Source organism: Caballeronia sp. LjRoot29, assembly GCF_964252755.1.
In the GTDB taxonomy this organism is placed as follows: domain Bacteria; phylum Pseudomonadota; class Gammaproteobacteria; order Burkholderiales; family Burkholderiaceae; genus Caballeronia.
The window spans coordinates 57672-114007 of record NZ_CAXUPU020000016.1 but is presented as its reverse complement, the minus strand read 5'-3'; the positions used below and the strand labels follow the sequence as shown (position 1 = coordinate 114007).

Here is a 56336-nt window from a genome sequence, read left to right as displayed (position 1 = left end):
CCACCGCCGACGCCGCGCCGCCAGCGCCCAGCATCAGTACCCGGCGGCCCGCGTAGGCCAGTCCTGCGCGGTCCATCAAGCCGATAAAACCAACGCCATCGAACAGGTCCCCTTCGAGTTCGCCGTCCGGATTGCGCCGGATCGCATTGACCGCATTCGCGGCCAGCGCAGCGCGGGAGCATCGGTCCACCGTCGCCGCCGCTGCCACCTTGTGCGGGATGGAGAGCGACACGCCGCCGACTGTCGGTGAAGCGAGAAGGCAACGCAGCGTTGCCGCAAGATGGCCTGCGGTGACACGCAGCGGCACCATCACGGCGTCGACTTCATGCCTCGAAAACACTGCGTTAAAGACCTCGGGCGCACGCACTTGATCGACGGGATCGGCGATGCAATAAAAAATCCGGGTCGTGCCGGTGATTCTCATGATGAGCCCCTTCGTTCCTTAAGCTAGTGGAACAAAGGATAAGGATTGCTCGTGTTTACACGAAGCAATGTTTCGAGAATCTGCGCGATAATCGCTCACACGTCACCACTGATCGCACGGAATGAGGGTTAATGCTTATGACTAAGCGACCGCCACTAGACAAGCGCGACTGGATCGCCGGACTTGAGAAAGGTTTGGCGGTACTCGAAGCATTCGACAGCGAGCACGCCCGCATGACCCCGACACAAGCAGGCGCCCGCACCGGCATGACCCGGACCGCGGCGCGCCGGCATTTGCTCACGCTGGAGAGTCTTGGTTATGTTGAAAGCGACGGCAAATTGTTCGGCCTGACGCCGCGCGTATTACGTGTTGGCTGGTCGTATTTCGATTCCGCGCGCTTGCCGAAACTGGTGCAGCCTTACTTGCAGCAACTGAGCGCCACACTTAACGAGTCGGTTTATATCAGCGTGCTCGATGAATGGGAGCTGGTCTTTATTGCGCGCAACGGGACCTCGCGGGTCATGACCACGGGGTTCGTCCTGGGTGCCCGCGTGCCTGCGCCGCTGACGTCACCAGGGGTCGTTCTCCTTGCGTACAAGCCCGACGAAGAAGCCGTTCACGAGTGGTTGAACACGACCGTGCTGACGCCGTTTACGCCTCATACGCTGACGAATACCGTGCGTCTTGCTGAGAAAATCCGGCAGGCCCGGGCCGATGGATTCGCCGTCATCGAACAGCAATTGCAGGTAGGTGTGCGAGGTATTGCGGTGCCCATGAAGGACCGGCATGGTGAGGTTGTGGCGGCGCTAAGCACAAACATGCCGATGGGCAGGGAGACCACGGAGGCGGCAATTAACCGGGTAGTACATCACTTGCAAGAGACCGCATTGGCAATGCTGAATGTGCTTTAGGGCCGCGGCTTTTTGCAACCGGAGTTCTTCGCTCGCGTCGTCCCCAGTACCATCGAAAGCCCGACGCAGCCCGCAAATAGAGCCGACACAATCGCAATGCTCACCTGATAAGCATGCGCATAGTCCGCAGCCGATGTCCCCGCGGACAGAACCGAAAAGAAAGCCCCGCTGATGGCAGTCGCGCCGAACGCCGACCCGATCTGCAACATGGACGTGACCATACTCGATGCAAGTCCCGCCTGCGCCGGGCCAACTTCCCCGATCACAATCCGCACGACCGACGGCAGCACAATGCCATGCCCCATGCCGGCGAGCAGCAGTCCCGCATAAAACAGCGGGCCCGGTTCAACCCCTAGGAACAGCGCCCCCCCGGACGCCGCAAATCCCGCAGCGAGCAATGCAAAGCCAATGACAAGGATCCGGTTGCCGACCCGTCGCACAAGCAACGGCGACAACAACGGTCCGAGAATTGAACCGGCTCCAAACGGGAAAATGGCGAAGCCCGCCGCAAGCGGCGAAAAATGCAAACCATTCTGCAGATAGATACCGTAAGTCAGGAAAAAAACGCTGTCGCAATAGAAACAAAAGGCCAGTATCAAGCCAATTGCAAAAACAGGATTCCTGAAGAGTTCAAGGTCGACAAGAGGATCGCCGCCTTTCAGTTTCAATCGATATTCCAGCAACAGGAACATAGCTAAAACCGGCACACTCGCCGCTAGTGCAATGAGCGTCCATGCCGGCCATCCTGCCTCGCGGCCCTGTGTCAGCGGATAGATCACCAGCCCCATGAACAGGGACAAAAGCACCAGGCCCATTACGTCGATACCCGCGCTTCTTTCCGGACGATTCTCCGGCACGAAACGCCATGCGCCGATCAAAGCCAGCACTCCGACCGGCAAGTTGATCAGGAAGATCGATTGCCAACCCAGGCCGAATGGACGCAGCGTGATCAGCGCGCCGCCGCCGATCTGCCCGACGACCGACGCAAAGCCATAGATGAATCCATACAGGCTCATGACTTTCGTCTGCTGCTCCTTGGGGAACACTGTCCTGATGGTGGCAAGGATCTGCGGCACCATCACCGATGCCGACGCGCCCTGAAGCAATCGCCCAATCACCAGGACCCTGCCGTCCGGCGCCCCGGCGCACAACGCCGACGACACCACGAAGCCCGCCATGCCGAGCATGAATATCCGCTTGCGTCCGAACATGTCGCCAAGTCGTCCACCCGTCACCAGGAAGACGGCGAAAGCAGCCGTGTACACGGACACGATCAGTTGCAGCTCCGCCGAACTCGCATGCAAGCCTGAGCGAATGGCCGGCAGTGCGAGATTCACGATGAAGTAATCGAGCGGTGACAGGAACGCGCCCGTGAGCAATACGAGCAATGCCAAGGCGCCGGTCCGGGTCGATGCCGAATGCATGCCGACAGACGCGTTCTGCACAATTTGATCTGAGTTCATGACTGTATAGTCAATAAATAGGCAAAAAAATCAGCCCAAGGCACGCATGGCGACATCGACGGCCGAGGTCAGCCGCTCTTCGTCATGCACGATCTTCCCGAGAACTCGCAGGCCCTGTGTCATGCACAGCAGAAAGTCACCCACTGCTTTCTCATTCAGCCCCGGATTGAAGACCCCTTCCGCTTGTCCGCGAATAACGGCTGCAGCGAGCAAGGTTGATATCCGCCGCATGATCGACTCTATCCGCAACGCTACCTCGGGATCGCTGGGGATCATCTCTAATGCAGTATTCGTGATGAAACAGCCCGGTATGCCGGTCAAGGCCGACACCACCCGTGTATGGTGAAGCAACGCTTCACGCAAAGCCTCGTGAGGCGGAAGACCCGAATTCAGCCGCTCGGACAACCTGGCTATAGCACCCTCGGCGTAGTAATCCAGCGCCGCCAATAGCATGCCCCGTTTGTCGCCGAAAGCGCCGTAAAGACTACCGCGCAGAAGACCCGTTGCCTCGGTAAGATCGTCCAGCGAGGTCGAGTGATAACCGCGCTCCCAGAACACAAGGCCGGCGGCCTCGGATACGGAGGCCACGTCAAACTCACGCGGTCTGCCGCGCTGCATGGCCGAAGCCGATTTTTTCGGACTGGAATAGGAACTCATGTCCAGAGTTTATGACTACGCAGTCAACAAATCAAGCACGGTTTTCCTGAGTTGCTCAAGGCGGTCAGCACGGAGCCACGAGGTTTTGATAACCTCTGCCGGTCCTTGACGCCTGATATTGTTTTCGTCACGCATGGCCTTCGCCACCACCTGCTCCTTGAACCACGCAACCATGAATCTCCGACACCTGCAGGCCTTTGTCGTCCTCGCGGAAGAACTCAACTTCAGCCGCGCGGCGGAGCGGCTGCACGTCGCGCAACCCGCGCTGAGTCAGCAGATCCGCGCACTCGAAGCACGCATGGGCACACAGTTGGTCGACCGCGGCAGCCGGCCGCTAAGGCTCACGGAGGCGGGCAGCTATTTGTGTATTGAGGCGCGCCAGATTCTTGCTTCCTTCGATCAGGCCGCGATTGGTACCCGGGAGATCGGCTTGGGCATGCGAGGCTGGCTGGGTATCGGCTTCACTCGTTCGGCCATGTACAGCGTGTTGCCGCCTGCGCTGAAGTCGTTTCATCGGGATTACCCCAAGGTCGAGTTGAAGCTCTTCGAAATGCTCACTGAAGAGCAAGCCGATGCACTGCATGAAACGCGCATTCACATCGGCATCGGGCGGCAGGTTCCTCCCATAGCGGGATGCACTACGTTGCCCCTGCTGCGCGAACGCGTGATGGTCGTGCTTCCGCCGGACCACCCGCTTGCGGTCGAAAAGAAAGTACGGATCACGCAGCTTGCCGACACGCCTCTCGTGCTTTACCCAAAGCACTCGAATGCACAGTTCTCACATTTTGTTGAATCGCTTTATCGCAATGCCGGCATTACGCCGCATATCGCGCATCGGGCTTACGAGATCCAGACGGCTATTGCACTGGTTGCAGCGGGGTTGGGCGTGACGTTCGTGGGTGAATCGGTCGCGCGGCATGGACGCTCCGACGTAGTGTATCGGCGCCTGAGCGGTCCGCTGGCGTCGCAGACCACGACGCTTGCGGCAAGCTTTCGCAGCGATGACAGCTCGCCCCATCTGCGCGCCTTTCTTACCAGTTTGTCGCCAACAGGGAAAGACTTGCCGCCAAATTCGCCTGAACTATAAGAAAATTATTATAAAAGGATAAAAACACAGTCTTGGACGTCCGGCACGGCGGTTCGTACCATGACATATCGAATCAATGGGGTCACAGGGCGCGCCGATGCCGATTTCGACCTTGTTCATGACATGTGCAAATCAAGTGCAAGCGGCATGCATCGCGCGAGATCGCCGGACGCCGGAATAATGATTTTCGGATAACGCCCGTTTGCCACCGGTTTTCAACCGGCCGCGCGTCGTTGCCTCCTTGCTTATAGGTTCTTGTCGCGCTTTGGTTGGCACCCGTCGAGTCTGTTAGCAATGCTCAGCAATCGTCGAACCACGCAGAGGCACTTCAAACGGCCTTCAGACGCTGTACCGGCGGTATTGGCTGCGTCGTAAGCGCGCCCGAAGACTCGCGGCAGGGCTCCTGAATTTGGCCGAGGCGCCTCGTAGTCACAAGCAAACCGCAACGACGTCCGACCCTACGGGCGCTCTACAGCAGGAGACATTTGATGATCGATCCGATCGAAAGCACGACCATGCGCCGCGTCTACGGCCGCCTCATGCCGTTGCTCTTCGCCATGATGTTCTTCAACTATCTCGACCGGATAAACATCGGCTTTGCCGCGCTCGACATGAACAAGCAGCTCGGCTTCAGCCCAGGCGTGTTCGGCTTTGCCGGCAGCATTTTTTTCTTCGGCTACATGCTCCTTGAAGTGCCCAGCAACCTGCTGCTCCATCGCGTTGGCGCGCGGCGCTGGATTGCCCGCATCCTGCTGACGTGGGGCGCGGTTGCCGCTGCAACCGCTTTCGTGTTCAACGAGTACAGCTTCTACGTGTTGCGTTTCCTCCTGGGCGTGATGGAGGCCGGGTTTCTTCCCGGCGTAGCCGTGTATCTGACGAAGTGGTTTCCACAGCGTTATCGCGCGCGGGCGGTCGGGGGTTACATCATCGCGGGCTCGTTCTCCGCCGTGCTTGGTGGCCCGATATCGACGGCGCTCATGACCTACGCGAATGGGCCGCTAGGCCTGCAGGGATGGCAGTGGATGTTCATCATGGAAGGGGTTCCGGCCATGCTCCTTGGGCTCCTGACGTTGCGCCTGATGACCGAGCGCCCGGCCGACGCCGATTGGCTGACCGACGCGCAAAAGCAGTGGCTCGAGTCCACGCTCGCGAAAGAACGCGAGGCCTTGGGCGCCGACAAACATTTTCCGATGCTGCGCGTAGCCAGCGACATCCGCGTATGGAGCCTCGCGTGCTTGTTCGGCTGTGCGCTCGTGGGTGTGTACGGCTTGTTCCTGTGGCTGCCGCAGATCGTCAAGAGCCTCGGTAACCTGAGCAACCTGGAGGTGGGTTTCCTGTCCGCCGCCCCGCCGCTGCTCGGTGTCCTCGGCACGCTGGTGATCAGCCGCAGTTCCGACCGGACCGGCGACCGGAAGAAGCATCTCGCGTTCGTGTACGGAATGAGCGCGCTCGCTATTGCAGGCAGCGCCTATGCGCCGAATCCGGTGATCGCCTATGTGCTCCTGTGCGTGACCGGGCTGTTCATCTATGCCGGCAACCCGCTGTTCTGGAGCCTCGCCTCTTCGTTCAGGACCGGCGCTGCCGGCGCCGCGACCATCGCGCTCATCAATACCGTCGCTCAGTTTGGCGGACTCGTCGGCCCCTGGAGCATTGGACTCGTACGCGCCGCCACGGGAAACTTCAAGTTCGCGCTACTGACTATTGCGGCTTTCCTGGTGGTGGCAACCATCATCGCGCTGGTCATGCGGGTCGCGCCTCCGGAAGAAGAGATTGACGCACTGCCGAGCGGTGAATCCCGTGCCGGCCACCTTCACTGAAATTCGCCTTAAATTTCGATCTGGAACCTCGCAATGATCATCGACTGCCATGGTCACTACACGACCTCCCCGCGCGAACATGAAGCCTGGCGCGCCGCCCAGATAGCCGCGCTCAAAGACGGTACTTCTCCCCCGCCACGTCCTGTCATTACGGACGAGCAGATCCGCGAGAGCATTGAATCAGGGCAATTGCGCATCCAGCGAGAGCGCGGCACGGATCTCACGATTTTTTCTCCACGGGCTGCGGGCATGGGTCATCACCTGGCCGGCGCCGACGCCAATGCGCACTGGTCGCAGGAAAGCAACGACCTGATTTATCGTGTCTGCCAGATGTTTCCGCGCAACTTCGTGGGAGTCTGCCAGTTGCCGCAAGCGGCCGGAGTAGCGCCTGAGAACTGTATTCCCGAGTTGCGACGCTGTGTCGAGCAGCTTGGTTTCATTGGCTGCAATCTCAACCCGGATCCATCGGGCGGTTACTGGACCGGGCCGCCGCTGACGGACCGCTCGTGGTACCCGCTCTACGAAACAATGGTCGAACTGGACGTGCCGGCCATGATCCACGTGTCGTCGTCCTGCAACCCCAACTTCCATGCGACCGGCGCGCATTACATCAACGGCGATACCTCGGCGTTCATGCAATTGCTCACGGCGGACTTGTTCGCCGACTTCCCCGACTTGCGGTTCATCATTCCCCATGGCGGCGGCGCCGTTCCTTATCACTGGGGACGATATCGCGGGCTCGCCCAGGACATGAAACGGCCGCTGCTCAAGGACTATTTGCTCAAGAACGTGTTCTTCGATACCTGCGTGTACCACCAGCCCGGCACCGACCTGCTGGCAAAGGTGATCCCGGTCGAGAACATCCTGTTTGCATCGGAGACGATCGGTGCGGTCCAGGGTATTGACCCCGAGACAGGTCACTACTACGACGATACCCGTCGTTATATAGACGCTATCCCCTGGCTCACGCCGGCCGATCGCCAGCGGATCTATGAAGGTAACGCGCGTGCCGTGTACGGGCGTTTATCAGACCAGCTTGATAAGCAATTTAATCATCAGCTTTCCTAAAGGAGATGAACTTGACGAATCCACCCGGATGGCGCCGTCATGCGTCAGCACCACAAGTCAGCCCGGACACATTGGAAGCACTGCGCGGTCTCGCCGTCTCCCTGCTCAGTGACAACATGGCGCGTGTCAGCGGCACGATCGGGCTCATTCCGTATCATCGTCCCAAGCCCATGGCAGGGACAGCGGTGACCGTGCGCACCCGTCCCGGCGACAACCTCGCCATTCATCGTGCATTCGATTTTTGCCGCCCCGGCGACGTGCTCGTGATCGACGGCGGCGGTGATATTACGCAAGCGCTGATGGGCGAAATCATGGCGACCTACGCTGAAAGCCTCGGCGTGCAGGGGTTGGTCATCGACGGCGCAATCCGCGACGTGGGCGCCATTCGCCAGCACGACTTCCCGGTCTATGCGCGTGCGGCTACGCATCGCGGCCCTTATAAGAATGGCCCCGGCGAAGTCAACGTGCCGGTCACCGTCGGCGGCATGGTGGTGCAGCCGGGTGACATTATCGTAGGCGATGAAGACGGTGTCCTGGCGATAGCGCCAGCGGACGTGGCGGCGGTCATCGAAGGAGCGAGACGGCAGGCGGACAAGGAAGCGGCCGCGTTACGTTCCATTGCCGAGGGCCGCTTTGATCGTGAATGGATCGGTCCGCAAGAGACGAAGATGATGGGTGGCTAAAAGAGCCTTGTTTCATTGCGGCAGCGCCTGCGGCGGGAGAGTCTGGAGAAACTCAGCGACATAGCTTTTCCAGACTTCGGGATGATCGATCGTCTCGTTCCCGTAAGAGCGCTCGCTCTCCGGCATTTCGACAAAACGCCCATGCGGCACGCGCGGTACAAGACGCTGCATGATGCCCAGGTCGGTCGGGTTCATCAGGTCATCAGAGAAATTGACGGCGAAGAGCGGTGCCTTGATTGCCCCAAGGCCCGCTTCGGGATCGTAGTCCCACGACGACTCGAACCAGTACATCACGTCGTTGGCATCGTATTGGCGACCGCTGTAGACGGCGGCGTCGTAGGACCATCTCGAGGTACCCGGCGTAGGCGATAACGCCTGCATGCGTGCGGGATTCTTCGTGATCAGCGTAAAGACGGGCATGGCGCGCAACCATTGAATCGGCTGGCGCAAATAGTTACCGTCGTTCCAGTCAGGGTCGCGCCGGATGGCGTCGATAATCATCTGCCGCCAGAACCCGTTGCGTCCGGTGAGCGCCACCGGCTGGCTTGCAATAGGCATGAGGCCGTCCATCATGTCCGGATAGCGTTCGCCCCATAACCACGTCTGCATGCCGCCCATCGAGGTACCGAGCACAAGCCGCACATGGTCAATGCCGAGTCCTAGCGTGACGAGCAGGTACTGCGCGTGGACGACATCGTTGTATCCGTACTCAGGGAACTCCGTGCGCAGCCCGTCGCTGGGTTTGCTCGATCCGCCCCGTCCGAGGCCATCCGGAATGATGATGAAATAACGGCTGGCATCGAGTGGCTGACCGGGCCCGAACAGTTCCTGGCGCATGGCAGCAGTAAGGAAAGCGCGGCCCGTGCCGGTTGTGCCGTGGAGCAGCAAGATAACGTTGGTGAAGTGTCCGTTGCCATCGCAGTGAGGCACGCCGAGGGTGACGTAATGGAGCTTGACCTGGGGCAGCGACGAGCCGTCTTCGAAGTGAAAGCCGGTGGCAATGAAGTCGCCGGATTGCTCGTATAACGGTGCCTGTTGCGCGGCGGCAGGGGGAACAAAACACACCAGGGCAAGCGCGAGCAGGAGGGAGCGCATGGTCTCCTCGCTAGTTGAGGTCTAAGCTTTTAGTTTAGGCCGATCCTTGCCGGCTCATGCGTATTTCTATATCCCGATGCGACCGGACACAAACACGAACCCTTACGCGCGCCCCGCTCCGTTACGCAGTCGCCGCAACGTCTCCGATGGTAATTCGCCGAACTGCTCGCGATAGTCGTTGGAGAAATGGCCAAAGTGCCAGAAGCCCCAACGGGTCGCCGCGTCGGTGACCGAGCCGGCATGCAGCAGATCCTTGCGGACACGATCAAGCCGGACCGCACGCAGGTACGAGGCCGGATTCGTGCCGAGGATTTCATCGAATGCGTACTGGACCGTGCGCCGGCTGACGCCGAGCCGCAAGCATAGATCAGCGACCGATAGCGGGCAATCCGCCGACGCTTCCACCAGTTCGCGCACGGCGCCAACCAGTTTCCAGTTGCGTGACGGTCCGGTACGCGTGTCGGTATCACTCACATCGAGTAGCAAGTCAGATAACCCCACGATCACCGACCGCTCAAAAGTCGCGCACGCGGTCGCGTCGGCGAGCGTCGATGGCGTGGACGTGACCGTATCCAGCAGACCCGCCAGCATGCTCCTGAACGCTTGCAACCGGGCGGGATCGGCATTGAGCACCCCCGGCTGATTGCCGAGCGCTTGCTGGACGTTGTCCATAGCCAGGCGAAGCAGCGGGTCCGACAGTTCCAGCGGTGCTATCTCCAGATTCACGACCACGTGCTTGTCGGGCGATAAAAACTCGAACCCTCCGGGCCCCGAGAAGACATGCAGCCCATCGAGATGACTCACCTGGCCGCACAACAACGCGTGACCTTCGAGCTGGAACGGAATGCCCACAGCGATCCGCGAAACATCCACGCATCCGCGCTGGTACACCGTCCGGTTCATGCGTTCAACCAGAATACGCACCGCGCCCGCATGCACGGAGCTGACCGAGCCGTCGAAAGCGCCCCGCGAGATCTGGCAGTAGGTCTGGTTCCAGCTTTCGAGCAGCCGGGCCTGCTCGTCAATGCTCCGGCAGCAATGGATATCGACGGCCGGACGCACAAGTTGGACCGCTTGCATAAAAACTCCTTGGCGGACGGTACGCGTCAAAAAAGTGTAAACGACCAAAATCCCTGTCGATCATTCTGGCGTTCGCCGAGCGCCACGGCAAGCGCCCTGCGTGCGCGCGCCCATCGCTGAAAACCCTGTCCAGCGGGCCCTCGAACCTCCGCACGACACCGTTTGTAGTTTTTTTCCGATCTATCTCGCCCCTTTGCCAATTTTGGATAGTGCGTAAATTGTGTCGCGCCTAGCCTAAATAAAGGATAAACAACGAGAGGTCAGGAATGGGCAAATCCGAGTCTGTTGGCGGAAAACTCGCGGGCAAGATCGCGATCGTGTCGGGCGGGGCCACCGGTTGCGGCGGTGCGGCCTCCGTGCTGTTCGCCAAGGAGGGAGCGCAGGTCGCCATCGTCGATATCAACGCAGACGCCGGCACGCAGGTCGCGGCACAAATTCGCGAGAACGGCGGCGTGGCGGAGTTCTTCAAGGCGAATGTCGCGAAGACCGATCAGGTAGAAACCGCCGTGGCGCGGATCGCCGAGCGCTTCGGCACGATCGACGTGCTGTTCAATCACGCGGGCAGCATCGTCGTCAAACCCTTCCTCGATACCACCGACGAGGACTATCAGTGGCTCATGGACGTCAACGTCAAGAGCATGTTCACGATGACCCGCGCCGTGCTGCCGCACATGCTTGGGGCGGGCGGCGGCTCGATTGTCTGCACGGCGTCGATCTCGTCGACAGCGGCCACCCCGCTCGAAGTGCTGTATTGCACGACCAAGGGCGCGTGCGCGATGTTCGCGCGGGCGATTGCCGTGGAGTATCGCGAGCGTGGGATTCGTTGCAACGCGGTGTGTCCAGGTTTCATCGATACCCCGCACGGGCAGCGTGAAATCGCCGCGCTCGCGCAATACGGTTTCGATGCAAGCGAAGCAGCGCTGTCGCTTCAGCAAGGCCGTCTTTGTGCGCCCGAGGAAGTGGCCAAGGCGGCGCTTTTTCTCGCCAGTGACGACGCCAGCTTCATCAACGGCGCGCATCTCTACGTCGATAACTGCTTTACCGCCGCTTAAGTTCACAGCTGGTTTGCAGCTCCAATCCAACGTCCACCAGAAGCTTCAGCCATAAGGATCGACCACCATGGACATCAATACGGCAGTTCCGCCGCCAGAGAGCGCGGATAGCGACGTTTCATTGCTGCACAAGATGGGCTATGCACAGGAGCTCTCGCGCCGCATGGGCGCGTTCTCCAACTTCGCCGTATCGTTCTCTCTCATCTGCATCCTGTCCGGCGGAATCACCTCGTTCCAACTTGGTCTCAGCGCGGCCGGCGGTGCATCGATCGGACTGGGCTGGCCGCTCGGGTCCGTCTTCGCCTTGGTGGTTGCCGCCGCGATGGCGCAGATCGCCTCGTCTTATCCGACGGCCGGTGGCCTGTATCACTGGAGTTCGATCCTGGGCGGCAAGACCTGGGGCTGGCTCACCGCCTGGTTCAATTTGCTGGGACTCGTGTTCGTCGTTGCAGCCATCAACTTCGGTACCTGGGACCCGTTCTTTCGCACCCTGATCGCCCCGATGTTCGGTGTCAAGCCCGAGTCGCTCGGCTGGTGGCATCAGACCATATTTCTTACGTTGATTACTGCGTCGCAAGCTTTCCTGAATCACCGGGGTATCCGGATCGCCAGCAAGATCACCGACGTGTCCGGCTACCTCATCTTCGTCGTCACGGTGATCCTGGTTGCGTCGCTGGTGATCTATTCCCCGGTCAAGGTGGACTTCTCGCGACTCTGGACCTTCAAGAATTTCACGGGCGTGGACGGCGGACAATGGCCCGCGCAAACCATGGCGATGGCGTTCCTTTCAGGGCTGCTGCTGACCGCCTATACGATCACCGGTTTCGATGCCTCCGCGCACACGTCCGAGGAGACTCACGATGCTGCGCGCAACGTGCCGCGCGGGATCGTCAAGTCCGTGTTGTGGTCGACCTTGTTCGGGTACGTGCTGGTCTGCTCGTTCGTTCTCGTGATGCCGGACATTGGCGCAGCGATCAAGCAAGGCACCGGATTTTTTGAAGCCATCCTTGCGCCGATTCCCGGACCGCTGCGGATCGTGATCGAGTTGCTGCTGTTCTTCATCAACTACGTATGCGGGCTTGCCGCGGTGACATCGACATCGCGAATGATGTTTGCGTTTGCACGCGACGGCGGCCTGCCCGGGTCGAAGTTCCTGCGCAAGGTCAATGCGCACCGCACGCCCGGCATTGCGATCTGGGTGTCGGCCGTGCTGGCCATTGTCATCACGTTATATGGCGATGCATTTTCGGTGTTGAGCGCAGGCAGCGCGGTTTTTCTGTTCATCTCCTACGCCATGCCGGTCGCCGCCGGGATCTTCGCCGAAGGCAAGACGTGGACTGAAAAAGGGCCTTTCCAGTTGGGAATGTGGTCGAAGCCGTTTGCTGTTGCGGCAGTGATCGGTGCGTTGATTCTTGCTTATGTCGGCATCCAGCCACCGAATGAAAAAGTGATTTATGTGATTGTCGGCTTGCTCGCGGTACTGATGCTGATCTGGTACGGCGCCGGTGTGCGCAAGAGTTTTGCCGGGCCGCCAGTAGGCAATCTGTCGAAGGAACGGCGGGAGAAAATTGTCGGGCTCGAAGCGCAGTTGGAAGAGAACGTGGAGTAGGTTTTCGCTCGCGCCGGTGAACGGATCAACGTTTTACCGGCGCGAAAAAATCACATCGTCCGCCGCCGTTCAAACGACGCTATAAACAAAGCGTTATCCGCGGCGCTCCCAACACTCACCCGTATGCAGCTTTCATAACCCGGTTCGCGCCACGGCTTCACAATCACTCCATCCTCCAGCATCCGGCCAGCGAGCCTGGCCGCGTCTTCCCCGCAATCGAAGAACAGGAAATTGGCCCGCGAACGCGCCGGATTCACGCCCAGCCCGATCAACGCAGCGCGCATCCATTCGCGGCCGGAGCGGGCATCTTTCACGCTGGCCGCGACATGCGCCTGATCGCCAAATGCAACGGCGGCTGCCTGCTGCGCAATCTGGTTGATATTGAATGGCGTACGCACGCGGTTCATCAGCCCAGCGAGTTCCGGCGCCGACGCCACCCCGTATCCCACCCGAAGTCCCGCCAATCCATACGCCTTTGAAAACGTGCGCAGCAACAACCACGGCAAGCCTGATTCACGCAGCACGGCGAGACTGTCCGGGTAACCGTCTTCATCGCAGGCGTATTCGAAATAGGCCTCGTCCCACAGCACCAGCGTCCCCGGCGACACTGCGCTCAACAGCCGGCGCATTTCATCCACATTCATTGCGCATCCGACCGGATTACCAGGATTGCTAATAATCAACATGCGCGTACGTGACGAAATGGTAGAAACCAATGCGTCGACATCGAATTCGAAGTCCGACCGCATGGGCACAGTGACCACCTTCGCACCCACGCTCTGCGGATAGATGATGTGCAAGCCAAACGATGGGATCACGGTGATCACTTCGTCGCCGGGTGCGAGGAACGTATGGGCCGCGATGGCGAGCAAGTCCTCGGAGCCGTTGCCGAACAACAACTGCTCGGGATCGACCGCAAGCCGTTCAGCAATCAGCGCGCGTAGCACGCTGCATGAAGGATCGGGATAAAGCGCGAGCGCGCCGGACGTTGTCGACTCTGCAAGATGCGCAATCACAGCTGCGCTGGCACCACGCGGATTTTCATTGCTGCCGAGCTTGGCGACATGCAAAACGCCATAACGCGCCCGGACGTATTCCCCCGACAACCCCGCGTTATACGCAGGCAAGCCCCGCACGTCCGCGCGCAAGCTTTCTATAAACGCAGTTACGCTCATTGAGTTCCTTGTTCGGCAGCGGGCAGCACCTTGCCGGGATTGAGAATGCCGTGAGGGTCGAGTGCATGCTTGATCGCGTGCATGCAAGCGAGTTCGGCGGGGCTACGCGAGTAGCCGAGGAACGGCCGTTTAAGCACACCAATGCCGTGTTCCGCCGATATCGAACCGCTGTAATCGCGAACCATGCCGTACAACGCACGATCGACCTCTTCCACCGTCACGCCGGGAATAGAACGGGCGTCGAGCGTGACATGCAGGTTCGAGTCGCCAATGTGGCCGAAGTACAAACCATAATGCGCCGGCCAGCGTGCAGCGAAGTCCTTGCGGCAGGCATCGACGAAATGACCGATCTCGCCGACGGGCAAGCTGACGTCGAAATTGATCGGCTCGATCTGCACCGGCAATTCAGCGGTCGCTTCGCGAATGGCCCACAGCGCCTGAGTCTCCGCCTGCGACTGTGCAACGACCGCATCCAGCACCACGCCCGCTTCAAGCTGCGCGTTAAGCGCCGCGGCAAACCGCTCGCCGTGGTCGTCGGAGAACCCGGCCTGTTCGATCAACGCATAGAGCGGATACGCCTGACCAAGCGGTGACTTGCGGGAGCGTGTCAGCCCGACACCAAAGTCGTAGAACTCCGGCCACATGATTTCGAACGCGCCGATTTCATCGCCGAAAGTGGCTTGCAGCGAGCGCAGCAACGCGACTGCATCGTCGTAATCATTCAGTGCGCACAACGCGGTGTTGCGTGCCGCGCGGCGCGGTTTCAAACGTAATACCGCACGCGTGACCACGCCAAGCGTTCCCTCCGAACCGATGAACAGGTTTCGAAGGTCGTAGCCCGTATTGTTCTTGACCATCTTGTTCATTGAACTGAGCACGCTGCCGTCGGCAAGTACGACTTCGAGTCCGAGCACCTGGTCCCGCGCCGTGCCGGACTGCAGCACGCGCACGCCGCCGGCGTTCGTGGCGAGGTTGCCGCCGATCTGACATGAGCCGCGCGCGCCGAGGTCAAGTGCAAATTCAAAACCCGCTTCCTGCGCGGCGTCCTGCACGGTTTGCAACGTGGTGCCGGCAAGCACCGTCATGGTCGCTGCCGCGCGATCAACCTCCTCGATGCCCACCAGTCGTTCGAGCGACACGCAAATATCGCCGCCGGAAGGAATGGCACCGCCCGCCAATCCGGTCATGCCACCCTGCGGGACAACGCTCTGACGGGCTTCGTTGCATAAGCGCAGCAGCGTTGCCACTTCGTCGGTTGAACGCGGCAGCACGACCGCCAACGGCGGCACCGGCGAGCGCCCGCTCCAGTCGCCGAGATAGCGCGGTTCGATGGCATCGCCGGACCGCACGGACCCGGCGCCCAGCGCATCGATCAGCTTTTGCACTATGCCGCTCATTGCGTTCTCAGCCATTTGCGCGCTTCTTTCTATAACCCATTGAATCGTTGATCCGCCCCAGGATGTAGTCGCCCGCAGCCACCGGTTCATACAGCGGCTGCATGCCCTCAAGCCCAAGATCGCGCGGGTCCACGCTCGCGCCATAAGTCGGGTCGTAGAAGGTCGCGATCGAATAACGTTCCTGGCCCGAGCGATTGATCACCCGATGCAGCGTTGATCGAAAGCGGTCGTTCGACCAGCGCGCAAGCAGGTCGCCGACGTTCACCACCAGCGTTCCGGGAATGGGTGGCGCGTCAATCCAGCTATCGGTTGCAAGCTCCTTCACCTGCAAACCACCCACGTTGTCCTGCCACAGCAGCGTGATGCATCCGTAGTCCGTATGCGGCGCCACGCCGAACTGATCCGCGTCCGACTTGGGCGCTTGGGGCGGGTAATAGACCATCTGCGTGCGCTGCATGCGCTTCGTGTATTTGCTCACGAAGAACGTTTCATCGATATCCAGGCTCACGGCCACCGCGCGCAACAGATCTGCACCGCATTCGCCGATCGCTTCGTAGTACCCATAAAGTGCCGGTCGCAACGATGGCATGAAGTCGGGCCAATTGTTCGGACCGCGCAGCGCTTCACCGGCGAGCACGCTTGGATCGTCTTCCGGCAACTCCAGTCCGATGCTGAAAAACTCCTTGTAGTCGGGTTTGGTGGCCTGATACATGACGGCATCGCCCAGCGCATTAAAACCCCGGTGCCGACGATTCACCGCGACACGCCGCTTCACCTCGGGCGGATACGCGAAGAATGCGCGCGCTGCTTTCACGGCGCTTTCGAGTACGTCGGTTGGCACGCCATGATTGCTGACATAGAAGAAGCCGATGCTCGTGCACGCGTCACGGATCGCGGCGGCGGCTTCACGCAAGCCAGCAGGATCCAATGCACGAACCGCCGCCAGATCGACGATAGGAATGTGAGAAGTCGAGGTCATCCAGGCACTCCGAAGTTTCATCGCCGTCTATACCGTGCGGGCTGATTGCGCTCCTGCACGTTGGCGACGGACATCATGCCGAACCGGCGCAAGGCGCACGGCCGGCCCAAAAACAGTATCACTGCGCCTCGGCGCGTGATGTTTTCGCGGGACGCGACACATCCGGCGATGCACTGCCGGGACTCGGCCGCAAGCGTCTGCAGATAAGCCACGAGCGCCCGCCGAAATCCAGATCAAGTCTCTGTATATACCGCCAATTCGCGGAACGCAACCCGGCGTTTTCGCGAAGTTAGTAAGCCTTGAAATAGTGCGGCCGGAAGTATTTTTGACACGCTTGGCAATGCAAATTGACGGTATATACTGAATCGCACCACAGCAGGTCGGCGCACCGGTTCGCACCTTTGCTCAAGCCGGGTGCACTTTTAACCAGGGGAGTTCAAGAATGAATTTTTTCTCGAAGTGGAAGGGTCGTCTGCTCGTGGCCGCGCTGGTCGCGACAGCGGTTTCGGCGCACGCGGAAGACCAGTTGGCGAAGGTCAAGAAGGCAGGCGAACTGGTCGTGGGAACCGAGATGCAGTTTGCACCGTTCGACTTCCTGGAAAACGGGCAGCAACAAGGTTTTAATAAGGACTTCTTTGCAGAATTATCCAAGGAGATGGGGGTGAAAGTACGCTCCATCGACCTTCCCTGGCCAAGCGTGCTGCCCGGCCTTGAAGCCGGCAAGTTCGATATTGTCAGCGGCCCGGTAACTATCACCAAGGCGCGCATGGAGCGTTACGAATTCACCCTGCCGATTGCCGACGGTACGGTTGCGTTGCTCAAACGTGCCAATGACACGAGTATCAAAACCAACGCCGACGTGGCTGGCAAGACGGTTGGCGGCGGCAAGGCGACCGCGCAACTCGACCAGTTGAAGCAGTACGTTGCCACGCTGCCGGGCAAGACGAGCGTGCGTGAATACATCGACAACAATCAGGCCTATGCGGACCTCGCCGCTGGCCGGATTGTTGCCGTGGGCAATTCGTTGCCGAATATCGCGTACGTAGCGCGTCAGCGTCCGGATACCTTCGCGGTTGTGCAGCCGCCGTTCGGCACGAAGGTGTATTTCGCTTATCTCGGCCGCAAGGACGCGGACAGCAAGCCGCTTCTTGACGCGATCAATCAGGCAATCGTCAAGATGCACGGCGATGGCCGTCTTGCGGCGCTGCAGAAGAAGTGGTTCGGCGTCACCATGGACACGCCCACCACCATGCCTTCGCCTAACTATTGAACGTGTTGTACTGCCGAATCAGCGGATCATTGATGCCCTGCAAGGCGCCTTAGCGCCTTGCTCTTTGCCGGACAGCCCATGTTCAGCCTTCACGCGTTGCTCGATGCCCTTCCGTACCTGATCAAGGCCGCGCAAGCCACGGTCCTGATTTCACTCGTCGGGCTGGTGGCTGGTTTCATTATTGCGATCGCCGTGTGCAGCGCAAGACTCTCGAAGAACCTCTTCATCTCGAAGCTGGGCGGCGCGTATGTCGGCTTCTTTCGTGGCGTGCCCTTGCTCGTGCAGCTTCTGCTTACTTACTATTTCCTGCCCTTCATCGGCATCAACGTGCCGCCGCTCGTCGCCGCCGCTGCCGCCGTTTCGCTATGCGAAGCCGCTTATCTCGCCGAGATCCTGCGGGGTGGATTTATCGGCATTCCGCATGGGCAACTCGAAGCGGCGCAGTTGCTAGGCCTGTCGCGACTGCATGCCGTGCTGCGCATTCAAGTGCCTCAGGCGCTGCGCACGACGATGCCCTCGCTCGTCAACGAGATGGTCATGCTCGTGAAAGCGTCGTCGCTGATTTCAGTGGTGGGTGTCGCCGATATCACACGCACCGCGCAGAATATTGCTGCCAGCACGTATCGGCCGCTGGAGGCGTATGTGGCGGCCGGGCTGGTGTACCTGGTCATCAACGGGGCGTTGTCGCTGGCCGGGCATCGCGCAGAACGCCGCATGGAACGGGCTTAAGCCAAGCGCAAATATGTCCATTCAATTCGATCCCACGGTTCTGACCGACTCCCTGCCCGCTCTCGCCGAGGGGTTTGCAACGACTATTGGCGTGTGGATCGGCGGCGTGTTGATCGGCATGGCGATCGGTTTCGCCGTCGCGTTGCTGCAGATCTTCTGCGGCAAATGGGTGCGCGGATTCTTGCGTGCTTACATAGAAGTGTTCCGGGGCACACCGTTTCTCGTGCAGCTTTTCGTGCTGTATTACGGTGGGCCTTCACTGGGGCTTTCGCTTGAACCACTAACGGCCGGCATTGTTGGATTGGGGCTTTATGGCAGCGCGTATTTCGCGGAAGCATTCCGCTCCGGCTTTACGTCGGTGCCACGCGGTCACATAGAAGCAGCCGAGTGCCTCGGCTTCACGCGGCTGCAAGTCATCATGCGCGTTCAGTTGCCTCAGATGCTCGTCATCATCGTGCCGGCGCTGACCAACCTGATCATTGTGTTGAGCAAGGAAACCGCGGTGCTGTCGGTCGTCACGGTGCCGGAGCTGACGTTCGTGCTGACCGGTATCGGGTCGGAGCGGTTTGCGTTCGTCGAGACCCTGCTCGCGCTGTGCGTGTGTTATCTCGTGCTCGTCGAAGTGGCGTCGCGAGCCGGACAGTGGGTCGAGATCCGCGTAGGCCGTTTCCTCACGCGGTGACGCGCGTTGCGTCCCATCAAACTGAGCTGATCATGAAGAAACCCAATTCTGGCAACACGCTGACGTCCGCCGAATATCTTGTCGATGCACGGCATGTCGGCAAGCATTTCGGCGCGCTGAAAGTGCTCGATGATGTCTCGCTCGCTGTGAGAAAGTCGGAGGTGACTTGCATCATCGGGCCGTCGGGTTCGGGGAAAAGCACCCTCCTGCGTTCGCTCGCGTTCCTCGAGGAATACAGCGAAGGCGAGATCTATATCGAGGGCGAATTGATCGGCTATGTCACCGATCGCAGCGGCCGCCGTGTGCGGGCGCCGCAAGCCGAAATCAACCGCGTGCGGCGCAACGTGGGCATGGTGTTCCAACAGTTCAACTTGTGGCCCCATATGACGGCCGTGGAAAACGTGGCCGAAGCGCTGGTGCGGGTGCGCAAGCTCCCCAAGGCCGAGGCTCGCAAGCGGGCGCTGGCCATGCTCGACAAGGTCGGTCTCGCCGACCGTGCGGACAATCATCCGGCGCGGCTCTCCGGCGGGCAGCAGCAACGTGTGGCCATTGCCCGCGCACTGGCGATGGAACCGCACATCATGCTGTTCGACGAACCCACGTCCGCGCTCGACCCCGAGCTGGTCGGCGAAGTGCTGCAAGTGATGAAGAACCTTGCAAACGATGGCATGACGATGGTGATCGTCACGCACGAAATGGGCTTTGCGGCGCAAGTCGCGGACACGGTCGTCTTCATCGATCATGGCAAAATCGAGGCACACGGGTCCCCCGAGGACGTGTTCCACAACGCGCGGCAGCCGAGGCTTAAACAGTTTCTGCAAAACTATCTCGACCGGAACGCGTTCTGGGCACGACGTGAGGAACCGTCGGCGAGTACGGTCCAACCGAGCACCGAATCAGCGGGACATAACGAAGCTGAGAACCAAACCTGAGCTATAAGTAAGCTATAGATAAGCCAGACCTGAGCGAGACATGAATACAACCAGCCTTTCGAATCCGGCATCCGCCACCGCGCCGCTCGCGCGCTACGAGCGTGTGAAGGAACATATCCGCACGCGCATCCTCTCCGGCGAATGGCGGCCCGGCGACCGGATTCCATCGGAGATGACCCTGGTCGGTGAGTTGGGCGTGTCGCGCATGACGATCAATCGCGCGTTGCGTGAACTGACGGAGCAAGGCGTGCTGACGCGCTTCTCAGGCGTGGGGACGTTTATCGCGGAAGAAAAACCGCAGTCCACGTTGCTGATGATCGCGCACATAGGCGATGAAATTCGCGCGCGCGGCCACGAGTACAGCTATGCGATCGTGCATGCCGCGCGAGAGGCAGCGGCCAGTGATGTATCGGCAGCACTCGGACTCGTGCCGGGCGCATCGGTCTTTCATGTGGTGTGCGTGCATCGCGAGAACGGCGTGCCGGTTCAGCTTGAGGACCGTTATGTGAACCCCGATGTCGCGCCGCATTTCCTCGAGCAGGACTTCGCCGCGGTGCGGCCCTCGGAGTATCTGTTCAATACCGTGCCGGCACACGAGGTCGAGCACGTGGTTGACGCGGTGTTGCCCTCGCGTGCGGATGCGAAACTGCTTGAGATCGGTCCGGACCAGCCGTGCCTCACGCTCGTGCGGCGGACCTGGGCGAATAATGTTGCCGTGACGTTTGCGCGCTTCGTGCACCCGGGAACGCGGTATCGGCTGGGATGCAGGTTCAGCGCCGACAACATGCAGCGGCAGAGCTGATCGCCGCTGCTGTCACCTGCGTTCAAGCGGTGAAGTTGAAGCCTCCCCTTCGGATGCGAAATGCAGCGGGCAGAATGCGGCAATCACTCCGCTTGTTACCTGCTTCGCCACGGCCACTATGTCTGTCACAACGCAGTGATCGAGCGCATAATGTTCGACATCCGAACGAATCGATTGCATGACGGGTTGAAGACGCGGGCTGGTTTGATGCGGTGCGCGCAGATCGACGCCTTTCGCGCAATGTTGATTTTTTGCGGCTCCGAACAGGAGCAAGCCAGTAATAAACCACAGCCCCTGTGACTGTCTATACCACGCCATCAACTCAGCGCCCTCCGCTCAACGCCGTAGCCGCTGCCGCAGTTCTTGTCTCCACGCCCAGTTTCTCGAAGATGTGCTCAAGGTGTTTGTTGACAGTCCGCGGTTTCATCCCAAGAATCTCGCTGATGTCGCGATTCGTCTTGCCTCGCGACAACCACAGCAACACCTCCGCCTCGCGCTGCGTCAGCCCAAAACGCAGCGCCAGATCTGCCGTATCGCGCCCATCGGCATGCTCCTCGAAAACCACGATCCAGGTGCCGCGATTCGCCGCACCGGCAATGCGTGCGACCAGCCGTTCACCGCCGGGCAGGATCTCAACGGTTTGCGCCCGGTCCTCGTCCGGGGCGGCGGAATAATCCAGCAGCCAGCTCGTCAACGCTCCCGGCAGCCTCGTCAACGGACTAGCCGCAACCCCCACGTCGCCGTCGTCACCATAGAAATGCGCGAGCCTTTGCGGCGCAAGCGCGCTATGCCAGTGGACTTCACCCTGAGCCGTCGCAATCACAGCCGCCCGCGAGTTCAGTTCAAGCACGATATCCGCGTGGCGCTGACTCGCTGCCCGGCGCACATGGGCCGCAATCCGCGCGACCACTTCGTCGGGACGAATCGGCTTCGTCACATAGTCGATACCGCCGACCCTGAACCCCTGCACCACATGCTGCGTGTCGGCCAGCGCGGTCATGAAGATCACCGGAATGTGCTTGTAGAGATCATTACGCTTGATCTGCTCGCAAGTCTCGAAGCCATCCATCCCGGGCATGATGGCATCGAGCAGGATCACGTCGGGCGTAAGACGCGCGATACGCTCAAGCGCCGAAGCACCATCCAGCGCCACCAGCACCGCATAACCCGCCGCCACGAGCGCGCTGGACAGCATGGCGAGATTGTCCGGTGTGTCATCGACAATCAGTACTACGGGGCGTCCCAGCGGAATATCAGGCTGCATCGGGTGTCGCTGCATCAGGTAGGGCTCCGTCGACCGCGCGTAACTGCCGGTCAAGGTCGTCAAGCATGAAACGGCGTGCCGATTCGCGCAGCGGCGCGAGGGTATCGGCGAGGTCAGGATGGTTCTGCCCGGCTTCATCAAGCTGCGCGACGAAACCCTCCATGTACCCGAGTTCGAGGAAGCGGCGAAGCTCGAGCGCAAGCGCCGCAGGCAGCGGCAATGCGGTTTGCGACGACGCGGCGGTATCGTCAACCGGCCCCGTCGCCTCGGTCAGCCATTCGATATCGAGCAAGGCGGCGACCTTGTCGAGCAGAAGCGGCAAGTGCAGCGGTTTGGCAAGGTAACCATCACAACCGGCCGCCGCGCCCTTCTCCAGATCGCCCGCGAACGCATTGGCCGACAGGATCAGGATGGGCGCTTCGCTCAGCCGATGCTCACGAATCAGCTTGCTGACTTCGAAGCCGTCCATCGACGGCATGGCAACGTCCATCACGATCAGGTCGACGTTATGGGTTGCAAGAAGTTGCAGCGCCTGCGGTCCGCTATTCGCCTCGATCATGGTGAAGCCGAGCGGTTCGAGCACGCTGGTGACAATGCGGCGCTGGTCTGTGAGGTCATCGGCGACCAGGATGGAGCGGCGTGACCCCGGATATCCCAGCACGTCGCGAGGCCGCGTGACGAGCACACGCGGGTCACGCACTTCGGGCAGGAACAGTTGCAAGACGAAGCGCGTGCCGGACCCGACCCGGCTCTGCACGTCCAGCCGTCCGCCCATCATTTCTGTGAGCAAGCGGCAAATGGTCAGTCCAAGGCCAGTGCCATGATCGTTGTGGCGCGCCGCCTCGCCGCGCTCGAAGGGCAGGAAGATCGCTTCGAGTTGCTCGTCAGGAATACCCGATCCGGTGTCTTCAATCTCGAAGGTCGCCAGGCCCCACGCATGACTTGTCCGCAACCTGACCGAACCATGCGACGTGAAGCGGACCGCGTTGCCCAGCAAGTTGATCAGGATCTGACGCACGCGTTTTTCATCGGCACGAACGACCTCCGGGATGCGGCCGCTGGTCTCCAGATGGAACGCCAGGCCCTTCTCCGCCGCCTGCGGTTCCATCATTGCGCCGAGTTGGGTCAACAGGTCGGGCAGCGCCACTTCGGAGACATCAAGCTGTAGCTTGCCGGCTTCTATCCGCGCGACGTCGAGCAGGCCGTCGACGAGCGCAAGCAGATGTTCCCCGCTGCGATAGATGGTCGCGAGCGCATCGCGTTGGGGTGCATCGACAGCACCGGAGCCGCGCAGCAGCAACTGCGCATAACCCAGGATACTGTTGAGTGGCGTGCGCAACTCGTGGCTCAGGCCAGTCACGTAGCGGCTCTTGGCGCGATTGGCGGCATCCGCGGCGGCGCTGGCTTGTTGCAGGCGGGCATCGGTCAGCCGGTGCGCCTCGATCTCCTGCATCAGCAGCAAGGTCTGCCGTTTCGATTCCTCCTGCGTCACCGCGCGGCTCTCTTTCGCGAGCACGAGCCACCAGACGCCGATGCAACCCACCAGCGCCAGCGCGAAGAACGCCTTGAGATACCCGCGCAGCAGCGTGTCCAGCGCGCTCTCGTTGCTGGTGGCAAGCGTCAGCGCGGTCTGGCTGTACGAGAGGTAAAGCATCGCGCCAAGCAACGACAGCGTGACGGACAGGTAGATCAGGTAACGTCCGACCCGCAACGTCTGCGACGTGGGTTCCAGGGTCGGAAACGCGCGTTTGAGAGCGACCGTCAATTGCGAAGAGAAGCGCGCGTGAGGCTTGCAGGTGTCGCCGCAACGTGAATCGAGCGAGCAGCACAACGAACAGATAGCGCCCGCATAGGCCGGGCATGACGCCATGTCTTCGCGCTCAAACTGGTTCTCGCAGATCACGCAACGCAACACCGACCCCGCTTCGAGATCCGCGCTGCCACGGGCGAGATAAAAGCGGCCACGGGTAGCGATCGCGATCAACGGCGCACAGATAAATGCAACCGCCAACGCGATGAACGGCGCCAGCGCTTGCGCAATTTCGCCTAAATAACCTGCTTGGGACAGCGCCGCTGCCACCGATGCCACCAGCATCGCGCCGATGCCGACCGGGTTGACGTCGTAGAGATGCGCGCGCTTGAACTCGACGTCCTTCGGGCTGTAACCCAGCGGCTTGTTGATCACGAGATCGCCGACGAGCGCGCCAATCCACGCGATCGCCACGTTCGAATACAACGCCAGCACCTTGCCGATTGCACCGAACACGCCAAGCTCGACCAGCATCAGGGCGATCAGCACGTTGAACACCAGCCAGACCACGCGGCCCGGATGACTGTGCGTGAGACGCGCGAAAAAATTCGACCATGCAAGCGAACCGGCATACGCGTTGGTCACGTTAATCTTGACCTGCGAGACGATCACGAAAAGCGTGGTGGCGGCCAGCGCAAAACCGGGGGAATCGAAGACATAGCGGAACGCGACCAGATACATTTGCGTGGGCTCGGTGGCCCGCGACGGATCGATCTGGTTCTGCAGCGCGAGGAACATCAGGAACGCGCCACCGAGCATTTTCAGCGCGCCCGGCACGATCCATCCGGGACCGGCGGCGAGCATCGCACACCACCAGCGCACCCGGTTCTTCGCTGTGCGCGGCGGCAGGAAACGCAGGAAGTCGACCTGCTCGCCGATCTGCACCACCAGCGCAAAAATCACCGTGCAGGCCGCGCCGAACGGCATCAGGCCGAATTCCCGGCCGCCTTGCGCGTAGCCCGCGAAGGTCGCCCAGTCGGAGAACAGATGGGGCTCGCGGATCAGGATGGCGATATACGGGGCGACCAGCAGCACGATCCACACGGGCTGCGTCCAGCTCTGCAAACGGTTGATCAGCGTAATGCCGAACGTCACGAACGGCACGATCGCGAACGCGCTGATGAGATACGCGACCGCGATCGGCATGTGGAAATACATTTCCAGCGCGAGCGACATGATGGCCGCTTCGAGCGCGAAGAAAATAAAGGTAAAGCCCGCATAAATCAACGACGTGACCGTCGAGCCGAGATAACCAAACCCCGCGCCACGCGTCAGCAGGTCCATGTCGACACCGCAATTCGCTGCGTAGTAGCTGATGGGCAAGCCGGTCAGGAAGATCAGCACGGACGTCACCACGATCGCCCACACCGTATTGGCGAAGCCGTAATTCAGCGCAAGCGAGCCGCCGATCGCTTCCAGCGCGAGGAACGAGATCGCGCCCAACGCCGTGTTCGCGACCCGGAATTCGCTCCACTTTCGAAACGATCGGGGCGTAAAGCGCAGCGCGTAGTCCTCGAGGGTTTCGTCGGCGACCCAGGCGTTGTAGTCGCGCCGGATCTTGACGATGCGCTGGGTGCCGAGCGCGGGCGCGGCGGCAGGGGAATCGGATGGATGCATGACTCTCGCGGGTACCGGTCGGGCGGAATGGGCATGAAAGCGGCACTGGGCCACGCGGCGATGAGGCGTTGAACCCCACATTGCACGCGTCGTGTCGTGAGGTCTCGTCATGAGTCTAGCGAGCCATAAATACGCGCGCTGTACGTCAAAAGACGTATTTCGGTGCGCGTATCGGCCACTTAACTTCTGCCCCATGCCAGCGCAACGTCAGCGCGCCGGAACAAGCCCACGCCGCCTACCACGAGCCTCCAAGGAGAATGTCCCATGCCTTTTGACGACCAGCACGACGCACCCGATGCAGCCAGTCCATCCGACAGCCGGGAGATGATCTCCCAGCGCCGCCGCAAACTGCTGCTCGGGCTTGCCGCCGCGCCTGCGCTTGCCGCGCCCGCTTTCGCCTTAAGCCAGTCGATGTCGACTGCCCAGGTGAACACGACCAAGCTCGCCGTCACCGATACCGAAGTCACCGTCGGCCAGCTCCATTCCGCCACGGGCACCATGGCGATCTCCGAGACCGGCTCGATACAGGCCGAGCGTCTCGCGATCGACCAGATCAACGCAGCGGGCGGCGTGCTGGGCCGCAAGATCAAGATCATCCAGGAAGATGGCGCGTCCGACTGGCCGACCTTTGCAGAGAAGTCGAAGAAGCTGCTGGAGAACGATCACGTTGCGTGCGTGTTCGGCTGCTGGACCTCGGCGTCGCGAAAGGCTGTACTGCCGATCTTCGAGCGCGACAACGGACTGCTGTATTACCCGACCTTCTACGAAGGGCTTGAACAGTCGAAGAACGTTTTCTATACCGGCCAGGAAGCGACCCAGCAAATTCTGTGGGGACTTAACTGGGCATCGGAGACGAAAAAAGCTAAATCGTTTTTCCTGATCGGATCGGATTACATCTGGCCGCGTACGTCGAACAAGATCGCCCGCAAACATATTGAGGACCACCTGCACCTCAAGGTGGTCGGTGAAGAGTATTACCCGCTCGGACAGACGAATTTCAACTCGCTCATCAACAAGATCAAGATCGCCAAGCCCGATTGCATCTACGCAATCATCGTCGGCGGATCGAACGTCGCGTTCTACAAACAATTGAAAGCGGCCGGCATTACCGCCGACAAACAATTCCTGCTGACCATCTCGGTGACCGAGGACGAAGTGCTCGGCATCGGCGGGGAAAACTTTGCCGGCTTCTATTCGGCAATGAAGTATTTCGAGTCGCTCGACAACGCGAACAACAAGGCCTTTGTGGCCGCGTTCAAGGCGAAGTACGGACCCAAGTCCGTGATCGGCGACGTTACGCAGGCGGCCTATCTCGGGCCGTGGTTATGGAAGGCCGGGTGTGAAAAAGCCGGCAGTTTCGATGTCGACAAGGTCGTGGCTGCGTCCCCCGGCATCGAGTTGAAAACAGCGCCCGAAGGCTACGTGAAGATCCACCCGAACCATCACTTGTGGAGCCGCACGCGCATTGGCATGGCGCAAGCCGATGGGCAGTTCAAGGTGGTCGCGGAGTCGCCCGATCTGATCGAGCCGAATCCGTTCCCGGAGGGTTATCAGTAAGTAATCCTTCAGTCGTTAGTCGTCTGTGTGGCGCACGAACGTGTGCGCCGCACAGACCAGGTTGATACCAAGGAATCCGCCATGTCGGCCACCGATATTCTGAACATTACGCTGATGCAGGGCTTCGCCGGCCTGAGCCTCTTTAGCGTGTTGCTGTTGATGGGGCTCGGCCTCGCGGTGATTTTCGGTCAGATGGGCGTCATCAACATGGCGCACGGCGAGTTCATGACGATCGGTGCGTACACGGTCTACGTGTTCTCGAAGTGGGCCGAGTCGATGGGCGTCGTCGCCACCAATACGTTCCTGCCACTTGCCATTGTGGCTGCGTTCGCGATTGCATTCGTGTTTGGGTGGATCGTGGAATGGTTGCTGATCCGCCACTTGTACCGGAGGCAGTTGGACACCCTGCTCGCGACCTGGGGCCTGAGCCTCGCGATGCAGCAGATGTTCCGCTCGACCTTCGGCCCGAAGGAAGTCAGTCCAACGCTGCCCGACTGGCTGATGGGATCGTGGTCGCCCGCGCCGGGTCTCGACATCCCGATCAACGGCCTGTTCGTGATGTGCCTCGCCATCGTGCTCACGGCTGGCGTGCTGGCAGCCATGTATCGCTCGCGCTGGGGCCTGCGAGTGCGTGCCACCGTCAATAACCGGACGATGGCCAACGCCGCCGGCATCGATACCAGGCGTACTGACCGGCTCACGTTCGCGATCGGCTGCGGCATGGCCGGTGTTGCCGGCGCGGCGTTCACGACCATCGGCTCGACGGGTCCCACTAGCGGGTCGCTGTATATCGTCGACTCGTTCCTCGTTGTCACGTTTGGCGGTGCAGCCAGCTTGCTCGGCACAGTCGCCTCAGCCTTCGGCATTGCACAGACCCAATCCATCAGCGAGTTCTTTCTCTCTGGATCGTCGGCTCGTGTGGTTACGTTGCTCACCGTCGTGCTGATCCTGATGGCACGCCCGCAGGGACTCTTCGCTTCAAAGGTGCGGCGCGTCTGAGCGTACCGAACCTGCCCCCTCTTACCGGAGTTCGCCATGAACCGCGTTACCGATTCGCCACCCGCTTCCGCTCCGTCGCGACTCGCTGCGCTGCGCGACTGGCTAGCCTATAGGGGCTTCGGCAGCTTCGTGCTGCTAGCACTTGTTTTGCTGGTGGTCATGCCGCTGATGCTTGACGTGTTCCGCCTCAACCTCGTCGGCAAGTACCTGACCTACGCGTTCGTGGCTATCGGTCTTGTCATGGCCTGGGGGTACGCCGGTGTGCTGAGTCTCGGCCAGGGCGTATTTTTCGGGCTTGGCGGCTACTGCATGGCGATGTTCCTCAAGCTCGAAGCTTCAGACCCCGTCAGCACGAAAATCCAGTCGACGCCCGGCATTCCCGACTTCATGGACTGGAACCAGCTCAAGGCGCTGCCGTGGTTCTGGAAGCCGTTCGAGCATTTGCCTTTCGCGATTGCAGCCGTGCTGATCATTCCCACCGCGCTCGCTTTCGTCATCGGCTTCGCAATGTTCAAGCGGCGCGTCGGCGGCGTGTATTTCGCGATCATCACGCAGGCCATCGCGTTGATTCTCTCGGTGCTAATCATCGGCCAGCAGGGGTACACCGGCGGCGTGAACGGCATCACCGACCTCAAGACCATGCTCGGCTGGGACATCCGTCCCGACTCCGCCAAGATCATCCTGTACTTCGTCAATGCAGTGCTTCTGCTGGTCGCCATCCTGTTCTGCCGGCTGGTGCAGACGAGCAAGCTCGGCACCCTGCTGCTCGCGATGCGCGACAAGGAAGACCGCGTGCGGTTCTCCGGCTACGACGTCGCCATGTTCAAGGTCTTCGCGTTCTGCCTTGCCGCGCTGCTCTCCGCCATCGGCGGGGCGATGTTCACGCTGCAGGTCGGGTTCATGTCGCCGTCGTTTGTTGGCATCGTGCCGTCGGTCGAGATGGTGATCTACGCGGCCGTCGGCGGGCGCATGTCGCTGGTCGGCGCGGTGTACGGCACGCTGCTCGTGAACTTCGGGCGGACTTACTTTTCCGAAAGCTTCCCGAACCTCTGGCTGCTGCTGATGGCTGCGCTTTACATAGGTGTGGTGATGGCTTTCCCCGATGGCCTAGCGGGTCTGTACGAGTCGCATGTGAAACCACGCCTGGGCAGCTTGTTGCGCCGGCTCGGTAGAAGCAGCCGCAGTCGTTCCACTCTCGGGAGCCCGTGATGAGCAACACCGACTTCCTCCTGGCAGTCGAAGACCTGAGCGTCTCCTTCGACGGATTCAAGGCTATCGACGCCCTCAATCTTTATGTGGATCGCGGCGAACTGCGGGTCGTGATCGGACCGAACGGCGCAGGCAAGACGACCTTGCTCGACCTGATCTGCGGGCGCACGGCGGCAAGCAGCGGATCGATCAAATTCAAGAACGTCGAGATGACATCGATGGCCGAGTTCCGCATTGTGCGGGCAGGTATCGGGCGCAAGTTTCAGACGCCGTCCATCTATGAAAATCTGAGCGTTTTCCAGAACCTGGAGGTGTCGTTTCCGCGCGGACGGGGCGTGTTCGGCGCGCTGACTTTCCGCTGTACGGTGGACGTTCGCGAGCGGGTGCAGGAAGTGGCCGAGGAGATCGGACTGGCTGCGTTGCTGCCGACCGAAGCCGGGCTGCTCTCGCATGGCCAGAAGCAGTGGCTCGAGATCGGCATGTTGCTGATGCAGGACCCCGAGCTGCTGATGCTTGACGAACCCATCGCGGGAATGAGCGTGCGTGAGCGGGAAATCACCGCCGAGCTGCTGACGAAAATTTGCCAGAACCGGTCGATGATCGTCATCGAACACGACATGGAATTCGTCGCACGGATTGCGCACAAGGTCACCGTGATGCACCAGGGAAAGATCCTCGCCGAAGGTCCGATGGATCAAGTGCAGAACGACCCTCGAGTGATCGACGTGTATCTGGGGCATTGAGGATTGAGGAGGCTACGGCCATGTTGCACGTAAAAGACGTATTCGTGAGCTATGGACAAAGCGAGGCGTTGCACGGCGTCTCGTTCGAGGCGGCCCGTAACGAGATCGTAGCGATCATGGGCCGCAACGGCATGGGCAAGACGACGCTCTTCAAGGCGTTGATGGGCGTGCTGCCCGTGAAAGGCGGCGCGATCGAACTGGACGGAGCCGATGTATCGAAAGATGAAAGCTTCCGGCGCGTGGCCAAGGGATTGGCTTATGTGCCACAAGGGCGGCAGATATTTTCTTCGTTGAGCGTGGAGGAGAACATCCGGACCGGGATGGAGCAGATCAAAACGCGAAGGATTCCCGATGAAATCTATGCCCTCTTTCCCGTGCTTTATGAAATGCGAAATCGCAAGGGGGGCAATTTGTCGGGCGGCCAACAACAGCAGCTTGCCATAGCCCGTGCGCTTGTCAGCGAACCCAAGGTGCTGCTACTCGACGAGCCCACCGAAGGCATCCAGCCGTCGGTCATCAAGGACATCGCGCGGGCACTGCACGAGATCCGAAAGCTGCGCGAGATCACCATTGTGGTGTCCGAGCAGGTGCTGAGCTTCGCGATGGATGTGGCGGACAGGCTCTTCGTGATCGAAGGCGGCCGGCTGGTGCATGAAAGCCCACGCGATGCTATCGATACGGCCCGCATCCGGCAGTTCCTGTCCGTTTGAAACCGGCTCAACGCGGTGTGCAAGATTGAATGAAAAGCCATTTGTTCGCCGGTGCAGCCGGTACTTATAAAAGGAGAGTTACATGCCCGATACGCTCATCAAGGTCGACCTGAAACAGTCCGCGTTCGACAACGAGCAGGTTCACAACCGCTGGCATCCGGACATTCCGATGGCGTGCTGGGTCAAGCCCGGCGACGACTTCGTTCTGGAAACGTACGACTGGACCGGCGGGTTCATCAAGAACGATGACTCCGCTGATGACGTGCGCGATATCGACTTGTCGATCGTCCATTTTCTCTCCGGCCCGGTCGGTGTACACGGTGCCGAGGCAGGCGATCTGCTGGTGGTCGACCTGCTCGATATAGGCACCAAAGCAGAAAGCCAATGGGGTTTCAACGGCTTTTTTTCGAAGCAGAATGGCGGTGGTTTCCTGACCGAGCATTTCCCGTATGCGCAGAAAAGTATCTGGGATTTTCACGGACTCTTTACCGACTCGCGCCATATTCCCGGCGTCAGTTTCGCGGGGCTGATCCATCCGGGCCTGATCGGTTGCCTGCCGGACCCGAAGCTGCTTGAAACGTGGAATGACCGCGAGATCGGTTTTATCGCGACGCAACCTGACCGGGTGCCGCCGCTGGCGAATGCGCCGTTCGCGCCGACCGCTCACATGGGCAAGCTTCAGGGGGCCGCGCGTGATAGCGCGGCGGCGACCGGAGCACGTACGGTCCCCCCGCGCGAACACGGCGGCAACTGCGACATCAAGGATCTCTCGCGCGGTTCGAAGATCTATTTCCCGGTGTATGTGGACGGCGCGGGCTTGTCTGTCGGCGACCTGCATTTCAGCCAGGGCGATGGCGAAATCACGTTCTGCGGCGCGATTGAAATGGCGGGCTGGGTGCACATGAAAGTGGACCTGATCAAAGGCGGCATGGCGAAATACGGCATCAAGAACCCGATCTTCAAACCGAGCCCGATCACGCCGCACTACAACGACTACCTGATCTTCGAAGGCATTTCCGTCGATGAAGCCGGACAGCAGCATTACCTTGATGTGCATGTGGCGTATCGGCAGGCCTGTCTGAACGCGATCGAATACATGACCAAGTTTGGTTACTCGCGCGCGCAGGCTTATTCGATACTTGGCACGGCCCCGGTGCAGGGGCATATCAGCGGTGTAGTTGATATTCCGAATGCGTGTGCAACGCTATGGCTACCCACACAGATCTTTGACTTCGACATCAGCCCGAATTCGGCTGGCCCGATCAAGCATATCAAGGGAGGGATTGACTTGCCGCTGTCTTTGGATCTTTAGTCTAAATTTTCGCCCGATTCCCGGCGAGCAACGGTATGCCGGGAATCACACTCACGAGGACCTCACATGCCAACGTATGAATTCGAATGTGCTTATTGCGGTCCCTTCGACGCAAGGCGCGCCATAGCCGAACGCGACGCGCCCGCACGCTGTCCCACGTGCGACACCTCGGCGGCCCGGGTCATACGAAGTGCGCCGCAACTGTCCTCGCTTTGCGGTGTCAAGCGATCGGCACATGCAGTGAATGAACGTTCGGCGCACGATCCAGTTCGTTCGTCCGCGCACGGTGCGGGTTGCGGTTGCTGTTCTGGCAAGATCAAACTGCCGCGTTCCGCCGAGGCGCAAGCGGCGCCGCGTACAGCCGCCGGCCGGCCGTGGATGATCAGCCACTAGACTCGGTCCGCTTGAAGCAGACTCGCCAGTGGCTGTTGTTGCATAGCCGTCAGATACCCGCTTTATGCGCGGTGAAAATCAATCGAAGGCCAAGCGCGGCAATGGCGCCTGCGGCGAAGCGATCGATCCATTTCTTGGCGCGCAGGTAAAGCTCACGCGGACGGCGGCTGGAGAAACTCAAGGCGACAACCGTGTACCACCCTGCTTCAATCGCGAAGATCATGGGCGGCAGGATGAGGTAACACCAGAGCGGCGGATGTTGCGGCAATAAGGCGGCAAAGATACTGCCGTACCAGATCGCAGTCTTCGGATTGCTGAGTTGCGTCGTTAGACCGATCCAGAATGATTTACGCAGGTCATGGTTTTGCGCGTCGCGTCCGTCGTCCACGACCAGCGGACTAGACGCTCCACGCCAGATCTTCGAGGCGATGTAGATCAGATAAAGCCCGCCGGCCACTTTCAAAGCGACATAGAGCCATTCAACCGCGGATAGCAGCGTATAAAGGCCCGCAAGCGCGACACCGCTGAAGAAAACGCCGCCTACCCCCATGCCGAGTGCGGTCGCCAATCCGTCCGCCCGCGACAAACCGATCGCATTGCGTGCGACCAGTACAAAGCTCGGGCCCGGACTCATCGCCCCCATTAATAACGCGGCAAGTATGGCGGCAACGGCGGCTAAGGCGGTCATCGGCGTTCTCCTGGAAGTAGGTTATGGGATGCGTTTTCCTGAAAAATAACACGAGCGGAGCAGCGCCGCATTTGTAAATTAAGCGGATTGCTAAACACCGGTCATAATTCGAGTTGGGTCCGCGCAGTGTCAAGGGCCAGGCACACTGCTGCTGGAGATACACATAGCCGTGACCGGGCGCTGAAACCCGCCTCCCTACTGCGCGTATGAAGACCTCTCGTCATCAAGTACCGCCTTCATCTCGCTGAAGTGCTGGTCCGCGAAACCATCGTAGTCCTCCACCCATTGACGCATGGTCTTGTGCGCCACGCGGGCCGATGCAATTCGCAGCGGTTTCCCGGTCATCAACGCCGTGATGTAGGTCTCGCATGAACGCTCGAAGTAATAGAGATCATCGAATGCCTGGGCCACCGTCGGTCCAACCACCAGCACGCCATGCTGCCCCATCAGCAGCACCGGCTTGCCCTCCAGGGCACGGCTTACGCGCTCGGCTTCATCGCCCAGACCCATGCCGTCAAAAGCGGTATCGACTGCCACACGCTCAAAGAAGCGCATGCAGTTCTGGTCGAGCGGCGGCAGCACCGGATCTTGCAGACACGACAACACGGTCGCGTATTTAGAGTGAACGTGCAGGATGCAACGCTTCCCGATGCCGCCTGTGGATCGCCGAATGAAGCGCCCATGCGGTGATATCGAGCGCATCGGGGCGGTCGATGGTCTGAGGATCGTGTGCATCGACCAGCAGCAAGTCGCTCCCCTTGATGCGAGAAAAGTGCCTGCCTCGCGGATTGATCAGGAATTGTGCGCCGTCATCCGACACCGCGACGCTAAAGTGATTGGCAACGGATTCGTGCATGCCAAGACGCACTGCCCAGCGGAAGACACACGCCAGGTCCACGCGTTGTTGACGATGTTCCAGCATGGAGGCATCTCCGTTTAGGTGATCAAAACCAGCCAATGGCCTTGGGTTCGACGTTGACGTACGCATGCTTCAGTTCGGTGTATTCATCGAGTCCGGCACGCGATAGTTCACGGCCAATTCCACTCGCCTTATAACCGCCCCACGGCGCGTGAGGCAGCGTGACATTAAAGTTGTTGACCCACACAGTGGCCGCGCGCAAGCGGCGCAACACGCGATTCGCCTTGGCGAAGTACTGCGTCCATAGCGCACTGGCAAGGCCAAATTCGGTGTCGTTGGCAAGAGCTACGGCTTCGTCTTCTCCGTCGAAACATTCCACTGTTATCACCGGGCCGAAGATCTCTTCGCGGACGATGCGCATGGATGCGTGCACATCGACAAGAAGGGTGGGTTCTATCCAGAAGCCTTTATTGAAAAGCGCGCCGCCAGGAGACTTGCCACCGCACAACAGTCGCGCGCCCTCCTCGACCGCACCTTCGACCAGCGCGAGCACGCGGTCGCGTTGCTGAGCCGATATCACCGGACCCATCTGTGTGCGTTCCGAAGACCCATGTCCCAGCCGGATTGCCCTGATGCGTGCGCTCAAGGCTTCGACGAATACGTCGTATATCGGCCGCTCCCGCAACAGGCGTGAACCCGCCGAGCACATTTGCCCCGCGTTGAAAAATGCCGCGTTCAGCGCCTGATCCACGGTTGCCTCAAGATTTGCATCGGCGAAAACGATGTTCGGATTCTTGCCGCCCAGCTCCAGCGATATCCGCTTGAAGTTCGATGTAGCCGCCTTCATCACGCTAGCGCCCGCTGCATTGCTGCCCGTCAGGGAAATCAGATCGACGCTTGTACTCGATGCCAACGCTCCACCGACCTCCGCGCCCCCGGTCACCAGGTTGAAAACACCTTTGGGGAAGCCACAGGCATGGATCAATTCGGCCAAGCGGTGTGTGGAAAGCGGTGTGAGGCTCGCGGGTTTGATCACAACCGTATTGCCGGCCGCAAGCGCCGGCCCAAGCTTCCACGCGGCCTGCAGGATGGGATAGTTCCATGGCGTGATAAGTCCGCATACACCCACGGGCTCGCGCAAGGTCATGCTGATCACATTCGGCGCGGCGCCGTTCAGCACACCGGAATCCGTGCCAATCAGGCGCGCGAAGTAGTCGAACGCGGCGATCGCGTCGCCCACATCAGACTGACCCTCCGTGATCGTCTTACCCGTGTTCAACGCTTCTATTTTCGCGGTCTCGTCGGCGTGATTTCTCAACGCGCTAATTAATGACCGCAGGTACGCCGCACGTTCGCTGTTGCTTAAAGCAGGCCACGGACCGTGATCGAACGCTTGGCGCGCGGCGCTTATCGCCTGCTGCGCATCCGTGGCTGATCCCTGCGCGACGCTTGCTATGGCGTCGCCCGTCGCAGGGTCGATGACATCCCGGTAACGGCCGCCGATAGCCTCGGTCCACTCCAGCACCGCCCCCTGACCCCGTCCCGTCCAATCCCGAGTGCGAACGAAACTACCTCGCTAAATGCGTCCTGTACCTGCTTAATAGCACCGCCCTCGCCCCTGGATACCGCTCGCCCGTTTCATCGGCTGACGCGATCCTGTCGGTGCGAAAACTACGAAAATTCTGGCGTTTTTCGCACCATGCGCCAAGAATGCGGACGTTGTCGAGGAAGCCGAGTACGACCGGCCAGACGACTCGATCCGACGCCTCGCCTTGCGCGTCCAGATACCCTATCCGCAGTTTGCACTGGCCACGAATGGCCGCGCGCAGGCTCGCAAGCGGCACGGCATTGATGGGAAAATCCGGGACCGGTGGGCCGGAATGGACGGTCGGGGCACGCATGGCATCCTTGCCCGACGCGTTCAATACAGCATCAATCTTGGCTAGCGCTTGAGCCGCGGCCTTACGCAATACGTCATCGCCGCGCTGGTCCACATACCGCAGGCCCAGCACCACGGCGTCGATCTCGTCTTCGCTCAACATCAGCGGCGGCAGGAATAATCCCGGCCTTAGCACGTACCCTATCCCCGCTTCGCCGTGTATCGGCGCGCCCTGTTCAATCAGCGTCGCGATGTCGCGATACAGCGTGCGCTCGGACACGCCCAGGTCCGACGCGAGTTCGGACGCAGTCACCGGCACACGCTTCGCGCGAAGCCTCTCCAGCAAGGTCAATAATCGAGCGGTTCGGGACACCCTCACTCCTGACAGGATTTGACAGGAGCTAAAAGTACCATGAACTTCACCGGGTCAATCCGGCGCCCTCAACGAACCCCCTGGAACCCCATGCCCGCCTATGTCATTTTCGTCCGCGAGAAAACGCGCGACGCCAATCAGTTGGACCGTTACAAGGAAAAAGCGCAGGCCGTCTTCGCGAATCATCCCGTGACGTTTCGCGCTTACAACGGCCGTCATGAAGTGCTCGAAGGTCCGAACGCGGAGGGCGTCTTGATCCTCGAATTCCCCTCATTCGATGCCGCCCGCGCGTGGTACCACGACCCGGTGTATCAGGATGCATCGATGCACCGGTTCGTGGGTTCAGACTATCGATGCATCCTGGTCGAAGGGATGTGATTGCTTGACTAATGGGCCGGCGCAGCGTTCAGCGTCACCTGCCTGTCTTCATTGCATAGCGCAGCGTCTCGCCACAACGTCCCCGCCCTTGTTCAGCCCGCATAGTGCAGGCTCCAGCAGATCGCTGGAGACTGTCCTAGGCGACGGCTTCTCAAACCACGCTCCTTCTGATTTACAGCACAGCGTCGACATTGCGAACTGGATAGCCGAGCACAAACTTCAACCGGTTGGCCGCGATAAACTGCTCGACTGCCGTGAGCGGACCGCCAATGATTTCCGTCCCGATGCTGTCAGTCCCCGCCAGCAGACCTTCCTGCTGATCGATGGTGACCGCCTCGAAGTGCTTACGCATGACGGTAGCGTTTTGCAGGCCGAAGTTTCGAGAAACGTCGACACCGTGACGTGTTCGTATTGCATCGGCGTACCGAGTGCGCAGCTCACTTCCGCAGCCAACTCTTCATGGCTGTACTCCACTGGACCATGCAGCGAGTAGATCTTGCCGGCATGAGCACCGGCGTTCGCGATAATGCCAGCCACGATCCTGGTGATATCGCCGCTCGACGACAGATGGCAAGACATGGTGCGCGAGGCAGTCGATGTCGGGCTGCGTGTCGGCATGCATCGGGCACGTCCAAATTCATTACGACGATGCCACGCGTAATCGTTGGATATCCTACCTACTTTGATCGCGCCGGCATGCCGCTGGTGCCGGCTGATTTGACGGAACATCGGATTGTTGGAGGCCCGGCTGCAACGCGGGCCGCCTCATGGCAATTCGAGCGGGACGGCGAAGAAGTCAACGTCGAACTTCATCCGAACATCTCGACTAACTCGATCGCAGGCGCCATCGCGTGCGCGACGGGCAATCTGGGAATCACGTCGGCGCCGCTGTGGGGTTGCCAGTATGAACTGCAGCGCGGAAGGTCGCGCGAGCGTTCGTGGAATTTATAACGGAAGAACTTCGAAAACAGTAGCCGTGGCGACGCAGCAGGCGCGCCCGGCACATGCCTAGCGCTCTTCAAATCCACTGATCATTCTCGACGGTACGCTCGCCCTTCGCGCCATCGCCAGTGTTCACCACGCCTCTCGGCTCGATCAGCATCATCTTCACTTCCCCGTTTGCGCTGGGCCTATGTTCGACGCCCTTCGGCACCACGGCCATTTGACCTGCTCGCAGCACAATTGATCCATCGCCCGAAGGCCCGCCACGTACGTCGATACGCAACTCGCCTTCCAGCACGACAAACGTTTCGTCAGTATCGGCATGCCGGTGCCACGGGAACTCGCCTTCGACCTTCACGACCTTGAACTGGTAGTCGTTCATTTCGGCGACGACGCGCGGTTGCCAGTGACCGTCGATCTGCGCGATCTTGCCGATCAGGTCGATGGTCTGGCATTGGCCGCGCTCGGCCGGCGCGTCAATGTGCTTCGGGTTGGGGTTCGGGTATTGGGACATCGTTCTCTCCGCTAAGGTGTTTGTGCGTCGAGGATACGCAGGCTCCTTGCGGCTGTATTGAACGATCGTGGGTGTTTTTCAAACGCGCTGGATACCGCCCGCGACCCGGAGCCAATGCCCCGGCGTCAGCCCGAACGTCTTCGTGAAATGTCGCGTCATGTGGCTCTGGTCAGCAAAACCCGCGGCGGCCGCCGCATCAGCGAGCGAGGTATTGGCGAGCAGCATGCGCCGCACCGCATCGAGGCGCCGCATTGTCAGATAACGGTAGGGGCTCGTGCCATAGAACGTGCGGAAATCGTGCGACAGGCTCCAGCGATCGCGGCCGGTCGCCGCTTCGAGTTCGTCGAGCATGACAACACGAGCGCAGTTCGCGTGCAGATAGTCGCGTGCGCGCCGCGCCGCAAGGAAATCGCCTGCCGAGCGCCGTGCAGGCGTGCCGGCAACAGCCGCCAACGCGTGCGCCAGTTCGGCGAGCGCATCGCTCTGCTCGAGTGGCTCGAGCGTATGACCCACGTGCTGAAGCAAGGTCGTGGTTGCTGCTGCAAGACGCAGATCGGTCGTCACGCCGCCATCGAGGAATGGCAACGCGCGCCCGCCGAGCACGTCCTGAAAGAGCGCAGGTTCGACATAGATCATCCGGTACTGGAATCCCTCGTCGGTGCCCGCCTGACCGTCGTGAGCCTCGTCGGGATGAAGGACGATCGTGTTGCCGGGAAGGCTGTTTCGCTGACTGCGCCGATAGTTGAAACTCTGGACGCCCGCGAGCGTACGGCCAATCGCATAGGTGTCGTGGCGGTGCATGGCATACGCCTTGCCGTGAAACCACGCTTCAATGCGCTCTACGCCTTCTATAGGCTCGGCACGTCTTACCCAGTCGGGATTCAAACGCGGTGCTGGTCGGTTCACGATGTTTAGCCCTGGACGTTTCGAGGTGTCGTGCTGCAGCGCGGGCGCTGTACGGCCCGCAACCTCTGCCCAAATTGTCGCACGGGACAGATTATTTCGAAGTTCGCCGGCTCGTTTTCATGTCCAAACTTGAACGTGCGTTTCGACCCTAAGTATCAGTTCCAGCGGCTCACGGCCAACGCTCGCCGGGCTTTCAGTGCAGCACATTTTCCTCGGGGCGCAACGTCAAGACTTGCACGCCGTTTCGGGTCACGGCTACGGTGTGCTCGAATTGCGCGGACAGTTGCCCATCGCACGTGACGACGGTCCAGCCATCTTCTTCGGTCCGAACGGCATTTCGCCCCTGGTTGATCATCGGTTCAATGGTGAACACCATGCCTTCTTGTAGCACCAGACCCGTTTTCGGCTTTCCCCAATGCAGTACCTGGGGATCTTCATGCATTTCACGCCCAATGCCATGCCCGCAATATTCTCTCACCACGGAATAGCCGTTTTTTCTCGCGTGCCGCTCAATGGCATGGCCTACATCGCCAAGCCTTGCCCCTGGACGAACAGCCTTGATCCCCTTCCACATCGCTTCGTAGGTTACTTGCACGAGACGCTTGGCCAATGGATTCACCTCGCCTACCAGATAGGTTTTGCTGGAGTCAGCGATATAGTCATTTTTCTCTAACGTGATGTCGAAATTAACGATGTCGCCGCTTTGCAAGATGTCGCTAGTGGACGGAACACCGTGGCACACCACCTTATTGCGGGAGGAATTGAGTGCGTAGGCATAACCGTACTGCCCCTTGCTTGCCGGGCGTGCGCGGAGTTCATTCACTATGAGGCTGTCGACCAGATTGTTGATCTGCATGGTCGACATGCCAATCAGGTTCAGCCGATCCAGATAGCCGAATACATCGGCTAGCAACTTGCCGGACTCAGCCATCAACGCGATTTCTTCGGGTCGCTTGGTCATGTCAACGCCACTTTTGCGGCTTGCGTCACAACGCCCGCGGCACGCATTTCACGCGCAACGATTTCATTGAAACTCTGCGTCGGATTCATTTCGCATAACATACCAATCTTGATCCAGAACGCCGCTTGCGCATTGATCGACCGGCACGAGACGCCGCTCGCCTTGCGTATTTGATCGTGCAAATCATCGTCGATATTAACAATACCCATGTCACTCTCTCTATATGAAACGTATACGAATCATATAGTCTGTCGTGATGGGAGCGCAAGCGTGGTCTTTACGAAATTCATCGGCGAAGCAAATTCCCGGCGCGGGTTAACGCTCGAGTAAGGTAACGTGAGCGTACTCAACTTCCCGTACCTTTCTAAACGATGACAGACCTGTATTCAATTCGTCGCGCCCGCGCTACTGACCTTCCGGCGATATATGCCGGCGAACTCGACTATATTCGGCAGATCGAGCCGGAGCAGGAGGTACGCTGGAGCGGTGGAATGTATTGGCACATCAAGCAATGGGCCAGCAATCTCGAGCGCATGTTCGTTGCGCAACATGATGGGGAGGCTAGCGGTTACTGCTTCTGGGAGGCACACGACAACACCGCTGTCCTCGCGTCCATTTATGTCCAGGGTGAAAGGCGCGGCGCCGGACTCGGCCGGCGACTCCTTGACGAGTTCATAGCCGACGCACGCGCGCAAGGTTTCGCTGCGCTCACGCTGGGTGTGAAGGCTGACAATCCGGCGCGGTCTCTTTACGAAGGAGCGGGGTTCGTCTATACGCACGACCACGGCGGCTATCGCCACTATGCGTATCCGGCGGAGCGGATCGTTTAGTGGCTGTTAAGTCTCAAGCAAAAGCGAGAGAGACGGGCGTTTTCTATCGTAGCTCTGCTTCGAAAAAACGCACCACGTCAGCGTTGAGTTGCTCGTGAAATGCCGCTCGATCAAAACCCGGCTCGCTGTTGCAAACGGCCGGCATTTTCCGCGAGAGGCGCGCATCGCAAGGCGGCAGGAAATCGTAATGTCCGGCGTTGGCGACCACGTGATATTCAGGGGTTTGAGGCAAGTCCGCGCGTATCGCTTCCTCATAGTAAGGGTGCGGCTGATGATGATCGTCGGCTGCTCGCCAAAGCTGGATGGGAGCATGCACGCTGCTTAACCCCGCGCGACCGAAGCTGAAGCCGAATGCCGGCGCGGCGATAACCGCGGCCTTGATACGCGGATCGTGGATCCATACGTCAGCAGGAATGTCTGCGCCCAAATGAGGATCGACGCCGGCATGCTTCAGCACCGCGCACAAGTCATGATCCGGGTGAGCCTCGCAATACGGTGCGATCGTCGAGAGATCCGGGGTCCCGCCTGCGGCCACCAGCACGGTAAACGCGCCGTTTGAAAAACCAAACGCTCCAACTCGGGCCGCATCCAGTTGGGCATGCGAAGGCCATTCGTCAAGCATGTAATCCACTAGCCGATGAAGCTGGGCGGGACGGCGCCACAATTGCAAGACGCGGCTCTGGTCATTGAAAGTGTCACCGGCGTGACTGACGGCCGCGACCACCAAGCCGGCGTGAGCGAGGGCAAGCGCCGTATCGTAGTGACCGTCATACCACCCGCCGCCGCCATGTGACATCACGATAAGCGACAGGCCACGGCCGGCAAGCGGCCCGTCGAGTGCCACGGTCTGAGTGGCATCTCCCAACGGATGCGGTGTCGCGGGTGCGTCAGTCGGATACCAGATCCCGGCGGTCAGCGGCGGCTCCGCGCCATTCGATATCTTCACTTCCTGAAAGCCGACACCGGCAGCGCGAGCCGGCGCAGCAAGCAGGGTAAGCATTGAAAACAGGGCGGCGATCACGGCGACGAGTCTCACGGCAGTCTCCATTATTGTCGTCGCCCAGATCGTACGATATTGAGTGAGCGCGGCAAAGCGGACTCTACCCCAACGCTCCTCAACTATTCAACGCCCCGCTATTGCATCAACCGCCTTCAACACCAGCCCGAAAAATTCATCGGCGTGAGCGGAATTCAGCCAGCGGACCACCACCGCCATCTTCCGTTCGGGTTCGATCCATGTGAACGCACTCCCTGCGCCAATCCCAAAGTAGCTCGACGCGGGTACGCTCGGAAACACGCGGCGTTCATGATTGAGCCACACCAGGTAACCGTAATATGGCGCGAGTGCACAAGGCGTTTTCAGGCGCGCGAGCCATTCACTCGAGATGATGCGGCGACCATCCACTTTCCCGTCATCGATAAAAAGACGCGCGACCTTGAGCTGATCGTTCGCGCTGATCGACAGTCCCCCACCCCAGTGTGTTCCGCCCGGCACCGACTGCATGCGCTGCCCATTGAGCTCAATCCACGCGTTGTCATACCCCACCCATTGCCAGTCTTCACTGGCACCAAGCGGCTGCATGATCGCCTCGCGAAACACCTCGGGCAACGGCCGGCCAAACAACTTCAGCAGTGCCAACGAAAACTGGTTGATGCGGACGTCGTTGTATTCCCAGTAGGTTCCCGGTGCCTGCACCCGCCGCAGGTCGCCCTTCTTGCCATCGGGCGCACGGCCAAACGTTACGGCACGAAAATGGTCCGCCTGATCCGACAGCCCGAAACACTCGCCTCGCCATTCACTGGTTTGTTGAAGCAGATGCGCCCACGTAATCCGGCTATTGTGCTCATCGTCGAAACCGATACCCGGAACGCGACTGTGCACCGGCTCGCTCACGTTCGGCAGCAAACCGCGATCAAACGCCACGCCCGCCAGCAGCGCGAGGTAGGTCTTGGCAATGCTGAACGTCAGGTCGGCGCGATCCGGTTCGCCCCATGTTGTCAGCACGCGGCCATCGATGGAAATCGCCCCGGAAACCGGACCGCGATCATGCACGGGACCCAGTAGCCGGTTCCACGGCGGCGGATCATTGACATGCACGCCCCAGGCGCCATCCACATTGCGGTCCCAGAGCGATTCATGATCTATCGAGAACTGTATGGCTTGCTGAAAATCCTTCATATCGGTCATGTCGAGAAATTCCATCCAGCGGTTTAATGCACTTTCAGGCGCGATCGCGCCCACAGAAGCGTGAAGAGACTGATGACGGCCGCGAGCATCAGATAGAGACCGGGCGCCAGGTTATTGCCGGTGAACGCGATCAGCGAGGCGACCGCGAGCGGCGTAAAACCGCCGAAGACCGTCGTACCCACGTTGTAGCCCACCGCCATGCCAGTGGTCCGCGTACGCACCGGAAACAGGTCCGACATCAACGCGGGAATAGGCGCGAAATAGATGGCCTTGAGGACCGCCACCCAGATGACCGCGGCCAGCAGGGTGAGTAGCGAGGGATGCGCGTTCATGTACACGAACGCGGGATAAATGGTCAGGAAGAACACCGATCCCGCGCCGAGCATGATGCGCGTGCGGCCCACTTTGTCGGACCAATGGCCGACCATCGGCGTCAGCACCATCACGATAAAACCCGCTGCCAGCGTCGCGATAAATCCATAAGACGGCGCGAGTCCAAGCTGCCTGGTTGCATACGTCGGCATGTAGAGCAGCATGTAGTTGGCGGTCGTCGTCAGCACCAGCGAACCGATGCACACCAAGAGCCGTTCCTTCTGCGTAGCCATCACTTCGCGAATAGGCGATGCGGAGCGTTCCGTGCGTTCGAACTCCGGCGTTTCATCGACATGCCGGCGGATATACCAACCCACCGGACCGATCAGCATGCCGAACAAAAACGGAATGCGCCAGCCCCAGCCTTCGAGTTGCGCAGGCGTCAGCGTACTTGTCAGCACTGCGCCGAATGCCGATGCAACCAGCACGCTCGCGCCCTGGCTCGCGAACTGCCAGCTCGCCATGAAACCGCTGCGCGCGGGCGCATGCTCGGTGAGAAAAGCCGTCGAACTGCCGAACTCGCCACCCGCCGAAAACCCTTGCAACAGCCGCGACGCGAAGATGCCGATAGGTGCAAGCACGCCAATGGCCGCGTAGCCGGGCATCAGCGCGACCATGCCGGTGCCGAGCGTCATCATGGCGATGGAAAGTGTCAGCGACGCCTTGCGGCCCTTGCGGTCGCTGTACGAGCCCAGCACGAATGCACCCACGGGCCGGGCGAGATACGACAGAGCAAACGTGCCGAGTGTCAGCAGCAACGACACGGTTTTATCGGTGGTCGGAAAGAACAGTTTCGATAACGTCGACGCGAAGTAGCCATAGACCACGAGGTCGTAGAACTCGAGCGCATTGCCGATGGACGTCGCGACAATCAGCCTGTAGATGCTGACATGTCGTCGTGCCGCGGGCAAAACAGTGGCGACGGAATCGGTGCTCATCGGGCACTCCTTCGCTCGAATGCAGGGCGCTCGGGCTGGCCGAGATCCCAGAACAATCCCGCCATGATGCACAGCCCCTCGCGCACGACCGTTCCAAGCAGATGTTCGTCGGGTGCATGCTGCGAGCACCCGGGATACGAATGCGGCACCCATAATGTGGGCATGCCGAGTATCTCCGCGAAGACGTCGTTGGGCAGCGTGCCACCCAGGTTCGGCAGGAGCACGGGCGCGCGGCCGGTGGTCTGCTTGAGCGAATGCACGGCCCATTGCACCCACGCGTTTTCGGGGTCCACGCGCGTGGCAGGTGTGCCCCGGTCCACCTCGACGGTGACCATCCCGAAGCCGCGTTCATCCAGATGACGACGCACGATCTGCTCGAGATTTTTCCAGTCAGTTCCCACTACGAAGCGGATCTGCATGTAGGCAAATGCATGCGGCGGGATGGCATTGACCGGCTTCTCGGGATTGCCGGTGCGGAACGCGAGCACCTCGATGTTATTCCAGCCGAACACGCGTTCAGCCGGCGTGAGGCCTGGTTCACCATAGTCCGTGTCGACGTCCGGCTCGCCCGGATTACCGCCGACGCTAATCCCCTCCAGCGCGCGCCGTACCGCTTGCGGCACTTCGGGCGGTCTGAGGCCTTCAACGAGGATGCGCCCGCTGGCATCGACCATCGACGCGATCGCGCTCGCCAGCACCACGCCGGGATTGCGCAACAAGCCGCCCCAGTTGCCCGAATGATGGCCGCCTTCGCGCAGGTTCACATCGAGCTTGAAGTTAAGCACGCCGCGTGAACCGAGGAAGATGGTCGGGTGCGCCGCGCCCAAACGCGGGCCGTCGGAGGCGATCAATACGTCGGCGCTCAGTTCGTCGCGAAGCATCTCGCACACGGCATGCAAGCCGGGCGAGCCCACCTCTTCGCCGGTTTCAACGAGCATCTTCAGGTTGAAGCCAAGCCGTCCGCCCCGTGCGTCGAGCACGGCTTTCAGCGCGGCCAGGTTGATGCTGTGCTGGCCTTTGTTATCAGCGGTGCCGCGTCCGTACCAGTGGTCGCCCGCAACGGTGACTTGCCACGGCGACATGCCGTCGCGCCACTGCGCGTCGTAGCCGCGTACAACGTCGCCGTGCCCGTAGGTCAGGACCGTCGGCAGGTGATCGCCTTCGTGCCGATGAGCGACCAGTAACGGCCCTCCGCCCTTCGCGGGATTGTCGACCAGCCTGGAGGTAAAGCCGAGTTCAGCGAGCGCGGGCGCCATCTCCTGGTTGAGATACGCGCTTAGCAACGGACCGCTTTCAGGCTCCTGACTTTCAGTTCGCATGGCCACGCGGCGACGCAGGTCTTCGAGGAAAATGCCGGAATCGTACAGATCGGCCGCAGCTTGAATAGCAGACTCGCGTGTCACGTATTTATCTCCGATGAAGCACGTCAAAGGCGTGGGTTCTTCCAAGTGTTCGGGTCAGGGAAACCGATGACGCGATCTTGATACCGCCGATATTTATGGACAATGACAATATTTGGCAGTTTCCGTTGCCGAAACGGCAAAGCTCCTACAAGGCATGCGTCATGCAAACTACCGCGCTGCGTTATTTCCTGGAAGTCGCCCGAAGCGGATCGCTAAGCAAAGCGTCTGAGCGGCTGTTTGTCGCCGTCTCGGCACTGAGCCGGCAGATCGCCAAGCTGGAGGACGAAATGGGCGTGCCGCTATTCGAGCGGCGACCGCGAGGCATGGTGCTAAGCGAGGCGGGCCGCCTCCTGGCCGCGCACGCGCATCGCAGCCTGATGGAGCAGGATCGGGTGACCGAGGAGATAAGAGGCTTGACGACGGATCGCCGTGCCACGATCCGTGTATCGAGTTCCGAGGGCGTTGCCCGGGATTTCCTGCCGCAGGTGTTCGTGCATTTCCTGAAGACCTGGCCGGCGGCGCACTTTCAACTCGATGTGAACACGCCGACAGAAGCCACGCAGCGGGTACGCGACGGTACCGCCGACGTTGCCGTATGTTTCAGCGTCGCGCCCGAGAAGGACGTCAACGTGCATTACGCGCAGCGTGCGCCAATATTTGCGCTGGTCGCGCAAGACCATCCGCTGGCGCAGCACAAGTCCGTCTCGCTCGCGGACCTGAAACCCTGGCCGCTTGCGATTTATGACGAGGGCGTAACCGTCAGACAATTATTCGATATTGCCTGTAGCCTGGAAGGCCTGACCTTCGAGCCGGTGTTCGTCAGCAATTACGGCAGCGCATTGCAAACCTTTGTACAGCTAACGAAAGCGGTCACGCTCGTTGGCCTCCTGACAGTGCGCAGCCGCCTCAAGCCGGACAACCTGGCGGCTGTGCCCATCAGCAATCCGGAATTGCATCAGCGGACACTTCAGGTTCAGACCATGGCCGGGCGTACGTTGCCCAAGGCCGTGGCCGCGTTTCTTGAACTGCTGATAACGGCGATTCAAGATCCCTCATGCCTCAACTGATTTCTTGCTCAACTCAAACCCGGAATCCACGAAGTACCGGCCAACGGCACCCGCGCCATGGCAGCTGCTTCGACCGTCAACGCCACCAGATCCTCAGGCTCCAGGTGATGGACATTTTGCTTGCCGCAAGCACGAGCGATTGTCGTCAGTTCCATGTTCAAGGTCTTGAGATAATTGCGGACTCGCCGTGAGCCTTCCTCCGGCTGCACGCGCTGTTCAAGCAAGGTGTCCTGGGTCGTGACGCCAACCGGGCATTTGCCCGTATGGCAATGATGGCAAAAACCCGGCGACGTCCCTAGCGCGGCATAGTCGGCCGCCGCCGAATGCAAGCCGCCGTGCTGGAAATACGTATCGCTGTTGCAGCCCAGCGCCATCAACATGCCTTGCCCGATCGCCACCGCATCCGCGCCCATCGCCAACGCCTTTGCAATGTCGGCGCCCGTGCGAATTCCGCCTGACACGATCAACTGCACTTGCCCCTTCATGTTCAGGTCCTCAAGCGCGTCCACCGCCTGACGGACAGCGGCCAATGTAGGAATGCCGACGTTCTCAATGAAGCATGTCTGAGTCGCTGCAGTGCCGCCCTGCATGCCATCGATCACGACTACATCGGCGCCTGCATGGGCGGCGAGCTTCACGTCGTTAAAGGTACGTGTTGCGCCGACCTTCACATAGATCGGCTTTTCCCAATCCGTGATCTCGCGCAGTTCCTGGATCTTGATCGCGAGGTCGTCGGGGCCGGTCCAGTCTGGATGACGGCTCGCCGACCGCTGGTCGATACCCGCCGGAAGCGTACGCATGGCCGCCACGCGCGGGTTGACCTTCTGCCCGAGCAGCATGCCCCCGCCGCCCGGCTTCGCGCCCTGCCCGATCACCACTTCGATTGCATCGGCACGGCGCACGTCGTCAGGATTCCAGCCATAGCGCGACGGCAGGCATTGATAAATCAGCGTCTTGGACGAACTGCGTTCTTCCTGCGTCATGCCTCCATCGCCCGTCGTGGTGGACGTGCCCATCGCGGTAGCGGCCTGCCCCAGCGCTTCTTTGACATTGGCCGAGAGTGCACCGAAACTCATTCCGGCAATCGTGATCGGGATATCCAGCACGATGGGCTTCTTTGCAAAGCGCGTACCAAGCACGGTCTTCGTCACGCATTTCTCGCGATAGCCCTCAAGCGGATAACGCGAAAGCGATGCGCCGAGAAATAACAAGTCGTCGAAATGCGGGACTTTGCGCTTCGCACCCAGGCCGCGAATTTCGTACAGGCCCCGCTGCGCCGCGGTGTGGATATAGTCGATTGTGCTGCGGTCATAACCTGCTGACTCTTCTTGCTGCAGCCGGGCGAAATGAACCGGTTTGGCTTCCATGGGGACCTTCTCTGAAGAACGGACTGTCAATATTCCTGGTTCGCGTCGGCGTTCCAGTGGTAGAGGGTGCGCGCCGAGGCGATACGTTTGAACGACATCGGATCGTGATTCAGCCCTGCCGCTTTCAGCAGGTCGCGAACAGCGGAGACATCGGCGTCGGTCATCTCTTCGTACTGCGCGTCCGCACCCAGTGACTTCACCGAACCGCGTACGTAAAGCACGGCTTCGTAGAGAGAGTCGCCGAGGGCGTCGCCTGCGTCGCCGCAGATCACCATGCGGCCCGCTTGCGCCATGAACGCCGAGAAGCTGCCGACCGACCCGCCGACCACAATGTCACCGCCTTTAAGCGATATTCCGCATCGCAGGCCGGCGTCGCCGTCGATCACGAGCAAGCCGCCATGCGCCGATGCACCCGCGCCGTTCGACGCGAAACCCTTCACGTGGACCTTGCCGCTCATCATGTTTTCCGCGACGCCTGTACCCGCGCTGCCGTCCACGATGATCGTCGCGTGTTTGTTCATTCCGCCCGCGTAGTAACCGGCGTGTCCATCGATCAGGACTTGAACCGGGGCATCCACGCCGACCGCCAGGTTGTGCGCGCCGTTCGGCGAAACAACCGTCACCTGCCGCCCTTCGAGCGTCTCGGGTGCACCATGAAGAAACTGGTTGACCTCGCGGACCGTCGCTTTCTCCAGGTCAAAGATCACGCTTTCCATACATACATCTCCTCGGGTGCAGGTTCAAACACTTTGGCATGCTTGATATCGGGCAAGTGCGCCAGCGACCGGAATTCCGATGCAATCGCGACATAGTCATCGGTCTCGGCGACGACTGCGGGCTTGCAGGCAAACGGGTCGCGAATCAAGGCCAGTTCCGTCGATGTTCCCATCAGGAAGGTGTAGAAACCGTCGAGTTCCTCGAAGCCCTTTTGCAGCGCTTCCGGCAACTCGTCGCCTTCGCGCAGCCGCCATTCGAGAAAGCGGCATGCGGCTTCGGTGTCGTTGTCGGTATCGAAGTGAATGCCTTGCGGTTCGAGCATCCGGCGCACGCCATAGGGATTCGACAGCGAGCCGTTATGCACCAGGCAAAAATCTTCTCCGGCCGTGAACGGATGCGCGCGATCGGGCGTGACCGCCGACTCGGTGGCCATACGTGTATGGCCCACGAGATGCGAGCCCTTCAGGTTCGCGAAGTCATAGCGCGCAGCAACCTGAGCCGGCGTGCCGATGTCCTTGTATAGATCGATGGAACGTCCCGTGGAGAGCAGATACACTTTCGGAAACGTGGCGCGAAGCCAGGTCTTTACCACTTCCGGATCGCCCTGCAAGGTCAGGATCGCGTGATTGCCCTGCACGTCAATCCGCGCGTCCGCCTTCACCGCGCCGTTCAATGCAGCCGTCAGTCCGTTCCAGTCGAACCGATTCCCTTCAGGGGTAAATCCCGAATACAGGCTGAGCTTTCGCTTGCCGCCATCCAGCGGCTGGCCGAATACGGCCAAGCCCGCGGAGTCCGGGCCGCGTTCTGTCATACCGATCAGCATGGGCACCATCAATGCCCCAAGCTGTTCACGCAGTGCCGGTGTTTTCACCAGCAAACCTACGATTCCGCACATCGTGCTTCTCCTCAGAAAAATTCCAGATAACTCTTCATTTCCCAATCCGACACATGCCGCATGTATTCGAGCCATTCCATCCGCTTGAGCTTGAGGAATTCATCGGCGACAGGGCCCAGCGCGTCGCAAATCAGGCGGTCGCCCTCAAGTGCGTCCAGCGCGTGCTCAAGGTTCTGCGGCAGCACGCCTATGCCATGTTCCCGAAGTTTGGCCGGCGACCACTCGTAGAGGTTTTCATTCGCCGGCGCGCCCGGCGACAACTCGCGTTCCACGCCGTCGAGACCCGCTGCAATTACCGCGGCCGTCGCGAGATACGGATTGCATGCGCCGTCGGGCAGGCGCAGTTCAATGCGTTCGCCCGGCACGCGCACCATGGTCGAGCGGTTGTTGTCGCCGTAGCTGATATACGCGGGCGCCCAGGTCGCGCCGGTCAGCGAACGACCGACCACGAGCCGCTTGTATGAGTTCACGGTCGGATTGCATAGCGCCGTGAGCGCCGGTGCGTGGGCCAGCAAGCCTGCTGTGAAGTGATAGGCGAGCTTAGACAAGCCCATGCCCGACGGATCGCTTTTGTCTGAGAAAAGATTGCTCACGCCGTCGCCAATCGACATGTGCATGTGCATGCCGTTGCCTGGGCGGTTCGCGAACGGCTTGGGCATGAACGAGCAGATCAGGCCCATCTCGTTGGCAATCTCGGAGGCTGCCATCTTGAAGAACACGTAGTGATCGCAGGAGGTCAGGCAATCCGTGTAGGTATAGTTGATTTCGAACTGGCCGTTCGCGTCTTCGTGATCGATTTGATAGACATCGATCCCGGCCGCACGCATAGACTCCGTGAGTTTTTCCAGGAACGCGCGAGTACGCGATAAACCCTTGTAGTCGTAGCAAGGTTTAGCGAGCGTGTCGCTGGCGTCGCACGGTTCGATCGCACCCGACACCGAACGCTTGAGCAGCGAGAACTCCGGTTCGAGTCCCGTAAACAAGGTCCATTTGCGCTCCGTCAGCCGCGCTATCTGCTTTTTAAGCGTGACGCGTGCATCGTAAGCCCAGGGTTCACCCTTGACATGGCCCTCGCAAACAATGCGCGCCGTCCCGCTTTGCCATGGCACGGTGCTGAGCGTGGAGAGGTCGCCGACCGCCATGAAGTCCGGTCCGTTCGGCTCGATTCCCACGCCCCAGATCGCAAAACCGGCGAACCCGGCGCCCGCGGTGAGGATGCTGTTGAGGTGCGCCACCGGCACGGACTTGGCCTTGGCCACGCCATGAATATCGACGAACTGCGCCAGCACGTATTTCACGCCTTGTTGCACGAGCCAGCTTTGCGCATCCTGCGCGGATTCAAAGCGCGGGACCTTCCCAAGCGCGGTGCCAAGCTCCGCGACTGGTGCGTTGCCGCCATCGTTCAGGTTCATCGTGACTCCTTGCATCGTCTATCGTTGGTTGAAAAAGCCGTGCCCTTTTTTGCACGGCCCGATTACGACCCACTCGAAAGTCACCCGTCCCGGCGTCCCGCAAGCAAGTTCGAAGTATGTGCATGAATTTATTGATATGCAACAATAATTCATGACATGAAACATCAGACCCGTACCGATCCCACCTGATCTGCTAACCTGCCGTTTTCTCATGAGGCGTGCAATGCAAACCGAGGATGACCGCAAGAATCCGCTTGAGCATTACCTTGGCGCGACCATCCGCGAACTTCGCCAGCGTCATGGCTTGACCATTGCCCAGGTTTGCGAACAAGCCGGCATCAGTCGAGGCATGTTGTCGAAGATCGAAAACGCCCAGACCTCGACCGGGCTCGATGTTCTCAACCGCATTGCCCAGGCCCTCGGCGTCTCAATGTCGGCCCTGTTTCGCAACTACGACACGCCGGGCGGCGGCGCCCAGTTCGTCAAGAAAGGGGCCGGCATGGAAGTGGTCCGCAAGGGCACCAAGCGCGGACATACCTACCATCTGCTCGCCTATGACCAAGGGCCCAGGAAAATTTTCGAACCATTCCTCATCACCATGGATGACGAAGCGGAACGATTCCCGATCTTCGAACATCCGGGCACCGAATTCATTCACATGCTGAAAGGCGTGATTGAATACCGGCGCGGCCAGGAAACCTACATCCTGCATCCGGGCGACACGCTCACGTTCCAGGGTGATGTGCCGCACGGTCCGGAGAGACTCATCAAGATGCCGATCCAGTTTCTGTCGATCATCCTGTATCCGCCGACCGCTGCCGAATGAGGTCGCGATCTTCGTCGACATAGCAATGCAACGATCGTGCCACGTTTCCCTTTAAGAATTAAAAGTTCATGACAGGAAACCTTCTCGCGAACGCTGAAGGTCATGTGAATCGCGCAGCCGGGAAACACGACCGCCATACTGCGGTGCGCTGTTTTGCTTGCTTGGTGCGTGGACGCACGCTGCCGGGTGCCCTGCTTATAAAGTGCATCACCTGTGCTTATGCAAAGCGCGTAACTAAATTGTCGGGACGCGGCTTAAGCCAGAAGTCTGCAGCAATCCGCTCGCTCTGCATAAGTTTGCTTAATACAAAGCGGCTTAGTATTTCCTCTCCTTAGAATCTGCTCATCGATCTTCTTTCAGGAAGTAGCATGAGCCATTACGACGTCATCGTGATCGGCGCCGGGGTTATCGGCGCGTCAGTTGCCCATCATGTCGCTACGCTAGGCGCCAAAAGCGTGCTGGTGCTGGATCGCGGCACGATTGGTGCGGGCACGACGTCGCAATCGTCGGGGCTGTTGCGCACGCATTATTCCGTGCGGCAGAACGTGGAGCTCGCGCGTTCGTCCTGGCACGCCTTCAACAACTTCGCGGCTTACGTGGACGACGACGAAGCCTCGTGCGGTCTCGTGAAATGCGGCTACATGATCTGCGCGCCCGAAGGCGACAAGCTCGCGCCGCTGCAAGCTTCGCTCGATGCGCAGCAAGGCATGGGCATCGAAGTGCAGTTGCTCTCAAGAGCCGAGGCCCGCGAGCGTTTGCCGATCGCTCAATTCGACGATGCCGCGCTGATCGGCTACGAACCCGAAGCGGGTTTCGCCGATGCTTATCTGGTCGCAACCGGTTTCGCGCGCTCGGCTCGAAGGCGCGGTGTGAAGTTCATGGAAAACACGAACGTGACCGGTCTCGTGCGTGATGGCCGCCGGGTGACCGGTGTTCAAACGTCCGCCGGAACATTCAGTTGCGGCATGCTGATCAGCACGCAGAATATCTGGACGCCGGAACTCGCCGGGTGGATCGGCGTGCCGTTGCCCGTCAAGCCGGAACGCCATACGGTGCTTGCTCTGGAGTGCGATGTTGCGCCCTACACATTCAAAATGCCGGCCTACAAGGATCTCGGCTCGCCGGGCATGCTGTATTTCCGCAGCTACGGCGGCAGCCAGATGCTGGTGTCGGAAGGCGTGGTCGGCGAAACGCTGAACGCACCGGAGACCGAGCAGGGCGATATCTCGCTCGACTATGTCGGCGAAGTCGGCGAGCAGGTTGCAGAACGATTTCCCGCCTACGAAACGGCTGGGCTCGCTTCATCGTGGACCGGCGTGTACGACGTCACGCCGGACTGGAACCCGGTGCTCGGATCGGTGGGTGACATAGAAGGACTGACCGTCGGATTCGGTTTCTCCGGGCACGGTTTCAAGTTATCGCCGGGGATCGGCAAGATTCTCGCGCAGCACGCGTTGGGCCAAACTACCGACGTATCACTCTCCCCGTACGCACTCGATCGTTTCGCAAGCGGTGCGCTGCTGGTCGGCAAATACGGCTCAGGCGCGGTGTCCTGATCACTTCAAACGCAACTCTTGGATGACCATGAAAATTCTCGTCCCCGTGAAACGGGTCGTCGATGCCAACGTGCGCGTTCGTATCGGCTCTGCAGGTGGTGTTGATACAGCCGGCCTCAAAATGTCGCTTAACCCGTTCGATGAATGCGCGGTCGAACAAGCGTTGCGTTTGCGTGAAGCCGGCGTAGCGTCAAGCGTGACCGTGCTCACGTGCGGCCTGCCTGTTTGTCAGGATGTGCTGCGCACCGCGCTGGCAATGGGCGCGGACAACGCCGTGCTGATCGATACGGCAGGCGCTTCACCAGACTCACTCGGCATCGCGCGTCTGCTGCATGCGTTCATCGGCGCCGATACCGATACCGATGCCTACGGTTTAGTGCTGTGCGGCAAGCAGGCGATCGATGACGACATTGGCGGCGTGGCAGCAATGCTCGCTGCGTTGCTCGGCTGGCCGCAGGCGCTCAACGCCTCCGCGATAGAAGCTACCGGCAGCAGTTGGCTCGTCACCTGCGGCGACGACGCTGGCACCGCCACCTGGCGCCTTGACGGGCCTGCCGTGGTCAGTGCAGACCTGCGCCTGGCCGACCCGCGTCGTGTCACGTTGCCGAGTATCGTGAAGGCGAAACAAAAGCCGCTGCGCACGCTGGACGCGACGACGTTCAACGTCGCACTCGACACACCAATACGAACCATGGAGATAGCCGAGCCAGCGGTCCGTCAGCCCGGCATCAAGGTCGCCGATACCGCCGCGCTGCTTGGCGCCATCGGCAGCGCGCGGTTACTTCAAAACGTGGGAGCATGACCATGAGAAGTCTTGTCGTAGGAGAATGGGAAGACGGTGCTACGGCCGATGCAACCCTGCGAGTCATCAGCGCGGCAGGTGGGCGCGGCGTACCGGTGGACGTGCTTACGTTTTCACCTGCCATGGCGAATGCCGCTGCGTGCATTGAGGGCATCGAGCGCGTGCTGCTGGCATCGGGTGATATAGCCAATCCTGAAACGCTCGCCAATCTTCTTCAGCATATTGCTTCGGATTACTCGTTAATTGCGACGAGTCACCGTACAACCGGACGCGCAGCTCTTCCGCGAGCCGCCGCGCTGACCGGCAATGCGTTTCTCGCTGACATCACGCGTGTTGTGACGGCACAGCGTTTCGTGCGCGGCCTTTACGCGGGCAGCGTGGTCGCGACAGTCGAAAGCACCAGCGCCACGCTGTTCGCAACTTTCCGGACGTCGTCTTTTGCGCCTGCGAGCGCCAACGGCGGTGCGGCGCCAATCGTTTCGCTCGATCCCATTGCGCCGTTCGCCGCGACCGTGCTGATCGATCGACAGGCCGCGTCGCAAGGCGGACATGATCTGTCGAGCGCGCGGATTGTGGTCGCAGGAGGCCGGGGACTGGCATCGAAGGAAAACATGGACAAGCTGGGCACGTTGGCCCGCAACATGGGCGCGGCGCTCGGTGCATCACGCGCGGCCGTGGATGCGGGTTATGCGCCCAACGCCGCGCAAGTCGGGCAAACAGGCAAGACAGTGGCGCCCGAGATCTATCTCGCGTTCGGCATTTCCGGAGCGATCCAGCATCTGGCCGGCATGAAGGATTCGCGGATTATCGTGGCCGTGAACAAGGACCCAGACGCGCCGATTTTTTCGGTGGCGGATTACGGCATCGTGGGCGATCTCTTCGATGTCATGGGCGAACTCAATGCCCACGCAACGGGGAATGCTCCATGAACTCCATGTCTGATGCCTTTCAAAATGAAAGTTTGATCTAAGCGGGAACGTTCCACCCTGCCCGCGAGGCGGTCGCCGAGATTGTCGTCGCTCTCGTTATGCGGATAGAATTGAGCATCATCCCGAGCAACAAAATTCGGGCTGAATCGAGGTGACTCAATGCTTGGCGGACCGTCCCTACCATCGGCACCTGACAGCACTCGCCGCGACACGTCGGCGGTCTATATCGTCGACGACGACGCAGCCATCCGCCGGGCGCTGGCCACGCTCATGCGTTCGGTCGACCTGCGCGTTGAGACATTCGCTTCATCCGAGGAGTTTCTCCGTCATCCGCGTACCGAAGGCCCAAGCTGCCTGATTCTCGATGTGCGGCTACGCGGGAAAAACGGACTCACGGTTCATCAGGAATTAATCAACTCGGGCATGCGTATTCCGGTCGTTTTCATGACGGGTCATGGGGACATTGAAATGAGCGTGAAGGCGATGAAAGCCGGTGCAACGGACTTCTTCGCCAAACCCTTTCGCGACCAGGACATGCTCGATGCAATAGGAAAGGCGCTGGCAAGCGACGCAATGCGCCTCGAGGCGGACGCGGCCATCGCCAAGTTGCGTTCCATGCATGATTCGCTCTCGCCGCGAGAAAAGGAAGTACTGGTATTTGTACTCTCAGGGTTGCTCAATAAACAGATCGCCGCAGAAATGAACCTGAGCGAAATTACCGTCAAGGTTCACCGGGGTCACGTCATGCGCAAGCTTAATGCGAGTTCCATGCCCGACCTGGTGCGCAAAGCCGAGTCGCTCGGTATTCAACCGTTCATTCCGCGTACCGCTCACTAAGCGGCAAACGAGGACGCTGACCTAGGGTGCGCCTACCGCCACGGACAGCCAGTAAGTCATGACCGACGCCTGATAGGGCTTCTGCAGCAGCACTAAAGCACCGTTGCCCGTCGCCCTGGCCTGCAACAAAGGGGTCGGATACGCGCTGATGAAAATGGTCGCCGGCGCCTG

Annotated in this window: 56 protein-coding genes and 1 pseudogene (2 of these 57 cut by a window edge); 28 read left to right on the top strand and 29 right to left on the bottom strand. The window is 60.3% G+C overall.

Translation table 11 applies throughout. The annotated features are described in order from the left end of the window. On the bottom strand, positions 1 to 424 hold the 5' portion of the coding sequence (locus ACSQ83_RS18860; protein WP_436229175.1) for a shikimate dehydrogenase family protein. The gene continues 485 nt to the left of window position 1, outside the view; only the first 424 of its 909 coding nucleotides appear in the window; the start codon lies at positions 422 to 424; its stop codon lies beyond the left edge, outside the window. 137 nt (positions 425 to 561) lie between these two features. On the opposite strand from ACSQ83_RS18860, the gene ACSQ83_RS18855 reads away from it, so the two are divergent. After that, positions 562 to 1335: an IclR family transcriptional regulator domain-containing protein gene (locus tag ACSQ83_RS18855; RefSeq protein WP_414952943.1), complete on the top strand. Its 774-nt coding sequence runs from the start codon at positions 562 to 564 to the stop codon at positions 1333 to 1335. Here ACSQ83_RS18855 and ACSQ83_RS18850 read toward each other — a convergent pair. Genes ACSQ83_RS18850 through ACSQ83_RS18840 form a run of 3 tightly spaced genes read right to left on the bottom strand, consistent with a single transcriptional unit; the run spans position 1332 to position 3629 of the window. Continuing rightward, a complete protein-coding gene (locus ACSQ83_RS18850) occupies positions 1332 to 2798 on the bottom strand; it encodes an MFS transporter (RefSeq protein ID WP_436229174.1) in 1467 nt (488 codons plus the stop codon). The two genes, ACSQ83_RS18855 and ACSQ83_RS18850, sit on opposite strands and share 4 nt — an antisense overlap. A gap of 30 nt (positions 2799 to 2828) precedes the next feature. Then, positions 2829 to 3455 (bottom strand): TetR/AcrR family transcriptional regulator, encoded by a 627-nt coding sequence (locus ACSQ83_RS18845; RefSeq protein ID WP_414952945.1) that lies wholly within the window; start codon positions 3453 to 3455, stop codon positions 2829 to 2831. A gap of 15 nt (positions 3456 to 3470) precedes the next feature. Continuing rightward, positions 3471 to 3629, bottom strand: coding sequence for a hypothetical protein (locus ACSQ83_RS18840; RefSeq protein ID WP_414952946.1), 159 nt, complete (start codon positions 3627 to 3629; stop codon positions 3471 to 3473). Between ACSQ83_RS18840 and ACSQ83_RS18835 the strand changes: the two genes are divergently transcribed. The 4 genes from ACSQ83_RS18835 (at position 3628) to ACSQ83_RS18820 (ending at position 8110) form a co-directional block, all read left to right on the top strand. Beyond that, entirely contained in the window at positions 3628 to 4542 is a 915-nt protein-coding gene (locus ACSQ83_RS18835; RefSeq protein ID WP_414952947.1) for a LysR family transcriptional regulator, read from the top strand. The genes ACSQ83_RS18840 and ACSQ83_RS18835 overlap by 2 nt on opposite strands. Positions 4543 to 5030: 488 nt before the next feature. After that, positions 5031 to 6359, top strand: a complete 1329-nt coding sequence (locus tag ACSQ83_RS18830; protein ID WP_436229173.1) for an MFS transporter — start codon at positions 5031 to 5033, stop codon at positions 6357 to 6359. Between the two features lie 33 nt (positions 6360 to 6392). Next, entirely contained in the window at positions 6393 to 7427 is a 1035-nt protein-coding gene (locus tag ACSQ83_RS18825; protein WP_436229172.1) for an amidohydrolase family protein, read from the top strand. Positions 7428 to 7438: 11 nt separating this feature from the next. Continuing rightward, entirely contained in the window at positions 7439 to 8110 is a 672-nt protein-coding gene (locus ACSQ83_RS18820; protein ID WP_414952950.1) for an RraA family protein, read from the top strand. A gap of 12 nt (positions 8111 to 8122) precedes the next feature. On the opposite strand, the gene ACSQ83_RS18815 is transcribed toward ACSQ83_RS18820, so the two are convergent. Together ACSQ83_RS18815 and ACSQ83_RS18810 are read right to left on the bottom strand one after the other, a co-directional pair. After that, complete coding sequence (locus ACSQ83_RS18815) at positions 8123 to 9205, bottom strand: alpha/beta fold hydrolase (RefSeq protein WP_436229171.1); 1083 nt, start codon at positions 9203 to 9205, stop codon at positions 8123 to 8125. A gap of 102 nt (positions 9206 to 9307) precedes the next feature. Continuing rightward, positions 9308 to 10285 (bottom strand): helix-turn-helix domain-containing protein, encoded by a 978-nt coding sequence (locus ACSQ83_RS18810; protein WP_436229170.1) that lies wholly within the window; start codon positions 10283 to 10285, stop codon positions 9308 to 9310. A 266-nt stretch (positions 10286 to 10551) separates the two neighbouring features. On the opposite strand from ACSQ83_RS18810, the gene ACSQ83_RS18805 reads away from it, so the two are divergent. Beyond that, the gene (locus tag ACSQ83_RS18805) at positions 10552 to 11337 is read left to right on the top strand and encodes an SDR family NAD(P)-dependent oxidoreductase (protein WP_414952953.1); all 786 of its coding nucleotides are present in this window, start codon (positions 10552 to 10554) and stop codon (positions 11335 to 11337) included. 67 nt (positions 11338 to 11404) lie between these two features. Continuing rightward, the gene (locus ACSQ83_RS18800; RefSeq protein ID WP_414952954.1) at positions 11405 to 12946 is read left to right on the top strand and encodes an amino acid permease; all 1542 of its coding nucleotides are present in this window, start codon (positions 11405 to 11407) and stop codon (positions 12944 to 12946) included. A gap of 50 nt (positions 12947 to 12996) precedes the next feature. On the opposite strand, the gene ACSQ83_RS18795 is transcribed toward ACSQ83_RS18800, so the two are convergent. The 3 genes from ACSQ83_RS18795 to ACSQ83_RS18785 are packed head-to-tail and all read right to left on the bottom strand — an operon-like array spanning position 12997 to position 16497. Beyond that, complete coding sequence (locus tag ACSQ83_RS18795) at positions 12997 to 14121, bottom strand: aminotransferase class I/II-fold pyridoxal phosphate-dependent enzyme (protein ID WP_414952955.1); 1125 nt, start codon at positions 14119 to 14121, stop codon at positions 12997 to 12999. Beyond that, positions 14118 to 15533, bottom strand: coding sequence for an FAD-binding oxidoreductase (locus tag ACSQ83_RS18790; RefSeq protein ID WP_436229169.1), 1416 nt, complete (start codon positions 15531 to 15533; stop codon positions 14118 to 14120). The genes ACSQ83_RS18795 and ACSQ83_RS18790 overlap by 4 nt, the downstream gene beginning before the upstream one ends. Beyond that, positions 15526 to 16497: an isopenicillin N synthase family dioxygenase gene (locus ACSQ83_RS18785; protein WP_414952957.1), complete on the bottom strand. Its 972-nt coding sequence runs from the start codon at positions 16495 to 16497 to the stop codon at positions 15526 to 15528. Before ACSQ83_RS18785 ends, ACSQ83_RS18790 begins: the two co-directional genes overlap by 8 nt. Positions 16498 to 16939: 442 nt before the next feature. Between ACSQ83_RS18785 and ACSQ83_RS18780 the strand changes: the two genes are divergently transcribed. The 5 genes from ACSQ83_RS18780 (at position 16940) to hutC (ending at position 20912) form a co-directional block, all read left to right on the top strand. After that, positions 16940 to 17767 (top strand): transporter substrate-binding domain-containing protein, encoded by an 828-nt coding sequence (locus ACSQ83_RS18780; RefSeq protein ID WP_299703906.1) that lies wholly within the window; start codon positions 16940 to 16942, stop codon positions 17765 to 17767. A gap of 78 nt (positions 17768 to 17845) precedes the next feature. Continuing rightward, a complete protein-coding gene (locus ACSQ83_RS18775) occupies positions 17846 to 18496 on the top strand; it encodes an amino acid ABC transporter permease (RefSeq protein WP_436229168.1) in 651 nt (216 codons plus the stop codon). A gap of 13 nt (positions 18497 to 18509) precedes the next feature. Next, positions 18510 to 19178, top strand: a complete 669-nt coding sequence (locus tag ACSQ83_RS18770) for an amino acid ABC transporter permease (protein WP_414952959.1) — start codon at positions 18510 to 18512, stop codon at positions 19176 to 19178. A gap of 32 nt (positions 19179 to 19210) precedes the next feature. After that, entirely contained in the window at positions 19211 to 20110 is a 900-nt protein-coding gene (locus tag ACSQ83_RS18765; protein ID WP_436229167.1) for an amino acid ABC transporter ATP-binding protein, read from the top strand. A gap of 40 nt (positions 20111 to 20150) precedes the next feature. After that, positions 20151 to 20912, top strand: a complete 762-nt coding sequence (gene hutC, locus ACSQ83_RS18760) for a histidine utilization repressor (RefSeq protein WP_414968996.1) — start codon at positions 20151 to 20153, stop codon at positions 20910 to 20912. A 322-nt stretch (positions 20913 to 21234) separates the two neighbouring features. Here the strand turns inward: hutC and ACSQ83_RS18755 are convergent, their stop codons facing one another. Continuing rightward, positions 21235 to 22191, bottom strand: a complete 957-nt coding sequence (locus ACSQ83_RS18755; RefSeq protein WP_414952962.1) for a response regulator — start codon at positions 22189 to 22191, stop codon at positions 21235 to 21237. Further along, on the bottom strand, positions 22166 to 25603 hold the full coding sequence (locus ACSQ83_RS18750) for a hybrid sensor histidine kinase/response regulator (RefSeq protein ID WP_436229166.1): 3438 nt from the start codon (positions 25601 to 25603) through the stop codon (positions 22166 to 22168). The genes ACSQ83_RS18755 and ACSQ83_RS18750 overlap by 26 nt, the downstream gene beginning before the upstream one ends. A gap of 264 nt (positions 25604 to 25867) precedes the next feature. Between ACSQ83_RS18750 and urtA the strand changes: the two genes are divergently transcribed. The 7 genes from urtA to ACSQ83_RS18715 all read left to right on the top strand — a co-directional run bounded on the left by urtA (position 25868) and on the right by ACSQ83_RS18715 (position 32526). Beyond that, positions 25868 to 27160: an urea ABC transporter substrate-binding protein gene (gene urtA / locus ACSQ83_RS18745; protein WP_436229165.1), complete on the top strand. Its 1293-nt coding sequence runs from the start codon at positions 25868 to 25870 to the stop codon at positions 27158 to 27160. Positions 27161 to 27241: 81 nt separating this feature from the next. Beyond that, the gene (urtB, locus tag ACSQ83_RS18740) at positions 27242 to 28159 is read left to right on the top strand and encodes an urea ABC transporter permease subunit UrtB (RefSeq protein WP_414968994.1); all 918 of its coding nucleotides are present in this window, start codon (positions 27242 to 27244) and stop codon (positions 28157 to 28159) included. A gap of 36 nt (positions 28160 to 28195) precedes the next feature. Continuing rightward, on the top strand, positions 28196 to 29368 hold the full coding sequence (gene urtC, locus ACSQ83_RS18735; protein WP_414952966.1) for an urea ABC transporter permease subunit UrtC: 1173 nt from the start codon (positions 28196 to 28198) through the stop codon (positions 29366 to 29368). Next, positions 29368 to 30111 carry an urea ABC transporter ATP-binding protein UrtD gene (gene urtD / locus ACSQ83_RS18730; RefSeq protein ID WP_436229164.1) on the top strand — a complete coding sequence of 248 codons (744 nt, stop codon included), beginning with the start codon at positions 29368 to 29370 and terminating at the stop codon, positions 30109 to 30111. Before urtC ends, urtD begins: the two co-directional genes overlap by 1 nt. A 20-nt stretch (positions 30112 to 30131) precedes the next feature. Next, positions 30132 to 30821 (top strand): urea ABC transporter ATP-binding subunit UrtE, encoded by a 690-nt coding sequence (gene urtE / locus ACSQ83_RS18725; RefSeq protein ID WP_436229163.1) that lies wholly within the window; start codon positions 30132 to 30134, stop codon positions 30819 to 30821. An 82-nt stretch (positions 30822 to 30903) separates the two neighbouring features. Then, positions 30904 to 32133, top strand: coding sequence for a formamidase (gene fmdA / locus ACSQ83_RS18720; protein WP_414968990.1), 1230 nt, complete (start codon positions 30904 to 30906; stop codon positions 32131 to 32133). Positions 32134 to 32199: 66 nt separating this feature from the next. Further along, on the top strand, positions 32200 to 32526 hold the full coding sequence (locus ACSQ83_RS18715; protein ID WP_414952971.1) for an FmdB family zinc ribbon protein: 327 nt from the start codon (positions 32200 to 32202) through the stop codon (positions 32524 to 32526). Positions 32527 to 32575: 49 nt separating this feature from the next. Here ACSQ83_RS18715 and ACSQ83_RS18710 read toward each other — a convergent pair whose 3' ends face one another. The 4 genes and pseudogenes from ACSQ83_RS18710 to ACSQ83_RS18695 form a co-directional block, all read right to left on the bottom strand. Continuing rightward, positions 32576 to 33214 (bottom strand): LysE family translocator, encoded by a 639-nt coding sequence (locus ACSQ83_RS18710; protein ID WP_414968988.1) that lies wholly within the window; start codon positions 33212 to 33214, stop codon positions 32576 to 32578. A 195-nt stretch (positions 33215 to 33409) separates the two neighbouring features. Next, positions 33410 to 34070 (bottom strand): annotated as a pseudogene (locus ACSQ83_RS18705) (class II aldolase/adducin family protein). An 88-nt stretch (positions 34071 to 34158) separates the two neighbouring features. Beyond that, on the bottom strand, positions 34159 to 35598 hold the full coding sequence (locus ACSQ83_RS18700; protein WP_436229162.1) for an aldehyde dehydrogenase family protein: 1440 nt from the start codon (positions 35596 to 35598) through the stop codon (positions 34159 to 34161). A 43-nt stretch (positions 35599 to 35641) separates the two neighbouring features. Next, complete coding sequence (locus ACSQ83_RS18695; protein WP_436229161.1) at positions 35642 to 36325, bottom strand: helix-turn-helix transcriptional regulator; 684 nt, start codon at positions 36323 to 36325, stop codon at positions 35642 to 35644. 90 nt (positions 36326 to 36415) lie between these two features. Here ACSQ83_RS18695 and ACSQ83_RS18690 point away from each other — a divergent pair, with 90 nt between their 5' ends. Beyond that, entirely contained in the window at positions 36416 to 36703 is a 288-nt protein-coding gene (locus ACSQ83_RS18690; protein ID WP_436229160.1) for a DUF1330 domain-containing protein, read from the top strand. 172 nt (positions 36704 to 36875) lie between these two features. On the opposite strand, the gene ACSQ83_RS18685 is transcribed toward ACSQ83_RS18690, so the two are convergent. Next, positions 36876 to 37055: a hypothetical protein gene (locus tag ACSQ83_RS18685; RefSeq protein WP_414952977.1), complete on the bottom strand. Its 180-nt coding sequence runs from the start codon at positions 37053 to 37055 to the stop codon at positions 36876 to 36878. 296 nt (positions 37056 to 37351) lie between these two features. On the opposite strand from ACSQ83_RS18685, the gene ACSQ83_RS18680 reads away from it, so the two are divergent. Beyond that, the gene (locus tag ACSQ83_RS18680; protein WP_436229159.1) at positions 37352 to 37654 is read left to right on the top strand and encodes a LysR substrate-binding domain-containing protein; all 303 of its coding nucleotides are present in this window, start codon (positions 37352 to 37354) and stop codon (positions 37652 to 37654) included. 67 nt (positions 37655 to 37721) lie between these two features. On the opposite strand, the gene ACSQ83_RS18675 is transcribed toward ACSQ83_RS18680, so the two are convergent. The 4 genes from ACSQ83_RS18675 to ACSQ83_RS18660 all read right to left on the bottom strand — a co-directional run bounded on the left by ACSQ83_RS18675 (position 37722) and on the right by ACSQ83_RS18660 (position 40235). Beyond that, positions 37722 to 38159: a cupin domain-containing protein gene (locus ACSQ83_RS18675; RefSeq protein WP_414968983.1), complete on the bottom strand. Its 438-nt coding sequence runs from the start codon at positions 38157 to 38159 to the stop codon at positions 37722 to 37724. A 78-nt stretch (positions 38160 to 38237) separates the two neighbouring features. Continuing rightward, positions 38238 to 39065 carry an AraC family transcriptional regulator gene (locus ACSQ83_RS18670; RefSeq protein ID WP_414952980.1) on the bottom strand — a complete coding sequence of 276 codons (828 nt, stop codon included), beginning with the start codon at positions 39063 to 39065 and terminating at the stop codon, positions 38238 to 38240. Positions 39066 to 39258: 193 nt separating this feature from the next. After that, the gene (map, locus tag ACSQ83_RS18665) at positions 39259 to 40026 is read right to left on the bottom strand and encodes a type I methionyl aminopeptidase (RefSeq protein ID WP_436229158.1); all 768 of its coding nucleotides are present in this window, start codon (positions 40024 to 40026) and stop codon (positions 39259 to 39261) included. Further along, entirely contained in the window at positions 40023 to 40235 is a 213-nt protein-coding gene (locus tag ACSQ83_RS18660; RefSeq protein WP_414968981.1) for a ParD-like family protein, read from the bottom strand. The genes map and ACSQ83_RS18660 overlap by 4 nt, the downstream gene beginning before the upstream one ends. Positions 40236 to 40397: 162 nt before the next feature. On the opposite strand from ACSQ83_RS18660, the gene ACSQ83_RS18655 reads away from it, so the two are divergent. After that, positions 40398 to 40856, top strand: coding sequence for a GNAT family N-acetyltransferase (locus ACSQ83_RS18655; RefSeq protein ID WP_414952983.1), 459 nt, complete (start codon positions 40398 to 40400; stop codon positions 40854 to 40856). Between the two features lie 43 nt (positions 40857 to 40899). Here the strand turns inward: ACSQ83_RS18655 and ACSQ83_RS18650 are convergent, their stop codons facing one another. From ACSQ83_RS18650 to ACSQ83_RS18635, 4 genes are all read right to left on the bottom strand, one after another. Beyond that, on the bottom strand, positions 40900 to 41892 hold the full coding sequence (locus tag ACSQ83_RS18650; RefSeq protein ID WP_436229157.1) for an alpha/beta hydrolase family protein: 993 nt from the start codon (positions 41890 to 41892) through the stop codon (positions 40900 to 40902). 87 nt (positions 41893 to 41979) lie between these two features. Then, positions 41980 to 43044 carry a serine hydrolase domain-containing protein gene (locus tag ACSQ83_RS18645; RefSeq protein ID WP_436229156.1) on the bottom strand — a complete coding sequence of 355 codons (1065 nt, stop codon included), beginning with the start codon at positions 43042 to 43044 and terminating at the stop codon, positions 41980 to 41982. Between the two features lie 23 nt (positions 43045 to 43067). Next, positions 43068 to 44354, bottom strand: coding sequence for an MFS transporter (locus ACSQ83_RS18640; protein WP_414968978.1), 1287 nt, complete (start codon positions 44352 to 44354; stop codon positions 43068 to 43070). Beyond that, the gene (locus tag ACSQ83_RS18635) at positions 44351 to 45757 is read right to left on the bottom strand and encodes a M20 family metallopeptidase (RefSeq protein WP_414968977.1); all 1407 of its coding nucleotides are present in this window, start codon (positions 45755 to 45757) and stop codon (positions 44351 to 44353) included. Before ACSQ83_RS18635 ends, ACSQ83_RS18640 begins: the two co-directional genes overlap by 4 nt. A gap of 161 nt (positions 45758 to 45918) precedes the next feature. Between ACSQ83_RS18635 and ACSQ83_RS18630 the strand changes: the two genes are divergently transcribed. Further along, positions 45919 to 46824: a LysR family transcriptional regulator gene (locus tag ACSQ83_RS18630; protein WP_414968976.1), complete on the top strand. Its 906-nt coding sequence runs from the start codon at positions 45919 to 45921 to the stop codon at positions 46822 to 46824. Positions 46825 to 46832: 8 nt separating this feature from the next. Here ACSQ83_RS18630 and ACSQ83_RS18625 read toward each other — a convergent pair whose 3' ends face one another. The 4 genes from ACSQ83_RS18625 to glnT are packed head-to-tail and all read right to left on the bottom strand — an operon-like array spanning position 46833 to position 51215. Next, positions 46833 to 48191 (bottom strand): FMN-binding glutamate synthase family protein, encoded by a 1359-nt coding sequence (locus tag ACSQ83_RS18625; RefSeq protein WP_414952989.1) that lies wholly within the window; start codon positions 48189 to 48191, stop codon positions 46833 to 46835. 26 nt (positions 48192 to 48217) lie between these two features. Continuing rightward, positions 48218 to 48907 (bottom strand): protein glxC, encoded by a 690-nt coding sequence (locus tag ACSQ83_RS18620; protein ID WP_414952990.1) that lies wholly within the window; start codon positions 48905 to 48907, stop codon positions 48218 to 48220. Continuing rightward, positions 48895 to 49803 carry an amidophosphoribosyltransferase gene (locus ACSQ83_RS18615; protein ID WP_414952991.1) on the bottom strand — a complete coding sequence of 303 codons (909 nt, stop codon included), beginning with the start codon at positions 49801 to 49803 and terminating at the stop codon, positions 48895 to 48897. Before ACSQ83_RS18615 ends, ACSQ83_RS18620 begins: the two co-directional genes overlap by 13 nt. Positions 49804 to 49814: 11 nt before the next feature. Further along, positions 49815 to 51215 (bottom strand): type III glutamate--ammonia ligase, encoded by a 1401-nt coding sequence (gene glnT, locus ACSQ83_RS18610; RefSeq protein WP_414952992.1) that lies wholly within the window; start codon positions 51213 to 51215, stop codon positions 49815 to 49817. Between the two features lie 223 nt (positions 51216 to 51438). On the opposite strand from glnT, the gene ACSQ83_RS18605 reads away from it, so the two are divergent. The 5 genes from ACSQ83_RS18605 (at position 51439) to ACSQ83_RS18585 (ending at position 56165) form a co-directional block, all read left to right on the top strand. Beyond that, positions 51439 to 52041 (top strand): helix-turn-helix domain-containing protein, encoded by a 603-nt coding sequence (locus ACSQ83_RS18605; RefSeq protein ID WP_436229155.1) that lies wholly within the window; start codon positions 51439 to 51441, stop codon positions 52039 to 52041. 368 nt (positions 52042 to 52409) lie between these two features. Further along, positions 52410 to 53597, top strand: coding sequence for an NAD(P)/FAD-dependent oxidoreductase (locus ACSQ83_RS18600; protein WP_414952994.1), 1188 nt, complete (start codon positions 52410 to 52412; stop codon positions 53595 to 53597). A 28-nt stretch (positions 53598 to 53625) separates the two neighbouring features. Beyond that, positions 53626 to 54399: an electron transfer flavoprotein subunit beta/FixA family protein gene (locus ACSQ83_RS18595; RefSeq protein WP_436229154.1), complete on the top strand. Its 774-nt coding sequence runs from the start codon at positions 53626 to 53628 to the stop codon at positions 54397 to 54399. Positions 54400 to 54401: 2 nt separating this feature from the next. Beyond that, complete coding sequence (locus ACSQ83_RS18590; protein ID WP_436229153.1) at positions 54402 to 55328, top strand: electron transfer flavoprotein subunit alpha/FixB family protein; 927 nt, start codon at positions 54402 to 54404, stop codon at positions 55326 to 55328. 159 nt (positions 55329 to 55487) lie between these two features. Beyond that, complete coding sequence (locus ACSQ83_RS18585; protein WP_414968969.1) at positions 55488 to 56165, top strand: response regulator transcription factor; 678 nt, start codon at positions 55488 to 55490, stop codon at positions 56163 to 56165. Positions 56166 to 56186: 21 nt separating this feature from the next. Here the strand turns inward: ACSQ83_RS18585 and ACSQ83_RS18580 are convergent, their stop codons facing one another. Beyond that, positions 56187 to 56336, bottom strand: the 3' portion of a protein-coding gene (locus tag ACSQ83_RS18580; protein ID WP_414952997.1) for a response regulator. The gene runs 222 nt beyond the window's last position; 150 of the gene's 372 nt are visible here — the last part of the coding sequence; its start codon lies off the right edge, out of view; its stop codon occupies positions 56187 to 56189.

Coding starts and splice junctions, on each gene's coding strand:
- map (WP_436229158.1), bottom strand. CDS start 40,026: ATGACCAAGCGACCCGAAGAAATCGCGTTGATGGCTGAGTCCGGCAAG.
- ACSQ83_RS18690 (WP_436229160.1), top strand. CDS start 36,416: ATGCCCGCCTATGTCATTTTCGTCCGCGAGAAAACGCGCGACGCCAAT.
- ACSQ83_RS18600 (WP_414952994.1), top strand. CDS start 52,410: ATGAGCCATTACGACGTCATCGTGATCGGCGCCGGGGTTATCGGCGCG.
- ACSQ83_RS18840 (WP_414952946.1), bottom strand. CDS start 3,629: ATGGTTGCGTGGTTCAAGGAGCAGGTGGTGGCGAAGGCCATGCGTGAC.
- ACSQ83_RS18660 (WP_414968981.1), bottom strand. CDS start 40,235: ATGGGTATTGTTAATATCGACGATGATTTGCACGATCAAATACGCAAG.
- urtE (WP_436229163.1), top strand. CDS start 30,132: ATGTTGCACGTAAAAGACGTATTCGTGAGCTATGGACAAAGCGAGGCG.
- ACSQ83_RS18710 (WP_414968988.1), bottom strand. CDS start 33,214: ATGACCGCCTTAGCCGCCGTTGCCGCCATACTTGCCGCGTTATTAATG.
- ACSQ83_RS18630 (WP_414968976.1), top strand. CDS start 45,919: ATGCAAACTACCGCGCTGCGTTATTTCCTGGAAGTCGCCCGAAGCGGA.
- ACSQ83_RS18825 (WP_436229172.1), top strand. CDS start 6,393: ATGATCATCGACTGCCATGGTCACTACACGACCTCCCCGCGCGAACAT.
- hutC (WP_414968996.1), top strand. CDS start 20,151: ATGAATACAACCAGCCTTTCGAATCCGGCATCCGCCACCGCGCCGCTC.
- urtB (WP_414968994.1), top strand. CDS start 27,242: ATGTCGGCCACCGATATTCTGAACATTACGCTGATGCAGGGCTTCGCC.
- ACSQ83_RS18715 (WP_414952971.1), top strand. CDS start 32,200: ATGCCAACGTATGAATTCGAATGTGCTTATTGCGGTCCCTTCGACGCA.
- urtC (WP_414952966.1), top strand. CDS start 28,196: ATGAACCGCGTTACCGATTCGCCACCCGCTTCCGCTCCGTCGCGACTC.
- ACSQ83_RS18620 (WP_414952990.1), bottom strand. CDS start 48,907: ATGGAAAGCGTGATCTTTGACCTGGAGAAAGCGACGGTCCGCGAGGTC.
- urtA (WP_436229165.1), top strand. CDS start 25,868: ATGCCTTTTGACGACCAGCACGACGCACCCGATGCAGCCAGTCCATCC.
- ACSQ83_RS18585 (WP_414968969.1), top strand. CDS start 55,488: ATGCTTGGCGGACCGTCCCTACCATCGGCACCTGACAGCACTCGCCGC.
- ACSQ83_RS18595 (WP_436229154.1), top strand. CDS start 53,626: ATGAAAATTCTCGTCCCCGTGAAACGGGTCGTCGATGCCAACGTGCGC.
- ACSQ83_RS18835 (WP_414952947.1), top strand. CDS start 3,628: ATGAATCTCCGACACCTGCAGGCCTTTGTCGTCCTCGCGGAAGAACTC.
- ACSQ83_RS18850 (WP_436229174.1), bottom strand. CDS start 2,798: ATGAACTCAGATCAAATTGTGCAGAACGCGTCTGTCGGCATGCATTCG.
- ACSQ83_RS18775 (WP_436229168.1), top strand. CDS start 17,846: ATGTTCAGCCTTCACGCGTTGCTCGATGCCCTTCCGTACCTGATCAAG.
- ACSQ83_RS18615 (WP_414952991.1), bottom strand. CDS start 49,803: ATGTGCGGAATCGTAGGTTTGCTGGTGAAAACACCGGCACTGCGTGAA.
- ACSQ83_RS18765 (WP_436229167.1), top strand. CDS start 19,211: ATGAAGAAACCCAATTCTGGCAACACGCTGACGTCCGCCGAATATCTT.
- ACSQ83_RS18845 (WP_414952945.1), bottom strand. CDS start 3,455: ATGAGTTCCTATTCCAGTCCGAAAAAATCGGCTTCGGCCATGCAGCGC.
- ACSQ83_RS18655 (WP_414952983.1), top strand. CDS start 40,398: ATGACAGACCTGTATTCAATTCGTCGCGCCCGCGCTACTGACCTTCCG.
- ACSQ83_RS18590 (WP_436229153.1), top strand. CDS start 54,402: ATGAGAAGTCTTGTCGTAGGAGAATGGGAAGACGGTGCTACGGCCGAT.
- urtD (WP_436229164.1), top strand. CDS start 29,368: ATGAGCAACACCGACTTCCTCCTGGCAGTCGAAGACCTGAGCGTCTCC.
- ACSQ83_RS18640 (WP_414968978.1), bottom strand. CDS start 44,354: ATGAGCACCGATTCCGTCGCCACTGTTTTGCCCGCGGCACGACGACAT.
- ACSQ83_RS18755 (WP_414952962.1), bottom strand. CDS start 22,191: ATGCAGCGACACCCGATGCAGCCTGATATTCCGCTGGGACGCCCCGTA.
- ACSQ83_RS18645 (WP_436229156.1), bottom strand. CDS start 43,044: ATGACCGATATGAAGGATTTTCAGCAAGCCATACAGTTCTCGATAGAT.
- ACSQ83_RS18805 (WP_414952953.1), top strand. CDS start 10,552: ATGGGCAAATCCGAGTCTGTTGGCGGAAAACTCGCGGGCAAGATCGCG.
- ACSQ83_RS18770 (WP_414952959.1), top strand. CDS start 18,510: ATGTCCATTCAATTCGATCCCACGGTTCTGACCGACTCCCTGCCCGCT.
- ACSQ83_RS18750 (WP_436229166.1), bottom strand. CDS start 25,603: ATGCATCCATCCGATTCCCCTGCCGCCGCGCCCGCGCTCGGCACCCAG.
- glnT (WP_414952992.1), bottom strand. CDS start 51,215: ATGAACCTGAACGATGGCGGCAACGCACCAGTCGCGGAGCTTGGCACC.
- ACSQ83_RS18830 (WP_436229173.1), top strand. CDS start 5,031: ATGATCGATCCGATCGAAAGCACGACCATGCGCCGCGTCTACGGCCGC.
- ACSQ83_RS18675 (WP_414968983.1), bottom strand. CDS start 38,159: ATGTCCCAATACCCGAACCCCAACCCGAAGCACATTGACGCGCCGGCC.
- ACSQ83_RS18795 (WP_414952955.1), bottom strand. CDS start 14,121: ATGAGCGTAACTGCGTTTATAGAAAGCTTGCGCGCGGACGTGCGGGGC.
- ACSQ83_RS18625 (WP_414952989.1), bottom strand. CDS start 48,191: ATGGAAGCCAAACCGGTTCATTTCGCCCGGCTGCAGCAAGAAGAGTCA.
- ACSQ83_RS18815 (WP_436229171.1), bottom strand. CDS start 9,205: ATGCGCTCCCTCCTGCTCGCGCTTGCCCTGGTGTGTTTTGTTCCCCCT.
- ACSQ83_RS18790 (WP_436229169.1), bottom strand. CDS start 15,533: ATGGCTGAGAACGCAATGAGCGGCATAGTGCAAAAGCTGATCGATGCG.
- ACSQ83_RS18855 (WP_414952943.1), top strand. CDS start 562: ATGACTAAGCGACCGCCACTAGACAAGCGCGACTGGATCGCCGGACTT.
- ACSQ83_RS18785 (WP_414952957.1), bottom strand. CDS start 16,497: ATGACCTCGACTTCTCACATTCCTATCGTCGATCTGGCGGCGGTTCGT.
- ACSQ83_RS18800 (WP_414952954.1), top strand. CDS start 11,405: ATGGACATCAATACGGCAGTTCCGCCGCCAGAGAGCGCGGATAGCGAC.
- ACSQ83_RS18780 (WP_299703906.1), top strand. CDS start 16,940: ATGAATTTTTTCTCGAAGTGGAAGGGTCGTCTGCTCGTGGCCGCGCTG.
- ACSQ83_RS18685 (WP_414952977.1), bottom strand. CDS start 37,055: ATGCGTAAGCACTTCGAGGCGGTCACCATCGATCAGCAGGAAGGTCTG.
- ACSQ83_RS18605 (WP_436229155.1), top strand. CDS start 51,439: ATGCAAACCGAGGATGACCGCAAGAATCCGCTTGAGCATTACCTTGGC.
- ACSQ83_RS18810 (WP_436229170.1), bottom strand. CDS start 10,285: ATGCAAGCGGTCCAACTTGTGCGTCCGGCCGTCGATATCCATTGCTGC.
- ACSQ83_RS18680 (WP_436229159.1), top strand. CDS start 37,352: ATGCCACGCGTAATCGTTGGATATCCTACCTACTTTGATCGCGCCGGC.
- fmdA (WP_414968990.1), top strand. CDS start 30,904: ATGCCCGATACGCTCATCAAGGTCGACCTGAAACAGTCCGCGTTCGAC.